Below are 45117 nucleotides of genomic sequence, written 5' to 3' on the forward strand. Positions count from 1 at the left end.
GCGAGACCGAGCGGCACATCCGGCTGGTCTTCCAGCGCGCGCGTGAGAAGGCCAGCGAGGGCACCCCGGTCATCGTGTTCTTCGACGAGATGGACTCCCTCTTCCGCACCCGTGGCTCAGGTGTCTCCTCGGACGTGGAGAACACCATCGTCCCGCAGCTGCTCAGCGAGATCGACGGCGTCGAGCTGCTCGAGAACGTGCTGGTCATCGGCGCCTCCAACCGCGAGGACATGATCGACCCCGCCATCCTGCGCCCGGGTCGGCTCGACGTGAAGATCAAGATCGAGCGGCCCGACGCGGAGTCAGCGCGCGACATCTTCACCAAGTACCTCCTCGCCGAGCTGCCGCTGCACGCGGACGACCTCGCCGAGTTCGGTGGCGACCGGCAGGCCTGCGTGGACGCGATGATCCGCGCGACGGTCGAGCGGATGTACACCGAGACCGAGGAGAACCGCTTCCTCGAGGTCACCTACGCCAACGGTGACAAGGAGGTCCTCTACTTCAAGGACTTCAACTCCGGCGCCATGATCCAGAACATCGTGGACCGGTCGAAGAAGATGGCCATCAAGGACCTGCTGGACCACGACCAGAAGGGCTTGCGGGTCTCGCACCTGCTCCAGGCCTGCGTCGACGAGTTCAAGGAGAACGAGGACCTCCCCAACACCACCAACCCCGACGACTGGGCCCGCATCTCGGGCAAGAAGGGCGAGCGGATCGTCTTCATCCGCACGCTCGTCACCGGCAAGCAGGGCACCGAGCCCGGCCGGTCGATCGACACCGTGGCCAACACCGGTCAGTACCTCTAGCCCCGCCCCCCTCAGACCGGCGCAGCTCGCCCGAGGTAGCCGAACGACCACGGCCGGGCGACGCGGGGACCGGGCAGGTAGTCGGTCGAGAGCTCGATGATCTCCAGACCGGCCGCCTGCACCAGGGACGCGATGTCACGGGTGAGGTGGCAGCCACCTGCGACGCGGCGTTGCAGCGGCTCCAGGCGTGCTTGCCACGTTGCCACGCCCGCCTGCGGTGCCAGACCGTGCTCCAGGAAGTGGAAGCTGCCCGTCGGCCTCAGGACACGGCGCACCTCGGCGAGGGCCTGCTCGACGTCGGGGATGGTGCACAGCGTGAACGTGGACAGGACCACGTCGTACGACGCCTCGCTCGCGGCGAGGCGCTGGCCGTCGAGGCCGACGCGTTCGACGTGCACCCGGCTGTTGCGGCGGCGATCCTCCGACAACGACCAGCCGAGGTCGGAGGGCTCCACGGCGGACAGCGTCGCCACCTCCGAGGAGAGGTGCGGCACGTTGAGGCCGCTGCCGAAGCCGAGCTCGAGCACGTCACCCGAGACACCCGCGCACACCCTCGCCCTCAACGCCTCGATGTCGGGGCCGCGCAGCGCCCTGTCGACGAGCCGGGGGACGACCCGGTCTTCCCATGCACCCATCAGTCGACTCCTTCGACACCTCGGCGGGTGAGCCCACCCGTGGGCCCAGCGTGCTACAGATATTCGGCGACGTCACCGTGGCGGTCGCAGCTCGAAAGGTTTTCCCGTGAAGATCATCATCATCATCGTCGTCGTCCTCGTGATCATCTACCTGGCCCAGATGGTGCTCCGCAAGCGCTGAGCCTCACCGCGGCACGTACGCTCGACCCATGAGCGTCCGGCGAGTGATGGGCACTGAGGTCGAGTACGGCATCTCGGTCCAGGGTCAACCCCTGGCCAACCCGATGGTGGCCTCGTCGCAGGTGGTGAACGCCTACGCGTCCGCCACGGTCAAGGCTCGTCGGGCGCGGTGGGACTTCGAGGAGGAGTCGCCGCTGCGCGACGCGCGTGGGTTCGACATGTCCCGGCAGGTCGCGGACCCCAGCCAGCTCACCGACGAGGACCTCGGGCTCGCCAACGTGATCCTCACCAACGGCGCCCGGCTCTACGTCGACCACGCGCACCCGGAGTACGCCACTCCCGAGGTCACCAGCCCCCTCGACATCGTTTTGTGGGACAAGGCCGGCGAGCAGGTCATGCTCGACGCGCAGCGACGCGCGGGGTTGCTCCCGGGGGGCGCACCCATCGCGATGTACAAGAACAACACCGACAACAAGGGCGCTTCTTACGGCGCCCACGAGAACTACCTGATGCGCCGCAGCACGCCCTTCGCGGACATCGTGCGCCACCTGACGCCGTTCTTCGTCAGCCGACAGGTCGTGTGCGGGGCCGGGCGTGTGGGGATCGGCCAGGACGGCCGCGGGCACGGCTTCCAGGTCAGTCAGCGCGCCGACTTCTTCGAGGTCGAGGTGGGCCTCGAGACCACCCTCAAGCGGCCCATCATCAACACCCGCGACGAGCCGCACGCCGACCCCGAGAAGTACCGACGCCTCCACGTCATCATCGGCGACGCCAATCTCTCGGAGATATCCACCTACCTCAAGGTCGGCACGACGTCCCTGGTCCTGGCGATGATCGAGGACAAGTTCATCGCCACCGACTTCAGCGTCGACGGCCCGGTCTCGGCCCTGCGAGCCGTCTCCCACGACCCCTCCTTGAAGCAGACCTTCACGCTCGGCGACGGACGCACCCTGACCGCCGTGCAGCTGCAGCTGGAATACCTCGACCTGGCGAAGAAATACGTCGAGGACCGGCTCGGCTCGGACGCCGACGCCCAGACCGTCGACGTCCTCGCGCGCTGGGAGTCGGTCCTCGACCGCCTCGAAGAGGACCCGATGCTCTGCGCCGCCGAGCTGGACTGGGTGGCAAAGCTCAAGCTCCTGGAGCAGTACCGCGACCGCGACGGCCTGGCGTGGGACGACGCCAAGCTCGCGCTGATCGACCTGCAGTACTCCGACATCCGTCCCGAGAAGGGCCTCTACAACAAGCTGGTGGCCTCGGGCCGGATCGACCGGCTCCTCGGCGACGCGGCCGTCGAGCGCGCTATGCACGACCCGCCGACCGACACCCGCGCCTACTTCCGCGGTCGGTGCCTGGAGAAGTACGCCGAGCACGTCGCCGCCGCCTCCTGGGACTCCGTCATCTTCGACCTCCCGGGGCGTGAGTCGCTGCAGCGGGTGCCCACTATCGATCCGCTGCGTGGCAGCAAGGCGCACGTCGGTGAGCTCCTGGACCGGTGCGACACCGCCGAGCAGCTGTTCACCGCCCTGACACGTTGAGTCCTCGCCCCCGCGGGGGCGAGGACTCCGGCCGATTCCGCTGCTCGAGCCTGTCGAAACGACTGGGGGTGAGTGGATAGGGTCGGGACATGGCCCAAGAGCAGAAGCAACCGCGCAAGTCCTCGGAGACCGAGGAGGCGACCCAGGTCGCCCCCGAGACCGACGTCGCCGAGCGCAGGGAAGCCCTGGAAGGTGACATCGACGCGATCCTCGACGAGATCGACGAGGTCTTGGAGTCGAACGCCGAGGACTTCGTGAAGTCGTTCATCCAGAAGGGCGGCCAGTGACCGACCCTCGGCTTCCCGCCGCCTACCTGCAGCCGGGGACCTCGTCGTTCAGCGACTTCCTGGCCTCCCAGTCCCCGGACCTCCTCCCGGGGCGTCGGGCGCTTCCCCAGGGACAGGTGGGCGATCTCGCCCCGCACGGGACGACGATCGTCGCCGCGACGTTCCCCGGTGGCGTGGTCATGGCCGGTGACCGCCGCGCGACGATGGGCAACATCATCGCCCAGCGCGACATCGAGAAGGTCTTCCCGTCCGACGAGTACTCCATCGTCGGCATCGCCGGCGCTGCTGGCCTCGCGGTCGAGATGGTCCGACTGTTCCAGACCGAGCTCGAGCACTACGAGAAGATCGAGGGCACGACGCTGTCGATGGACGGCAAGGCCAACCGTCTCTCGGCCCTGATCCGCGCCAACCTAGGGATGGCGATGCAGGGTCTCGCCGTCGTGCCGCTGTTCGCCGGCTTCGACCTGCGTCAGGGCCACGGGCGGATCTTCAGCTACGACGTCACGGGCGGGCGCTACGAGGAGCAGGCGTTCTTCTCGGTCGGCTCCGGCTCGCTCTTCGCCAAGGGTTCGCTCAAGAAGCTCTACCGCGAGGACCTCGACGAGACCGGGTGCGTCACCGCGCTCGTCCAGGCGCTCTACGACGCCGCGGACGACGACTCCGCGACGGGCGGACCTGACCTCGCGCGGCGGATCTTCCCGGTCGTGCGGGTCATCACCGCCGAGGGCGGGCGGCGCGTGCCCGACGACGAGGTCGCCGAGATCGCCGACCGGGTCATCGCGGGACGGATGATCCGGCCCGACGGCCCGGGCGCACCCCTGACCGGTGGAGCGACGGGGGGCAACCGATGAGCATGCCGTTCTACGTCTCGCCCGAGCAGCTGATGAAGGACCGGGCGGACTTTGCGCGCAAGGGCATCGCCCGGGGTCGCTCCGTCGTGACGATCCAGTACGCCGAAGGCATCCTCTTCGCCTCGGAGAACCCCTCGCAGGCGCTGCACAAGGTCTCGGAGATCTACGACCGGATCGCCTTCGCGGCCGTCGGTCGCTACAACGAGTTCGAGAACCTCCGCATCGCCGGCGTACGCCTGGCCGACATGCGCGGCTACGCCTACGACCGGCGCGACGTCACCGGTCGGGGCCTGGCCAACGCCTACGCCCAGACGCTCGGCACGATCTTCTCCAGCGGTGGTGAGAAGCCCTACGAGGTGGAGCTCTTCGTGGCCGAGATCGGCGACACCGCCGACGGCGACCAGATCTTCCGCCTCACCTACGACGGGCAGGTGGCCGACGAGCAGGGCTTCGCGGTGATGGGCGGTGCGTCCGACATGGTCGCCACCTACATCAAGGAGCACTACAAGCCCGACCAGTCGCTCGAGAGCGCCGTGCGCCTGGCGGTCGCTGCCCTCGGTCACACCGACGACGCCGATCGCGTCATCGACGTCGACCACCTCGAGGTGGCCATCCTGGACCGGACCCGGAGCCAGCCCCGCAAGTTCAGCCGGGTCAGCCCGGCGCGGTTGTCGACGCTGCTGGGGGAGCGAGGCCCGTCCACGCCGGACGAGCCCGACCCCGAGGACACCCGTCCTGGCACGGCGTCCAGCGCCGGTGGGCCGGACGACCCGAGCGACCCCACAGACCAGACCAGCGGTCACGTCGCGCCGCTGGAGGATCCCGTGACGGGTGAGTCGGAGCCGCCGGTGGCACCGACCTCGGGTGTCCCGGGCGGCCCCGCTCTGTGACTTCTGACGGTGTGGCGGGCTGGGAGCAGGTAGGGGAGGACCGGCCCGTCTACGCCGGCTACACACGCGTCGTACGTCGCCGCATGCGGCAGGCCGACGGCCGCGAGAGCGACTGGGACCTGGTCGAGAGCCCCGACTCCGTGGTGGTGCTCGCCCTCACCCCTGCTCGGCAGGTGGTGGCGATCCGCCAGTTCCGTCCCGGGCCCGACCGGGTGATGCCCTCGTTGCCCGGAGGGCTGATCGACGAGGGCGAGAGTGTCCTCGACGCGGCCGCCCGCGAGCTGCTGGAGGAGACCGGCTACGTCGGCGAGCGGTGGGACGTCGTCACCCGCACCACGCCCTACAAGAGCACCGAGAGTCGGTGGGTGACGGTCGCGCACGACTGCCTACGGTCCGCGCCGCAGTCCCTCGACGAGCACGAGGACATCGCGGTGTGCCTCCTGTCGCTGGCACAGCTTCGCGACGAGCTGCGCTCCGGCGGCTTCGGCACCACCGACCAGGCGTACCTCGCGCTGGATCATCTCGGTCTTCTCTGACGGGCTGGAGCTGCGGTTTGGTCACCGCCCGCGGCCCCAGGCCCCCAGGACATGCGGTTGGTGACCAAACCGCACATCGTCAGTGCGTGTGACGGGTCCGACGGATATCCACAGGCCGCCGTGGGTCGGGTTTGCCGGACGCACCGGATGCCCAGGCTGAAGCCATGACCGAGGACGCCGAGGAGCTACCCGAGCCGCCGCACTGGCGTCTGTTGACCTCTGAGCAGGTGGGCGATGCCCAGCGCGGGGAGGTACGCACGGCCGGGCATCGTCGCGTCAGCTTCGGTCTCTACCGCTCGGCGACCCAGGGCGACGAATGGTCTGAGCTGGTCAAGGACCTGCAGGCCTTCCGTCTGGTCCTGCCCGAGGGGGCTGCGTTCACCCACGTGACGGGAGCACGACTGCGGGGTTGGGACCTTCCCCAGCTGCCGCGCCAGGTGCCGGTCTTCGCGTCGGTCCCAGGTGATGTGGCGCGGCCGAGACGCTGTGGCCTCATCGTGTCGAGGTTGGTCAGCGATGCTCCCGACGAGTTGCGGCACGGCCTGCCCGTCGCGGCGGCTGAGGAGATCCTGCTGCGGGCGAGCCGCGACCTGGGGACCCTCGACGTCGCGATCATGCTCACGTCAGCACTGCGCGTGGGTGACATCGACCAGCAGCGCCTCGAGAGGCTCCTCGCGTCGCGTCGTCCCGGCGTACGACGCCTCCGGGCTGCGTGTCACTTGTCCGATCGGAAGTGCGAGTCGCCAGGAGAGGTGTTGCTGAAGATCCTCCACGACGTCTGCGACGTTCCTGCCGACCCGCAGGTGGAGCTCTTCGACGACCGTGGAACGTCCCTGGGACGAGCGGACCTGCTGCTGCGGGGGACTCGCCACGTCCACGAGTACGACGGCGGGCACCACCGCGACAAGGACCAGCACCGGACCGACCTGAGACGAGAGCGCGGCCTGTCGCCCCACTACGAGCGGCGTGGGTTCACCCTCGACGACCTGCTCAACCATCCCCTCACAGTGATGCACGAGCTGGACCGGCTCCTGGAACGACCTCATCAGCTGCGACGGCTTCACCGGTGGCGATCCCTGGTCCTCAGCTCGTGCTACTCCGAGGATTGCCGGGAGCGCCTGCACATGCGCTGGCAGCGGCTCACTGGCCAGGTGGAGTGGCAACCCACGGGGTAGGTCCGCATCGTTGCGGTTCGGGACCAAACCGCAACCTTGTCGCACGGGCAATGGGCAGACGGGCTGGATCGTGGGCCGTAGGGTCTGGGTGTGGACCGACGGATCTTCGGCATCGAGAACGAGTACGGCGTGACGTGCACGTTCAAGGGGCAGCGCCGGCTGAGTCCCGACGAGGTGGCCCGCTACCTCTTCCGCAAGGTGGTCAGCTGGGGCCGATCCAGCAACGTCTTCCTCCGCAACGGCGCGCGGCTCTACCTGGACGTCGGCAGCCACCCGGAGTACGCCACGCCTGAGTGCGACGACATCGCCGAGCTCGTGACGCACGACAAGGCGGGCGAGAGGGTCCTCGAGGGCCTGCTGCTCGACGCGGAGCAGCGACTCCACGACGAGGGCATCCAGGGCGAGATCTACCTCTTCAAGAACAACACCGACTCTGCCGGAAACTCCTACGGCTGTCACGAGAACTACCTGGTGGGACGTGCCGGTGAGTTCAGCCGGCTGGCCGACATCCTGATCCCCTTTCTGGTGACCCGGCAGATCGTCGTCGGGGCCGGCAAGATCACGCAGACGCCACGCGGCGCGTCGTTCTCGGTCTCGCAGCGCGCCGAGCACATCTGGGAGGGCGTGAGCAGCGCGACCACGCGCAGCCGCCCGATCATCAACACCCGCGACGAGCCGCACGCGGACGCGGAAAAATACCGCCGGCTCCACGTGATCGTCGGTGACTCCAACATGAGCGAGACCACCACGATGCTCAAGGTCGCGAGCTGCGACCTGGTGCTGCGGATGATCGAGGAGGGCGTGGTGATGCGCGACCTCACGATGGAGAACCCGATCCGCGCCATCCGCGAGATCTCCCACGACATGACCGGGCGTCGCAAGGTCCGCCTGGCCAACGGGCGCGAGGCGAGCGCCCTGGAGATCCAGGGCGAATACCTTTCAAAGGCGCGTGACTTCGTGGACCGCCGTCAGATCAGCACGCCGCTCATCGAACGGTCGCTGGACCTGTGGGAGCGAGGTCTCAAGGCCGTCGAGTCAGACGATCTCGGCCTGGTGGACAGAGAGCTCGACTGGGTCATCAAGTGGAAGCTGATCGAGCGCTACCGTGCCACGCACGGACTGCCGCTGGAGCACCCGAGGATCGCCCAGCTCGACCTCGCCTACCACGACATCCACCGCGGACGAGGCCTCTACTACCTGCTCGAGAAGCGCGGCGCCGTGGCGCGGGTGAGCACCGACCTGAAGATCTTCGAGGCCAAGTCGGTCCCGCCGCAGACGACTCGTGCCCGACTGCGTGGTGAGTTCATCCGCAAGGCCCAGGAGCGGCGCCGCGACTTCACCGTGGACTGGGTTCACCTCAAGCTCAACGACCAGGCCCAACGCACCGTGCTGTGCAAGGACCCGTTCCGGGCCCACGACGAGCGCGTGCAGCGGCTCATCGACGGCATGTGAGCGCGCCACGGGTTGCGGTTTGGTCACCAACCGCAGCTCAACGGCAGATGGAGTTGCGGTTGGTGACCAAACCGCCACCCGTTGAGGCCTGTCGGCACTTCTCAGCCACGGCTTGTAAGGTGACGGCGCCGTACTGACCTGCTCCCGAAGGACATCCCTGTGCTCTCGCGTCTTCGTCGCCCTGCGACCCTGGCCGTCTCCGTCCTGCTCCTGACGACGCTCGCTGCGTGTGGCGACGACACAGGGGAGGAAGCATCGGGGCTCGACCGGCTGGATGCCGTCAGCGTGAGTGGAGACCCGGGCAAGGCGCCGAAGGTGACCTGGAAGGACCAGATGTCGGCGGACGGGATCGAGGTCGAGGTGCTCGTCGAGGGTGACGGGGACACGGTCGCCGAGGATGACCAGGTCACGGTCAACTACTGGGTCGGCAACGGCTTCACCCAGCGCAAGACCTTCAGCACCTACGACCAGGGCGGTCAGCCGGAGACCATCACGGTCAACGACGAGCTCCTCGCGGTGTTCAGGGATGCCCTGCTCGACCAGGCGATCGGGTCGCGCGTCGCCGTGACAGCCTCGGCTCCGGAGGCCTTCGGCGAGTCCGGCAACCCGCAGCTCGGCATCGGCAACCAGGACTCAGTGCTGGTCCTCGTGGACCTGGTCGAGCTCTACGAGGCCCCCGAGCCCGTCGAGGTGCCCGCGTCGAGGATGCCGAAGATCGTCGAGGAGAAGGGCGTGCCCACGGCCCTGGACTTCACCGGTCTCCCCGAGCCCGAGGCCGACGGCGACCTGATGCGCACCGTCCTCGAGGAGGGGAACGGCAAGGTGCTGACGACCGACATGAAGGTCAAGGTCAACTACCTGGGATCGGTCTACGACGCCGACAAGCCGTTCGACGAGAGCTTCTCCGGGGAGCCCCTCTCCCTGGAGCTCTCCGGCTTCGTCCCCGGCTTCACCTTCGGTCTCGAGGGCGTCAAGGCCGGCAGTCGCGTGCTGCTCGCCATCCCGCCCGCGCTGGGCTACGGCGAGCAGGAGCAGGCCAACATCCCGGCCAACAGCACGCTCTACTTCGTGGTCGACATCATCTCCGCCGCCTGACGCGTCCCTGACCCACCCGACCGAGCAGCCCCTCGACCTGCAAGGATCCACACCATGGCCGGCAGCAAGAGCGAGCGACTGCTCAACCTGCTCATCATGTTGCTCGTCCAACGGCACTTCGTGCCGAAGGAGCGGATCCGCAGCATGCTCTACGCGGACTCCTCCACCGACGCCTTCGAGAAGATGTTCGAGCGCGACAAGGAGGAGCTGCGCAGCCTCGGCGTGCCGGTCGAGGTGGGCAATATGGACGCCTACTTCGACGACGAGCCGGGTTACCGGATCCGGCCCGACGAGTTCGCCCTGCCCGACATCGACCTCGAGCCCGACGAGGCTGCGGTCATCGGGCTGGCCACCAAGGTCTGGGAGCACGCCCGCCTCGCGGAGGCCACCACCGAGGTCGTGCGCAAGCTGACCGCTCTCGGCGTGCCCGTCGACGTCTCCGCCCTCGACATCGCCCAGCCCCGCCTCAGCGCCGACGAGCCGACGTTCGACGTGTTCTTCGAGGCCGTGCAGGAGCGCAGTGCCGTCGAGTTCGACTACGGCCGCACCGGCCAGGCCAAGGTGAGAAGGCGGCGCCTGCAGCCGTGGGGCGTCGCGCGCTACTCCGGTCGCTGGTACGTCGTGGGCCTCGACCTCGACCGCAACGCCGAACGCGTCTTCCGCCTCTCCCGCGTCCAGGGCGCTGCCCTCAAGGTCGGCCAGCCCGGCGCCTACGACGTCCCTCCGGGCACCGACGTCAGCGCGGTCGCCCGCCGGCTCGCCCCGCCCCCCAGCACCGAGCGCGCCGTCGTCCTCGCCCGCTCCGGCACCGGCGTGCCGCTGCGCCGCGACGCCGACGAGGTCCACGAGGGTGTCCCCGGTCCGGACGAGCGCACCACCTGGGACCGGATCGTCCTCACTCGCGCCACCGTCGGCCTGACCGACGAGCTCCTGGGCTACGGCTGCGACGTGTACGTCGAGGAGCCGGCCGCGGTGCGCGCGTCCGTCGTCGCGCGGCTCACCGCAGCGCTCGCCACCGGCTCCACCACCCCCGAGGTTTCTTCGTGAGCACCCAACCCACGGGCGCCAAGGACCAGGTCGCGCGGCTCCTCACGCTGGTGCCGTTCCTGCACACCCACGGCCAGGTCCGCATCGACGATGCGGCGGCGGCCCTCGGGGTGCCGGCCGACCAGCTCGTCGCGGACCTGTTGGTGCTGCTCATGTGCGGCCTTCCAGGCGGCTACCCCGACGACCTCATCGATGTCGACGTCGACGCTCTGGACGCGGGTGTCATCCGGGTGTCCAACGCCGACTACCTCGCGCGACCGCTCCGGCTCAGCCCCACCGAGGCCTCGGCGATCATCGTGGCGCTGCGAGCACTGCGCGACGGGGCCAAGGACGAGACCCGTGAGGTCGTCGACCGGGCGCTCGCCAAGCTCGAGGTCGCCGCGGCGGAGGCCGGCGGCACCGGCCACATCGACCCCGGCGTCGACGCGGGAGACGCCGACCGCGCGGTGCTCGCCGTACGGCTGCAGGAGGCGACCACCGCCCAGCGGCAGGTCCGGCTGACCTACTACGTGCCCACCCGCGACGAGGAGTCCGAGCGCGTCGTCGACCCGCGTGCGGTCATCTCGCGCGGCGGACTGATGTATCTCGACGCCTGGTGCCACAGCGCCGAAGCGCCCCGGCTCTTCCGTCTGGACCGTGTAGCCGCCGCCGAGGTGCTCGACTCACCGGTGGCCGAGCCCACCGCGGCGCCCCGCGACCTCGGCGACGGACTCTTCACCTCCTCCGCGCAGACCACACCGGTCACGTTGCGGCTGCGTGCGCCGGCGCACTGGGTCACCGAGTACTACCCCGTCGAGGCCGTGCGTCGCCGCCGCGGAAACGTGCTCGAGGTCGACCTCCAGGTGGCCGACGAGCGGTGGCTGACCCGCCTCCTGCTGCGCCTGGCGCCGCATGCCGACGTCGTCACTCCCGCCTCCTACGGCACCGCCTTCACAGCCTCAGCACAGGATGCGCTAAATCTGTATGCCTGACCCGCGACGTACTATGACCATGCAACGACACCGACAGATGAGGTCACGATGATCAACCCGATGATTGGTATGCCCCAGGGGGCCGAGTGGCTGGTGATCCTGGCCATCGTCGTGCTCGTGTTCGGAGCAGCGAAGCTGCCCGACCTCGCCCGTGGCACCGGCCAGGCCCTGCGCATCTTCAAGGCCGAGACCAAGGGTCTCAAGGACGACGACGACGCTGACAAGGACGAGACAGACGCGGCTCCGCCGGCTCCCAAGGCCGAGATCCCGCCCGCTGCTCCCGTCCCGCCTGCTGCTCCTGTCGACTCGGCGCCCGAGGTGGCTCCCGTGACGCCGACGAGCGAGCAGTCCGACACCCGTAACAGCTGATACGCGGGTCGACTGAGAGCATCTGCACGTGCGCATCACTGGAATCGTCCAGCTCTTCGTCGGCAAGCCGGTCCACCCCGTCGGTGCAGACGGGCGCATGGCCCTGTCCGACCACCTCCGCGAGCTGCGGGGGCGCATCCTCAAGATCGCGCTCGTGGTCATCGTGGGGCTGGCCGTCTCGCTGGTGTTCTTCGACCAGCTCTTCGACCTGGTCTACGGGCCCTACCAGCAGGCGCAGGAGGCGCTGCCCAACGGCACGACGGTGCCGACGACATCGGGTGCCGGCGCCGGGCTGCTGCTCTACCTCAAGCTCTGTGGACTCGCGTCCGTCGTGCTGACCAGCCCGATCTGGCTCTACCAGATCTGGGCGTTCATCCTGCCGGGACTGCACGCCAAGGAACGCCGCTGGTCGCGGGTCTTCGCCGCGATCGCCGGCCCGCTCTTCCTCGCCGGCATCTTCCTGGGCTACGTCACGCTCCCCAAGGGCCTCGAGATCCTGATCGGCTTCACTCCCGAGGGCCTGACCAACCTGGTGGAGTTCAACGACTACCTCAGCTTCTTCAGCCGCACCCTGCTGGTCTTCGGGATCTCCTTCGAGATCCCGCTTTTCGTCGTCCTGCTCAACCTCGCCGGCGTCGTGTCCGGCAAGGCGCTCGGCGCGCACCGACCCTGGATCATCGTGGGCGTCTTCGTGTTCGCCGCCGTGGCCACGCCGTCGGCCGACCCGTTCACGATGACGCTGATGGCCGGCCCGATGGTGGTGCTCTTCCTCATCTCCGAGGTCATCGCCCGCTACAACGACCGGCGCAAGGCCAAACGCAACAAATTCGCCGGTCTCTCGCCCGACGAAGCCTCGCCCCTGTGACCCCTCGCCAGGCACAGCCCGTCGAGGTCGACCCGTTCGACCTGCCCGACTGGCTGGGGGAGCGCGACGTCGTCTGGTCCTCCGACGCCGGCCTGCGCACCGGCCACCGCGTCCCGGGGCGGCTCGTCTCGGCTCCCGACGAGATCGCCTGCGACCTGCTGGCGGTCGACGAGGCCTATCCCCAGCCGGTGACCGCGACCCCGCTGAGATCGGCCACCCACCAGGCCTGGCGGCACGGGCAGATCCACCTGGCGTCGTACGACGGCAGGCTGGCGCTGCTGGTGCCCGGCACGTCCTTCGACGCCGACCGGGCGCTCGAGGCGGTCGGGCGGCTCGCCAAGGCCGTCGGCGCCTCGCCGGTGCGCTACGCGGTCCAGCTGCGCGTCGGTCACCCCTGACACCGACGACCGCCGCGTGAGTCGCGGACGTGGGAGCCGGGACGGCCCACTAGGCTCAGCAGGGTGGCCGACACCCGCGTGATCGCGCTCGTCACCAACCCGACGTCCGGGAAGGGCAAGGGAGCTCGGCTTAGCGCCCTCGCCGAGATGCAGCTGCGGGAGGCGGGGCTCGTCGTGTGCCCGATGCAGGGACGTGACGCCGACGAGGCCCTCGACCTGGCGCACCAGGCGGTGGCGGACGGCGTCGAGGCGCTGGTCGTCGTCGGCGGCGACGGGATGGTCAACGTGGGGCTCCAGGCGGTCGCCACCACGGGGACACCGCTGGGGATCATCCCGGCCGGCACAGGCAATGACGTCGCTCGCTACGTCGACATCTCGCTCAAGGACGTCGCCGCGGCAGCGGACATCGTCATCCGCGGCCGCACCCGCACCCTGGACCTCGCGCGCTGCGGCGGACGCTACTTCGCGACCGTCATGGCAGCAGGCTTCGACGCGGTCGCCAACGAGCGCGCCAACACCATGACCTGGCCGCGGGGTCAGATGCGCTACAACCTGGCCACGCTCGCCGAGCTGCGCACCTTCGAGCCCCGGCCCTACACCCTCGACCTGGACGGCGAGACGCTCCGACTGCACGCGATGCTGGTCGCGATCGGCAACGGACCCTCCTACGGCGGAGGTCTGCGTATCACCGAGGGTGCCAAGATGGACGACGGGCTGCTCGACGTCGTCATTATCAAGCCGATCACCAAGCTCGACCTCATCCGCACCTATCCCAAACTCTTCTCCGGCACCCACACCACCCACCCCCAGTACGAGCACCACCTCGCCCGGACCGTCACCGTCGCCGCCCCCGGGATCGTGGGCTACGCCGACGGAGAGCGGTTCGGCCCCCTGCCGATCACCATCGAGAGCGTTCCAGGAGCACTGACCGTCCTGTCATGAGCACCGACGAAGAGACCACCCCCGCCCAGCGGTACGCCGACTTCCGCAGGACCCGGTCCCACCCGGTCCTCAAGGACTTCCAGGCGCACTACGACTTCCCCCTCGACGACTTCCAGCTCCGCGCGTGCCGCGAGATCGAGGAGGGACGCGGCGTGCTCGTCGCCGCGCCGACGGGCTCGGGCAAGACGATCGTCGGCGAGTTCGCCATCCACCTGGCGATGGCGACCGGCCGCAAGTGCTTCTACACGACCCCGATCAAGGCACTGAGCAACCAGAAGTACCACGACCTCGTCGCCCGTTACGGGCCCGACCAGGTCGGCCTCCTGACCGGTGACAACACGATCAACGGGGAGGCCCCGATCGTCGTGATGACGACCGAGGTGCTGCGCAACATGCTCTACGCCGCCTCCCGGACCCTGACGGGCCTAGGCTTCGTGGTGATGGACGAGGTCCACTACCTCGCCGACCGGGCCCGGGGGGCGGTCTGGGAGGAGGTGATCATCCACCTGCCCGAATCGGTCTCCGTGGTGTCGCTGTCCGCGACCGTGTCCAACGCCGAGGAATTCGGCGAGTGGCTGGCGACCGTGCGCGGTGAGACGAACACCATCGTCGAGGAGCGCCGCCCCGTGCCCCTCTACCAGCACGTGATGGTGGGCCGCAGGCTCCTCGACCTCTTCGCCTCCAGCGACGTCGACGCCGCTGCGGGCTTCGTCAAGGAGGGCGCACCCGTCAACGACGAGCTGACCAAGATCGCCCGCGACGACTGGGCGTCCTCGCGCATGAAGGACCGTCGTACGCCGAAGGGCCGGGGCAAGACGCCCCGCAGCAGCGGGGCGCGCGACGTGGGCAACGGACGACGGGTGTGGATCCCCAGCCGCGCCGACGTGATCGAACGGCTCGACCGCGAGGGGCTGCTGCCGGCCATCGTGTTCATCTTCAGCCGCGTGGGGTGCGACGCAGCCGTGACCCAGTGCCTCAACGCCGGCATCCGGCTCACGTCGGCCTCCGAGCGCGACGAGATCTTCCAGTTCGTCGAGCAGAGCTGCCGCGACCTGCCCGAGGACGACCTTCACGTCCTGGACTACCACGACTTCCTCGACGGGCTCACCCGCGGCGTCGCGGCGCACCACGCCGGGATGCTGCCGGCGTTCAAGCAGGTCGTGGAGGAGCTCTACGTCCGTGGCCTGTGCAAGGTCGTCTTCGCGACCGAGACCCTCGCGCTGGGCATCAACATGCCGGCCCGCACCGTCGTGATCGAGAAGCTGTCGAAGTGGAACGGCGAGACGCACGCCGACATCACCCCGGGGGAGTACACCCAGCTCACCGGGCGCGCCGGGCGACGCGGCCTGGACGTCGAGGGCCACGGGGTCGTGCTGTGGCAACCGGGGATGAACCCCCGGGAGGTGGCCGGCCTCGCGTCGACCCGCACCTATCCGCTGCGCTCGTCGTTCCGACCGTCCTACAACATGGCGGTCAACCTGGTGCACCAGTTCGGCCGGGAGACCTCGCGCGAGCTGCTCGAGCAGTCGTTCGCCCAGTTCCAGGCCGACAAGGCGGTCGTGGGGATGGCACGGCAGCTGCGCAAGAGCGAGGAGGCGTTGGCGGGCTACGTCGAGTCGGCGACCTGCCACCTCGGCGACTTCATGGAGTACGCCGGGCTCCGGCGGCAGATCAGCGACCTCGAGAAGACCGCGAGCAAGGCCAAGCGGTCCGACCGCCGCGACGAGGCGGTGGCGTCGCTGGCCGGACTCAAGATCGGCGACGTGATCCAGGTGCCGGCCGGCAAGTTCGCGGGCTTCGCGGTCGTGGTCGACCCCGGATTCTCGCCCGAGGGCCCGCGCCCCTACGTCGTCACGGCCGACCGCCAGGCCCGCCGGCTGGCGATGATGGACTTCCCGACGCCGGTCGTGGCGCTGACGCGGCTCAAGATGCCCCGCAGCTTCAACGGGCGCAACCCGCAGATGCGCCGCGACCTCGCCGCCGCGCTGCGCTCGCGGACCCACGACCTGACGCCCCCGCCGCCGAGTGCCGGTGCGCGGTCCGGCGGGCCGGCGCTGCCGCCGGCCGTCGAGCAGGAGATCACCGCCCTTCGCGCCGCGATGAAGGCCCACCCGTGCCACGGCTGCTCGGACCGGGAGGACCACGCCCGCTGGGCGGAGCGCCACTTCAAGCTGCAACGCGACTCCGACACGCTGCGACGGCGGGTGGAGCAGCGGACCAACACGGTGGCACGCCAGTTCGACCGGGTGTGCGACGTGCTGACCCGACTCGGGTACCTCGACGGCAACGAGGTCACCGAGCGCGGCTCGCACCTGCGCCGGATCTACTCCGACATGGACCTCGTGGCTGCCGAGTCGTTGCGCCGCGGGCTGTGGGACGACCTGTCACCGGCCGGCCTCGCCGCCGCACTGTCGACGTTGGTCTTCGAGTCCCGGCGTCCCGACGATGCCAGTGCGCCGCGATTGCCGGGCGGCGACGTCAAGCCGGTCATCGCCGAGATGGTGCACCTGTGGGCCGAGCTCGACCAGCTCGAGCGCGAGCACAAGCTCGACTTCCTGCGCCAGCCCGACCTCGGCTTCGCCTGGATCGCCTACCGCTGGGCAGAGGGCGACGACCTCGACGAGGTCCTCGGCACCTCCGAGCTCGCCGCGGGCGACTTCGTGCGCTGGATGAAGCAGCTCCTCGACCTCGCCGGCCAGGTCGCCGACGCTGCCGGTGACACTGCTCTGCGTCGCACTGCCCGGGAGGTCGTCAAGCGGCTGCGGCGAGGTGTGGTCGCCTACTCGAGCCTCGCGGAGTGATCGGCAGCCGACGCCCGGGCTGCGGTTTGGTCACCAACCGCAGGTCAATTGCCCCAAAAGTTGCGGTTGGTGACCAATCCGCAGGTCCCGTGGGCCGTGCGGAGCGTCCAGGCACCGATCAGGAGCTCAAGGCACGAACGGCGTCGGCCACCGGCACGGACCCGTTGACCAGGTTGCACTGCTGCCCGACGGTGCGGTCGTCGTCGAGGATCGCGGCGACGACGTCGGCGACATCGGCGCGGGCGACCTCACCGCGCTCGACCTCGAGCCCGAGGGCGACCTGACCCGTGGCCGGGTCGTCGGTCAGGGCGCCGGGCCGCACGATCGTCCAGGCCAGGTCGCTGTCACGCAGGGCGGCGTCGGCGTCGCGCTTCGCCTCGACGTAGGCGCGCCAGACGTCCGAGGTGTCCGCCGGCAGCGGGGCGTCGACGCCGATCGCGGAGACCTGGACGAAGCGGGCGACGCCGGCCAGCCGGGCTCCCTCGATGGACTTCAGCGAGCCCTCGAGGTCCACGGTGCGCTTGCGCTCGATGTTGCCGTCGGCGCCGCCGCCGGCGGCGAAGACGACCGCGTCGCTGCCCGCGAAGGCCCTGGCGAAGGCTGCGGGTTCGTCCTGCTCGATGTCGAGGAGACCGACCTCGGCGCCGAGCGCCTCCAGCTCCGCGCGGTAGTCCTCCGTGCGGACCAGCGCCACCGGTGTGTGACCACGAGCCACGAGGGAGGAGTGGAGGAGCATGGCCACCTTGCCGTGGCCCCCGACGATTGCGATTCGACTCATGTCTCCACCGTACGACCGGCCTGGTCAGCGTCCCAGGACAGCCAGGAGTCGCTCGGTCGGGCTCTCGAGACCCCACGTCGCGGCCAGCTCGGCGACACGGGCCGCATCGCGCGGTGTCCGGGGGAGGACCAGGTCGCTGCGGTCCAGGTCGATCTCGCGGGCGACGGCCACGACGGTCGGGGCGACCTCGAGGTAGTCCAGGGCAGCCTTGATCTTGCCTCGTGGTCCCGGGCCCAGGTCGCTGGCGGGGTCGAGGGCGGCAGCGACGATGCCATCGATGTCACCGAAGCGCTGCAACAGGGTGGCAGCGGTCTTCTCCCCGACCCCGGGGACCCCCGGCAGCCCGTCGGAGGCGTCGCCGCGCAGGGTGGCGAAGTCGGCGTACTGACGGGCATCGATCGCGTACTTATCCTGCACCCAGTCGTTGGTCACCCGCTCGTGCCTGCCGACGCCGCGGGCGATGTAGAGGACGCGCACGTCGACCTCGTCGTCGACGAGCTGGAAGAGGTCCCGGTCCCCGGTCACGATGTCGACCGGCTGGCCGGCGCCGGTGGCCAGCGTGCCGATCACGTCGTCGGCCTCATAGCCGTCGGCGCCGATGACGGTGATCCCGAACGCGTCGAGGACCTCGAGGATGATCGGGACCTGGACCTGCAGCGGGTCCGGGACCTCCTCGACGTCAGGAGCGGCCGCGACCTCCTCGACGACGCGGTGGGTCTTGTACGTCGGGATCAGGTCGACGCGCCACTGCGGTCTCCAGTCGTTGTCCCAGCAGCACACCAGGTGCGTGGGCTCGTAGTCGTCGACCAGGCGGGAGATGAAGTCCATGAGGCCTCGGACCGCGTTGACGGGGGTGCCGTCGGGGCCGGTGATCTCGGGCACGCCGAAGAAGGCCCGGAAGTACATCGAGGCCGTGTCCAGCAGCATCAGGCGCCCGGGCTCGCTGGTGGTCTCATCGTTTTTGGTCTTCGGGTCGGTCACGTCGCGCATCCTGCCACGCTCGTGGGGCTACCCTGTCGCGCGTGGCGACAGAGCTTGAGACGACCGACCGCAAGATCCTCGAGCTGCTGGCCCGGGACGGACGGATGTCCTTCACCGACCTCGGCAAGGCGACCGGGTTGTCGACCTCGGCCGTTCACCAGCGCGTCAAGCGGCTCGAGCAGCGTGGGCTGATCCTCGGCTACGGCGCGATGATCAACCACGACGAGATCGGCCTGCCGCTGACGGCCTTCATCTCGATCCGTCCGATCGACCCCTCGCAGCCGGACGACTCCCCCGAGCGGCTCCGCGACATCCCAGAGATCGAGTCGTGCTGGTCGGTGGCCGGCGAGGAGTCCTACATCCTGAAGATCCGCGTGCCCACGCCGGCCGATCTGGAGAACCTGCTGGCGCGCGTCCGCGCAGCTGCGAACGTCTCCACCCGGACCACGATCGTGCTGTCCACGCCCTACGAGAGTCGCCCCATCACCGGGGAGTGACCCAGGTCGGTCAGTAGGCCTGGAGGGCGGCCATGCGCCGGGACGCCTCGGCGACCTCGGCTGCCTTGAGGGCAGAGGTGTCGAGGTCGGCGTGCTCGGCCCACCACGCCTGGCCCTCGGCGGGGAGGGTGTGGATGGGGTCGTAGTACTCGTAGGTCTTCGAGAAGGCGTCGGACGAGGTGGCCTCGATGGAGGTGCGGTAGTTCTTCGTCCAGTAGGAGATGCCGCGGACCTCGTCGTAGGAGGCGAGCTGGTGCACCCAGCGCTTGCCGACGAACGGCACGTCGCAGACGATGCGCGGGGTGGCGAAGCCGGGCAGGTAGCCCATGATGTGGTGCTGGAGCCGCTGGGCGTCGGCGACCGAGACCCGCCAGTGCTCCGAGAACGGGATCATGTCGCACATGTAGAAGTAGTAGGGCATGATCTGCGCGCCGTCGAGCAGCGCGAAGCAGAGGTCGAGGAGCGTGTGCGGGTCGGCGTTGACGCCGTTGAGCAGCACCCCCTGGTTGCGGACGTCGCGGATCCCGGTGTCGAGCAGGGCCCGGGTCGCGTCGGCGACCAGGGGCGTCACCGAGTTGGCATGGTTGGTGTGGGTGTGCACCGCGATCGAGACGCCGCGGGTCCGGGCGACACCGGCGACGCGGGACATCCCGGCGAGCACCTCGTCCTGGAGCCAGTGCTGCGGCAACCCGATCAGGGCCTTGGTGGCCAGCCGGACGTCGCGGATGTTGTCGATCTCGAGCAGCGACATCAGGAAGGCCTCGAGGCGGGGCCACGGCATGTTGGCCACGTCGCCGCCGGAGACGACCACGTCGCGCACCGAGGGGTTGGCGCGCAGGTAGGTCATCATGTCGCTGAGCCGGTCGGTGGGCTTGGCGGTGAACTTGAGCTTCTCGATGACCGGGGTGGAGTTGCCGACGAGGTCCATGCGGGTGCAGTGCCCGCAGTACTGCGGGCATGTCGGCAGCAGCTCGGCCAGCACCTTGGTGGGGTAGCGGTGGGTGAGGCCCTCGGCGACCCACATGTCGTGCTCGTGCAACGAGTCGCGGGTGGCGTGGGGGTGCGAGGACCAGTCGGTGCGACGGTCGCTGAACACCGGGAGCATGTAGTGGCGCACCGGGTCGGCGAAGAACGCCTCGGTCAGCGATCCGGCCCCACCAACAGCAGCGCGCGGCACCATCGTGTTCATCATCTGCGGCGGCACCAGCATCGACATGGTCGCCCGCTCGGCCTGGTCGCGCTCGAGGTCGAGGTAGAAGCGCTCGTCCAAGAGGTCGCCCATCAGCTCGCGCAGCTGACGCACGTTCTTGACGCAGTGCGCCCGTTGCCACTGCACCGAGGCCCACTCCTCGGCGGTGATGTCCCTCCACCCGGGGAAGCGGGTCCAGTCAGGCTCGACGAGCTCGACGCGGGAGTATGGATAGGGCTGTCCCAACTCCTGGGTCGCCTGATCGAAGATGGGTGAGATCGGGGTCTCGATGCTCATGGTCGCTCCTGGGTGCGGGAGTAGGGCCGTGGGGACGTGCGGCGCGTCGGTTGTGCCCGATCAGCTCGCGATGCGAGACTACGCGCAGATCGTCCGGCGCGCACATCACCACGCCGAACTATTTCCTGCCAAACACAGATAGCAACGAAGGACGACCTGCCATGACTGCCCGCAACGGCGATCCGACCGGCCTCCACCGGGTCCTCGACGAGGGGGTCGTGCTGCCCCAGGCGGCCCAGCGCCTCGACACCCGTCGCGAGCTGTGGCCCGACGAGGTCCGGATCCGCGTCGAGCGACTCAACCTCGACGCCGCGTCGTTCCGTCAGCTCGAGCGCACGCACACCGCGCCCGACGGCACTCCCGACGGCGACGCCGTGCGACGTGCTGTCCTCGACATCGTCGCCACCCGCGGCAAGATGCAGAACCCCGAGACCGGTTCCGGCGGCATGCTGGTCGGCACGGTCGAGGAGGTCGGGCCCGAGTCCGCCCTCGGCCTCGCCGTCGGCGACCACGTCACCACGCTGGTCTCCCTCACCCTGACCCCGCTGGTCATCCAGGACGGGCTCGCCCGCTGGGACGGCCGTGACGAGCAGGTGCCGTGCGACGGCTACGCGATCCTCTTCGGCCGCTCCATCGCCGCCGTGATCCCCGACGACCTCCCCACCGGGCTCAGCCTCTCGGTCATGGACGTGTGCGGCGCACCGGCGCTCACCGCCCGCGTCGTCGGGGAGTACGTCGGCACGGGACGCAGCGACGTCGTCGTCGCCGTGGTCGGTGGTGCCGGCAAGTCAGGGTCGTTGAGCCTGGCGGCGGCCCGTGACGCCGGCGCCGGTCGCACGATCGGGATCGTGCCGCACCAGCAGGAGGCCGACCTGCTCAGCGTCGCGGGGCTCGCCGACCAGGTCGTGGTCGCCGACGCCCGCGACCCGATCGCCCTGCGTGACGCCGTCACCGCTGCCGGCGGTCCCGCCGACGTCACGGTCGTCTGCGTCGACGTCCCCGGTTGCGAGGGCGGCGCCGTGCTCGCCACGGCCGACCGCGGCACGGTCATCTTCTTCTCGATGGCCACCTCGTTCTCCGGCGCGGCCCTCGGCGCCGAAGGACTGGCCGCGGACGTGCGGATGCTCGTCGGCAACGGCTACGTGCCCGGCCACGCCGCCTACGCGATGGACCTGCTGCGCGGCAACGACGGGGTCCGCGGGCTCTTCGAGCGCCGCCTGACGCACCTGGACGCCTGATGGGCGACGCACCTCAGCGGCTGGTCCTGCGCAACGGACTCGTCCTCGGGGGCCGTCCGAGCGTGCCCGCCACCAGCATCGCCGTCGAGGACGGTCACATCGTCTCGGTCGGCGACGAGCAGCTCGCAGACTCCTTCGCGGGATCCGGTCACGGAGCGCCCGAGATCATCGACCTCGAGGGTGCCCTCGTCGCCCCGGCCTTCGTCGACAGCCACGTCCACACCGTGCGCACCGGCCTGGCCATCTCCGGCCTGGACCTCACCGGTGTTGCCTCCCGGACCGCCGTCCTCGACGCCCTGGCCCACCACGCGCGCACCCACGACGACGCCAGCGTGCTCGTCGGCCAGGGCTGGGACGAGACCGGCTGGCCCGAGCCGCGACCGCCCACCGGCGACGAGCTCGAGCGCGCGGCGCCGGGCCGCCGTGCCTACCTGACCCGGGTCGACAGCCACTCCGCCGTGATCTCCCCGGGCCTCGCCACCCTGGTGCCCGGCCTCGAGCAGCTCACCGGTTGGACCCCCGACGGCCGCGTCGAGCGCGACGCCCACCACGCGGTGCGCAACGTCCTCGAGGGCCTCATCGGTCCCGACGAGCGGCTCGCCGCCGCCCGTACCGCCTGCCGTGCCATGGCTGCCCAGGGCATCGTCGGTTTCCACGAGAACGCCGCGCCGCACATCGGCCCGGAGCACGAGATCGAGGTCGTGCGTCAGGCCGCCGCCGAGACCGGTCTGCGCGCCACCGTCTACTGGGGCGAGCTCATGGCCGTCGACAGCGCCCGCCGCCTCGGCGTCGCGGGCCTGGCCGGCGACCTGGTCGCCGACGGCGCCTTCGGCTCGCGCACCGCCGCGTTGTCCTCGCCCTACGACGACCGCCACGACACCTGCGGGCACGCCTACGTCACCGCCGAGCAGGTCCGTGACCACGTCGTCGCCTGCACCGGTGCGGGGCTCCAGGCGGGCTTCCACTGCATCGGCGACGCCGCCCTCGACGCGATCGGGGAGGGGTTCGCGCGCGCCGAGGAGGCCATCGGCGGCGACGCTCTGCGTCACGCCCGCCACCGCCTCGAGCACGTCGAGATGCCGTCTCCCGCGGTGATCCAGGTGTTGTCGCGCCTCGAGGTCGTCGCCAGCGTCCAGCCCATGTTCGACGGGCTCTGGGGTGGCCCCGAGGGCATGTACGCCGCCCGGCTCGGCGAGCGCTGGCGCGACACCAACCCGTTCCTCGACCTGGAGATGGCCCCGGTCAGGCTGGCGTTCGGCTCCGACTCGCCGGTCACCGCCCTCGGCCCCTGGGCGGCGATCAGGGCCGCGGTGCACCACCATCACGAGGGTCAGCGACTCCCTCCCATGTTCGCGTTCCGCGCCCACACCCGCGGCGGCGCCTTCGCTGCCCACGACGACCTCGGCGGCCACCTGGGGCAGGGCGCGCGCGCCGACCTCGCCGTCTGGGACGTCCCGGGCGGCTACGCCCCGAGCACCCCGGACCAGCTGACCAGCGCGCTGCCCGACCTGTCCCCGGGAGCACCGCTCCCGAGCCTGCGCCGGCTGCTCGCCGCCGGCGTGACGATCCACACCAGCGACACCGATCCCGACACCGACCACGAGGAGGTCTCATGACCGGCAAGCTCGACCTGGACCCGGCGACCGTCAAGCAGGCCAGGGCACTGGCCCGCAAGGTCGGTCGTCCGATCGTGACGACGGCGAAGAAGCACACCACGGTCGCCGTCGAGCGGGCCACCCTGCGTCTGGCCGGTCTCGAGGGCGCCGACGCCGAGGGCACGCCGTGGGTCAACCGGCTGATGGACGTCGTGCGCGCCGACACCGGCCTCGAGCACGGCGTGGCGCTGCCCGTCTGGGACGCGCTCCTGCGGGGCGAGGCCGGCAGTCAAGGCGACCTGACGACGCTGGCCCAGAAGGCCTCGGCCGGCTCGGTCACGTTCCGGCTGCCCGAGGGCAGGGACGCCACCCGGGCCCGCGCCGCCTCGCGCAAGCAGGTCGGCCGCGGCATCACGATCATGGACAAGCGGCGCGCTGAGCGGGAGCGGCTGATCAAGCGCCACGGCAACGCGCCGCGCAAGCCCTGGATCTACCTGATCGTCGCCACCGGCGACATCTACGAGGACATCCCGCAGGCCCAGCAGGCGGCCCGTGAGGGCGCCGACGTGATCGCGGTGATCCGCTCCACGGGCCAGAGCCTGCTCGACTACGTGCCCGAGGGGGCAACGCGCGAGGGCTTCGCGGGCACCTACGCCACCCAGGAGAACTTCCGGCTGATGCGGGCCGCGCTCGACGAGTCGAGCAAGGAGCTGGGCCGCTACATCCGGCTCACCAACTACGCCTCCGGGCTCTGCATGCCCGAGATCGCGGCGCTGGCCGGCATGCAGCGCCTCGACATGATGCTCAACGACTCGATGTACGGGATCCTCTTCCGCGACATCAACCCGATCCGCACCTTCGTCGACCAGCGCTTCAGCCGCCAGGTGCACGCCCGCGCGGGGATCATCATCAACACCGGCGAGGACAACTACCTCACCACCGCCGACGCCGTCGAGGCCGCTCACACCGTCACGACCAGCCAGCTGCTCAACGAGTTCTTCGCCAAGGAGGCCGGGCTCGAGGACTGGCAGCTCGGCCTGGGTCACGCGTTCGAGATCGACCCCGAGGTGCCCGACTCCTTCCGCCTCGAGCTGGCCCACGCGATGCTGGCGCGCGACCTCTTCCCGAATGCGCCGCTCAAGTGGATGCCGCCCACGCGGCACATGACCGGTGACGTCTTCCGCGGCTACCTCCTCGACGGCTTCTTCAACCTCGTCGGGGCGTTGACCGGCCAGAGCATCCTGCTGGTGGGGATGATGACCGAGGCCGTGGTCACCCCGTGGCTCTCCGACCGGGACCTGGCCCTGCAGAACGTCCGCTACGTCATGAACGCCGCAGGCTCGCTGCACGAGGACTTCCGGCCCACCCCCGACGGCTTCATCGCCCAGCGCGCCCGCCAGGTGCTGGGGGAGTCGATCGAGCTCCTCGAAAAGATCGTCGAGCACGACAACGGCCTGCTCGACGCCATCGCAGACGGCACGTTCGGGCTGATGAAGCGACCCGCCGACGCCGGTCGAGGCCTCGAGGGCGTGGCGAAGAAGTCGAGCATCTACTACAACCCCGCGACAGAGCTGCTGGAGGAGAAGTGATGGACGAGGCCACCGGGACCAGCGAGGCGGGGCACATCATCCGGCCCTACGGTGACACCACCGGCGACGGGATGGTGCAGCTGAGCTTCACGCTGCCGATGACCCACTCCAAGGTCGCGGAGGGTGCGGCGGCGCAGCTGGCCAACAAGATGGGCATGGACCCGGCGCTGGTCGTGCACGCCAAGCCGATGGGACCGGACTTCACGTTCTTCGTCGTCTACGGCCGCGTCAACCACCTCGTCGATCCCAGCAAGGTCGTGGTCGTCGAGCGCGACTACCCGTTGCTGACGCCCAAGGAGGCCAACGCGGCGATCAAGCGGTCGCTGCGTCGGCGCCTCACGGTCGTCGGCGCCTGCATCGGCTCCGACGCCCACACCGTCGGCATCGACGCGATCCTCAACATCAAGGGGTTCGCCGGCGAGAAGGGCCTGGAGTACTACCGCGAGCTCAAGGTGGTCAACCTCGGCGCCCAGGTCTCCGTGCCCGAGCTCGTCGAGCGCGCCCGGGCCGAGAAGGCCGACGCCGTCCTGGTCTCGCAGGTCGTCACCCAGCGCGACGCACACCTGCTCAACACTCGCGAGATGTCTGCGGCCTTCCGCGAGTCCTACCCCTCGGGCCGTACGCCGTTGCTCATCGTCGGTGGGCCCCGCTTCGACGAGTCGATGGCCGGAGAGCTCGGCGTCGACCGGGTCTTCAGCCGCGGCACGACGCCCGGCGAGGTCGCTTCCTACATCGTCCACCAGCTCGCGCCCACCACACCCCCCGCTCCCGACACGAAGGCCTCCTGACATGACCGCCCCCTCGACGGCGCCCGTCGGCACCCGCGTCGTCCACCGCCGCTACGTGCCCTACTCCCACGCCCACTACGCCGGCAACCTGGTGGACGGCGCCTACAGCCTGGGCCTCTTCGGCGACGTGGCCACCGAGATGTGCATCCTCACCGACGGCGACGAGGGACTCTTCGCCTCCTACAACGACGTGCAGTTCCGCGCTCCCGTGCGTGCCGGCGACATCCTCGAGATCACCTGCGAGCTCACCCGCGCCGGCACCCGCTCGCGCCTGATGGACTTCGCCGTGCTGGTCGTCGCCCGAGGTGCCGCGACTCCCGAGAACCCGGGTGCGGCGCAGGTCCTGACCGACCCGATCGTCGCGACGACGGCGACCGGTACGGTCGTCGTTCCCTGATCCGGCGTGGCGCCGACGACACGCCGACCGGCCGCAAAATTTATTGAACTTTTCCGCGTGCGCAGCCATCGCGCTGACCTGCGACGACGTGTGTTCGTGCAGGTCAGCGACCGGTTGACACTCCGCCTCCCTCAGGAAACTGTGGGCCGTCTGCTCACGCAGATCGTGGCCGGCGTACCGACGTCCGAGTGGCCGGGTCGGAGGGTGAAGGCGCCAATCACCTGTCCGACGTGGTTCGCGGAGGTGGGTGCGCCTCTACGAGAGCGACCCGGAAGGGCCCCTCGCCCTCTAGACAACTTCGCAGGCCTCGGCAGCCCGTCGTTGCTTGGATGGCCGAAGGGGCCCGGGGCCCTTCCGGAACTGCCGAACACCCGCCACGGGTCGCCGGTGCGCCCGATGTCGGTCGACCCGGTAGTTTTCACCGTGTGCTCCTGCGGACGTCCCTCGCGCTGGTCGCGGGGCTGACGCTCTCGCTGGCCTTCGAACCCCTCGCCCTGCCCATCGTGATGCCCTTCGCGGTGGCGGCCTTCTTCCTCTCGACCCGGGGGCTGCGGGCCCGGTCGGCCTGGATTCCCGGTCTCGGGTTCGGGGTGGCGTTCTACTTCACCCACATCTCGTGGATGCGTGACTCGATCGGCCCGGACGCCTGGGTCGCGCTGGCCACCATCGAGTCGCTGTTCTACGCCGTCCTCGGCTCGGTCACTGCCGCCCTGCACCGGCGTCGCCTCTGGGCTCTGTGGATGGCTCCCGCCTGGGTGACGATGGAGGTCGTGCGCAGCGGCTGGCCCTTCAGCGGGATGCCGTGGGGACGCCTCGCCTTCGGCGTCGTCGACACCCCGGCCGCCCCCGCCCTGCCCTACGTCGGCTCTGTCGGCGTCAGCCTGCTCGTGGCGCTGGTGAGCTCGCTCCTCGCCTGGGTGGTCGTCGCCCGCGGCCGCGAGCAGCGCGTGGCCGGGGGAGCGAGCGTCGCGGTCCTCGCCCTGACCCTCCTGCCGGCCCTCACGCCGTACGACGTCGAGGAGACCGGGCAGGCCACCGTGGCCGCCGTCCAGGGCAACCTCCCGGGCCCGGCCGACAACATCCTCTTCGACTCCCAGCAGGTCACGGACAACCATGTCCAGGCGACCATCGACCTCGCCGACCAGATCGCGGCGGGGGCCCAGCCCGAGGTCGACTTCGTGCTCTGGCCGGAGAACTCCACGGCCAGCGACCCCTTCGGCAACGCTGCGGTCAACGCCGGCATCCGGTCGGCCTCCGCTGCCATCGGGGTCCCGATCCTGGTCGGGGCGATCGTCGACGCCGGCCCCGACCACGTGCTCAACCAGGGCATCGTCTGGGACCCGGTGACGGGTGCGGGGGAGCGTTACACCAAGCGGCACCCGGTGCCCTACGGCGAGTACATCCCGCTGCGCGACTACCTCGACGGGACCTTCGGCAAGCTGGCGCTGATCCCGCGCGACATGCTTAGCGGCAGCCGGAAGACACCGCTCGAGATCGCGGGCATCAGCGTGGCCGACGCGATCTGCTTCGACATCGCCTACGACGACGGCCTCTACGACCAGGTCAGCCGGGGCGCCGAGCTGCTCACCGTGCAGACCAGCAACGCCAGCTTCATCTTCACCGACCAGATCGACCAGCAGTTCGCGATGACCCGGCTTCGGGCCATCGAGGCGGGGCGGTGGCTGGTCGTGGCGTCGCCCAACGGCATCTCCGGGGTGATCTCGCCGGAGGGTGAGGTCGTCGCCACCGCCGACCCGCGCACGCAGGCCGTGCTCGTGGAGCAGGTGGGCCTGTCGAGCGACATCACGCTCGCCGTACGTCTCGGACCGTGGGTGGGACGTTCATCTGCCGTCCTCACCGGAGTCGGCCTGCTGCTGGGGCTCCTCGCGTATCGTCGATCACGACACAGTCCGGCGCCGGGAGGGGTTCTGGACGAGAACCCTGAGGACGAGGTCCTGCCATGAGCGTCGACGAGGTCGGACGCATCGTCATGATCGTCCCGACCTACAACGAGGCCGACAACCTCGCGTGGATCGTGGAGCGGCTGCGCCGCGCTCAGCCTGGGGTCGACGTGCTGGTGGTCGACGACGGGTCACCCGACGGCACCGGGCACATCGCCGACGGGCTCGCCGGTGCCGATCCCCAGGTCCGGGTCCTGCATCGCACCACCAAGGAAGGCCTCGGGGCGGCCTACCTCGCCGGCTTCCGCTGGGCGCTCGCCGAGGGCTACGACGTCATCGGCGAGATGGACGCCGACGGCTCCCACCAGCCCGAGCAGCTGGGACGTCTGATCGAGGCCCTCGCCGGTGCCGACCTCGTGATCGGCGCGCGCTGGGTGCCCGGTGGCTCGGTGGTCAACTGGCCGTTGTCACGCCGGCTGCTGTCTCGCGGTGGCAACCTCTACGTGCGGCTGCTGCTCGGCATCAGCGTCAAGGACGCGACCGCCGGCTTCCGGCTCTTCCGTCGCCACACCCTCGAGAAGGTCGACCTCGACCTCGTGCGCTCGACCGGCTACGTGTTCCAGACCGACCTGGTTGCGCGCACCCTCCACGCAGGACTCACCGTGCGTGAGGTGCCGATCGAGTTCGTCGAGCGGGTCCGGGGCGACTCGAAGATGACCCCCGACGTTGCCAGCGAGTCGCTGAAGCGGATCACCGAGTGGGGCCTGCGCGAACGCCGCGAGCAGGCGCGTCGCGCCCTGGCCCGTCGGCGGGACCGCAGTCGATGAGTCGACCCTTCCCCGACCCCTCCGGCCCCTCCGCCTCAGCAGCCGGTCCGGCCTCGGGCCGACGCCGCCGGGGCCGCCTCGGCTGGCTGGTCGTCCTGCTGCTGATCGTCGTGCCACTGGCCGAGATCTATGTCCTGATCCAGGTCGGGCAGGTCATCGGTCCGTGGTGGACGATCCTGCTGCTGATCATCGACTCCATCATCGGCGGGTGGTTGATCCGTCGTGAGGGCGCCCGGGCGTGGAAGGCGCTGAACGCCGCGATCGGCAGCGGCCGGATGCCGGCGCGGGAGCTGGCCGACGGGGCGCTGATCCTGATCGGCGGCACCTTGATGCTCAGCCCCGGCTTCGTCACCGACGCCCTCGGGATCCTGCTGATCCTGCCGGTCACCCGGCCGATCTTCCGCGGGATGCTGACCGGCTTCGTCACCCGTCGGGTGGTGATGACCGCGACCGGCGGCGCCATGCGCGGGCCCGGTCGGCCCGGTGGCGCCGGCGGCCCTGGCGACGGCCCGATCGTGCGCGGCGACGTCATCGAAGACCCGCCGCGCTGACCCCACGGCGTGGGCGTACATGACACTCGCCCCGACCCGGCGGACCGGATCGGGGCGAGAGGTGTCAGTGATGCTCGAGCTGGGTCAGGCCGAGGCGGCCTTGCGCCTCTTGGCGTTGGCCCGGTGCAGGTGGGCCGGACCGATCTGGCCGCCGCGCAGCAGCTCGAGGCGCTCCTTGAGGATGTCCTCGAGCTCCTTCTCCGAGCGACGCTCGAGCAGCATGTCCCAGTGGGTGCGCGCGGGCTTCCCTGCCTTCTCGATCGGCTTGATGCCGGCCGTGCTCAGGCCCTCGGCGCCGCAGCGCGGGCACTCCCACAGCGCGGGGATGTCCGCCTCGATCGACATGGTGATCTCGAACTCGTGCCCTTGCGAGCACCGGTAACCGACCTGCTGACGAGCGGCGAACTCGATGCCGCGCTCGTCCTCGAAGCTCTGGCCTCCGAGTCGTGCGCCACGCAATGTGCGCTCCGCCATGAGGCACCTCCAGACGTTAATTTCCCCCGTGGATGTTCCTGAGGTGTCCTGTACCCGTGTTTCGTGGTGTCGACACGCGGGATGTTGTCAGGAGCACCTCGTGGAACTCAACGTTAGCGACACCGGCCAAGATTCCTGCAATTACGACACATTCCCTGGGTATGTCAACGCGGGTGCCACGGTGCGGACGGGCCGGTCGCCTCAGACCGAGCGGGGCACGGCGTTGCCGGCCTGCTCGATGCCACGCCTGGTGTCGACCTTGAGCAGCAGCGCGCCGCCCACGACGAAGAAGAAGATCAGGGCGAAGATGGCCGGCCGGTAGGAACCACTGAGCTGGTAGACCAGCCCGAAGACGAGCGTCCCGAACCACGAGGTCCCGCGGTCCATCGCATGGTAGAAGCTGAAGTACTCCGCCTCCTTGCCGCGCGGGATCAGTAGCGAGAAGTAGGAGCGGGCCAGCGCCTGGGTGCCGCCGAGGACCACGCCGATGGCCACGCCGAGCACCAGGAACGGCACCAGCTGTCCCTCGGGGAGGAACAGCGCGACCGTCACGATGGCCATCCAGATCACCAGCCCGACCAGGATGACCGGTTTGGCGCCGTAGCGGGCCGCGGCGCGGCCGAAGCCGAGCGCTCCGGCGACGGCGACCGCCTGCACGAGCAGGTACGTCGCCAGCACGGTGCCCGTCGCGAAGCCCAGCTCCTCGACGCCGTAGATCGACGCGGACGCGATGACGGTCTGGATGCCGTCGTTGAAGAACAGGTAGGCGACCAGGAAGGTCAGCGCGACGGGATAGTTGCGCATGTCCTTGAGCGTCGCCCAGAGCTGGCCGAAGCTGCGCGAGACGATGCCGCCGCTGACCGGCTCGAGGGCGGCGACCGGGTGGTTGCGGATGCCGAGGTAGGGGATCAACGTGAAGCCGGCCCACCAGAGGGCGGCCGAGAGCATGCTCAGGCGCACGGCGAAGCCCTCGCTCATGCCGAGGCTGTCGTGGAAGCTGACCATCACGAAGTTGATCGCGAGCAGGATGCCACCGCCGGCGTAGCCGTAGGCCCACCCGCGCGAGGACACGTGATCGCGCTCCTCCTCGGTGGAGATCAGGCAGAGCAACGCGTCGTTGAAGACCGCGGAGGCACCGAAGCAGATGTTGGCGACGATGAAGGAGATGGCGCCGAGCTGCCAGTTGTCACCGGTGACGAAGAACAACAAGGAGGCGGCGAGAGCGCCGGCCCATGCGAAGCCGGCGAGCATGTCCTTCTTGCGCTCGGTCCGGTCGGCGACGGCTCCCAGCAGCGGCAGCAGCACGGCCGAGAGGAGCGTGGAGGCGGTGATGATGAAGGAAGGCAGTGCACCCGGCGCGACGGAGAGCCCGAGGACCGAGATCCGGTCATCGACGGCGGCCTCCTTCGCGATCGCGATCAGGTAGGGCGCGAAGAGCACGCCGGCGATCGTGGTCGAGAACGCGCTGTTGGCCCAGTCGTAGTAGTACCAGGCCTTCTGCTCCTTGGCCCGGTTGAGCGGTCCCAGGTCAGCGACCCCGGGTGTCTGTGTCGTCATGCTGTCTCCCTCCATTGCCCGCGCTCCTCGAGCACGGTCTTCAGCACATCGGTGCGGTCCGTGAACAGGCCGTCGACGCCCCGGTCGAGAAGCTCCCTCATCTCGTCCGGGTGGTCGATCGTCCACACGTGCACGTGCTTGCCCGCCGCATGGGCGCGCCGCACGAGACCGGGTGTGGCGATGACCCACCGGCCACGCCGGTGGGGGATCTGGAGGGCGGCGACGCGCCCATGGGTCAGCAGGTCGGCCAGCCACCCGCTCGGCAGGAGCCGGAACGCCGCCGCTTCGAGGGGGTGGGCCGACGTCGGCACCAGGCCGGCGGTGAGCTCCCGGAAGCGATGCAGCCGGCTGCGGGAGAACGACCCGACCAGGACCCGGTCCTCGGCGCCCCTGGCGGTGATGAAGTCGGCCAGCGGGGCGACCGCACCGTCGGACTTGAGGTCGATGTTGAAGCGAGCCCGCGGGAACTCCTCGAAGAGCTCGGCCAGGGTGGGGACCCGCTCCCGTCCGCCGACCAGCGCGTCGCGCACCTCGGCGTACGACGCGGAGGCGATCTCGCCGGTCCGGTCGGTGACGCGGTCGAGGACCCGGTCGTGGAAGGCGAGCAGGACCCCGTCGCGGGTGGCGTGGACGTCGGTCTCGAGGTAGTCGTAGCCGAGGTCGACGGCGTGGCGGAAGGCGGACATCGTGTTCTCGAGACCCTCGATGTCGGGGTGGTAGACCCCGCCGCGGTGCGCGAACGCGAGCACCGACCCCGGTTGCTTCCTGACCTCGTCGAGGTAGGGGAATCCGGTCCTCGGCGACGTCACGGATGCAGTATTCACCCACACGAGGGGTTTGGGGGCGGCTCAGATCCAGGAGGCGGCGTCGGCGTCGCCGAGCAGGACCGGCAGGGCGGCGACCCAGCGGCGTACGAGGAGCTCGTGGGAGGCGCGGTCGCCCCCGAGGAGACCGGTCATCGCGGCGCCGGTGAGCAGGTCGATGGTGAACTGGACCAGTGTCGGGACCCGGGCGTCGGTCGTGCCGACGACCTCGGTGACGGCGCGGTGCACGGCCTCGAACACGGTGCGCTCCACGGGCACCAGGGCGTCGCGGAGGGCGGTGTCGGTGCGGGCGGCGACCCAGAGCTCGAGGACGACCAAGAAGGCCGGGTGCTCGAGGTCGCTGCGCACGACGGTCACGGCGCGCACCCAGGACGGTGTCGCGGCCTCGTCGGAGGACGGGGGGTTGCCGGCGCGCAGGACGCCGAGGCGACGGCGGGCGACGTCCTCGACCACGGCCACCATGAGCGAGGCGCGGGTAGGGAAGTGGTGCAGCAGCGTGCCGCGGGCGACGCCGGCGCGTTCCTGGACCTCGGCGATCGTGGTGGCCGCGTGCCCGCGCTCCAGGAGGCAGTCGAAGGTGGCGTCCAGGACCCGGGCCCGGGTGGCGGCCGTGCGCTCGCCCTGGGTGCGCCGGGTGGCCGGGCTCGGTGACATGGGCTCACGGTAGCGCCCGGGACAGGGCATACTGAAACAAACAGTCCGAACGTACGGGAAGTGAGACCATGAGCCCCTCGAGCCCACGCCGACCCCTGGAGCGGACCCTGAGCCGGACCCTGGGCCAGGGCACAGCCCTGGCCCGCGTCGCCGCCACGGCGGCGCGCAACCCCGACCTGCGCCGGGGGTTGCTCTCGCAGGTGAGCGGCGGCCGGCTCGGGGGAGGGCCGCCCGAGCCGGCAGGGGCGTCGCGGTCGGTCGCGGTCCCCGGCGGGGTGGAGGTCCCGGCCCCGGCCGGGGTGGACGACTTCTCGCGCCACGTCCACGCCCAGGCGGAGTGCGCGGCAGGACCGGCCGACGTAGCGTCGTACGTCCGCGACTTCGGGCAGGCGGCGCAGTGGCTGACGATCCACTCGACCTGGCGGGGCGAGGGGCCCGGCGTGATCGAGGAGGGCGGACGCTTCGCCCAGCAGATCCTGCTGATGGAGATCCCGGCCGAGGCGCGATGGACGGTGGTGAGCGTCGGCGACACCGGCTTCGAGCTGCGGGGGACCGGCCCGATGGGCATCACCCTGGGCCTGTGGTGCACGGTCGCCGCGTCGGGGAGCGGGTCGGTCGTGCGGCTCGACGCCGGGCTCGACGGCGCTCCGGTGCGCGGCCCCGTCGGCTCGACCGCGGTGCGCAGCGTCGAGAAGGCACTCGTCGCGTCCCTGGGGCTGCTGACGTCCCAGGTCTCGGGCTCGGCGCCCGCTCGACTGCGGGTCTCGGGCGACCCGGTGCTGCACCTGGCCTCCGGGCGGTCCCTCGACCCCCGGACACCGGTCGTGGTCGGGGTCGGGCAGGTCGTGCAGCGCGAGCCCGACGCGACGCAGGACCCCGTCGCCCTGTCGGCGGCCGCGCTGCGCGCGGCACTGTCCGACAGCGGTGCCACCTCGGACCTGCTGGCGCTCGCCGACGCGGTCTACGCGGTGCCCAGTGCTTCGTGGACCTACGGAGACCAGGCGCTCCTGGTCGCCGATGCGCTCGGCGCGCGGCCCGACGAGACCGTGCAGTCCAGTCCCTACGGTGGCGACGGCGGCCAGCTGGTCGTCAACGATGCGGCGGAGCTCGTCGCCCGCGGAGGCGCCCACGTGGTGCTGATCAGCGGCGCCGAGGCGGGCTCGACGCTGGCCTGGGTGCAGAAGAACGGCGTCGCGCTGGACTGGCCGCGTCAGGACGAGTCGGTCGCGCCGACTCGCGTCATCGGGCTCGACAAGCGACCCAACAACGAGGCCGAGACCGCGGTGGGGCTGGGGGCTCCGATCTACTCATACGCGCTGATGGAGTCGGCGGTGCGGGGTCGGCTCGGACGCACGCCGGCGCAGCACACGGATGCCGTGGCGCAGCTGTGGGCGGGCTTCTCGGAGATCGCGTCGCGCAACCCGTTCGCGTGGTCTCCGCCGCGCCAGGGTGCCGAGCGCATCGCGACGGTGACGCCGGACAACCGCGCCGTGTCGTCGCCCTACACGAAGCTGATGTGCGCCAACCTCCAGGTCGACCTCGCGGCGGGGTCGATCGTGACCAGCGTGGCGGCTGCCGAGGCGGCTGGAGTGCCGCAGGACCGGTGGGTGTTCGTGCACGCCGGCGCCTCGGCGTACGACGAGTGGTTCGTCTCGGAGCGTGCCGACCTCTCCCGCTCCCCGGCGATCGCGGCGCTCGGGGCGGCCGCGCTCGACCACGCGGGTGTGGGCATCGAGGACGTGGCGCACGTGGACCTCTACGCCTGCTTCCCGTCCGCCGTCGAGATCAGTGCGGAGGCTCTGGGACTGCCCGTGGGCGATCCGTCCCGTCCGTTGACGGTGACCGGGGGGCTGACCTTCGCGGGTGGTCCGGGCAACAACTACGGCAGTCACGCCATCGCGTCGATGGTGCCGGTGCTGCGCGCCGATCCGACCTCACGGGGGCTCTGCACGTCGCTGGGCTGGTATGCCACCAAGCACTCGCTGGGCCTCTACTCGGCCACCCCGCCCGAACAGGCCTACGCCCACCTGCGACCCGTGGTCGAGCAGCCGCCGAAGCGACCGGTCATGACGTCCTACGACGGCGAGGCGGTCGTCGAGGCCTACACCGTGCCCTACGAGCGCGACGGGTCGCCGGAGGCGGGGATCCTCAGCCTGCTCACGCCGTCGGGGGTGCGGGTGCTCGTGCGCACCGTGGACCCGACGGTGGTCGGCGCACTCACCGACGGTGACCTGTTGGGGATGCGCGTGCTGGTCGCCGGGGAGTCGGTGACGGTCCTCGGTGCCGGCGACGGGGCGCTGCCTCCTCCGCCGGCCCCATCGGTGCGGCGCTCGCTCGAAGGTGCGGTGCTGGTGGTGACCCTGGACCGCCCCGAGGTGCGCAACGCGATCGACGCGCGGACCGCCGAGGCACTCGAGCGCGCCATCGACGACGCCGAGGCGGACCCGCGGGTGCGGGCGATCGTGCTCACCGGCGCCGGTGACACGTTCTGCGCGGGAATGGACCTCAAGGCCGCGGCACGCGGCGAGCTGCCCCTGACCGCTGGGCGCGGGCCGCTCGGCCTGACCGCGCGCCCGCCGGTGAAGCCACTCCTCGTCGCTGTGGAGGGCAGCGCGCTCGCGGGTGGGTGCGAGCTGGCGCTCGCCGCCGACCTGATCGTGGCGGCCTCCGACGCGGTCTTCGGCATCCCCGAGGTCAAGCGCGGCCTCGCCGCAGCAGCCGGGGGAGTCCTGCGGCTGCGCGAGCGGTTGCCCCGGAACGTGGCGATGGAGATGGCACTGCTCGGGGAGCCGGTGTCATCGGTGCGGCTGGCTGAGCTGGGGCTGGTGAACCGCGTCACCTCGCCCGGTGAGGCGCTCGCGGTCGCGGTCGCGCTGGCGCAGGCGATCGCTGCCAACGCGCCGCTCAGCGTCGCCGTGGGCAAGCGGATCGTCGATGAGTCGCCCGGTTGGCCGGCCGAGGAGGCCTTCGACCGGCAGACCGAGCTGGCCTCGCCCGTCATCCTCTCCGACGACGCCCGCGAGGGTGTCGAGGCGTTCGGCGAGCGTCGTACGCCGCGGTGGAGCGGCCGCTGAGCTGGGTCCCTGGGGTTGCGGATTGGTCACCAACCGCAGTCCCAAGGCCCCAGGACGTGCGGTTGGTGACCAATCCGCATGTCCTGGGGCACCGCGCGAACAGCCGCGAGCAACCGCTCAGATGTCGCGGAACGTCTCGATGGAGGCGCCGAGCTCGTTGAGCCGCTCGGCGAGGTCCTCATAGCCACGGTGGATGACGTAGGTGCCACGGAGGACCGAGGTGCCCTTGGAGGCGAGCATGGCGAGAAGGATGACGACGGCGGGGCGCAGGGCCGGGGGACACATGAGCTCGGCGCCGGTCCAGTTGGTGGGGCCCTCGATCATCACGCGGTGCGGGTCGAGGAGCTTGACGTGCCCGCCCAGCTTGTTGAGGTCGGTGAGGTAGATGGCGCGGTTGTCGTAGACCCAGTCGTGCAGGTAGGTCTGCCCGTCGGCGACGGCCGCGATGACAGCGAAGAACGGCAGGTTGTCGATGTTGAGGCCGGGGAACGGCATCGGGTGGATCTTGTCCAGCGGGGCATGCAGGTCCGAGGGCTGGGTGGTGAGATCGACGAGGCGGGTGTTGCCGTTGGCGGCGACGTACTCCTCGGTGCGCGAGTAGTCGAGTCCCATCTCCTCGAGCAGCGCGAGCTCGATCTCGAGGAACTCGATCGGCGCCCGGCGGATGGTGATGGACGACTTCGTCACGATGGCCGCGGCCAGCAGCGACATCGCCTCGATCGGGTCCTCGCTGGGGGAGTAGTCGACGTCGACGTCGATCTCGGCCAGGCCGCTGACCGTGAGGGTGGTCGTGCCGATGCCCTCGACGGTGACGCCGAGGCGCTGGAGGTAGAAGCAGAGGTCCTGGACCATGTAGTTCGACGAGGCGTTGCGGATGATCGTCGTGCCGGGGTGCAGCGCCGCCGCCATCAGCGCGTTCTCGGTGACGGTGTCGCCACGCTCGGTCAGCACGATGGGGCGCGTCGGCTCGATCGCCCGGTTGACCTGGGCGTGGTAGAACCGGTCGCTCGCCTTGACCTCGAGGCCGAAGGGGCGCAGCGCGCTCATGTGCGGCTCGACGGTGCGGGTGCCGAGGTTGCAGCCGCCGGCATAGGGGAGCTCGAAGGTCTCCATCCGGTGCAGCAGCGGGCCGAGGAACATGATGACCGAGCGCGTACGGCGCGCCGCCTCCTCGTCGAGGTTGCTCAGGTCGAGCTCCTTCGGCGGGATGATCTCGAGGTCATTCTCGTCGTTGAGCCACTTGGTCTGCACGCCGAGGCTGTTGAGGACCTCGAGCAGCCGGTTGACCTCCTCGATGCGCGCGACCTTGCGCAGCGTCGTACGCCCGCGATTGAGCAGCGAGGCGCACAGCAGTGCGACGCCGGCGTTCTTGGACGTCTTGACGTCGATGGAGCCCGAGAGGGTGGTCGGGCCGGTCACGCGCAGGTGCGTCGGACCGGCGCCGAGGGCGACGATCTCGGAGTCGAGCGCCTCGCCGATGCGGGCGAGCATCTCCAGCGAGAGGTTCTGGTGGCCCTTCTCGATCCGGTTGATCGCGCTCTGGCTGGTGCCGAGCAGGGTAGCCAGCTGGTGCTGCGTGAGCCCGCGGTGCTTGCGCGCATCCCGGATGAGGTTGCCGATACGACCCTTGTAGTCCGTTGCCATACGTCGACGGTAACTCACATGTGAGATAACGCCAATCTACCTCGCCCGGGTCTGGACGGACCCCACGCCAGTGGCTTGACCGGTCTCACCAGGGGAGTGCGAGGATCTGCGACATGCGAGCCACGACGATCCACGCGCCCGGTGACATCCGCGTCTCCGAGGTCCCCGACCCGACCATCACCGCGCCGACGGACGCCATCGTCAAGGTGACCGCAGGCTGCATCTGCGGCTCCGACCTCTGGCCCTACCGCGGCGAGAACCCGATCACCGAGGGCGACACGATCGGCCACGAGTGCGTCGGTGTCGTCGAGGAGGTCGGCTCCGAGGTCCACTCGTTCAAGCCCGGTGACTTCGTCGTCGTGCCGTTCTGCCACAGCGACAACACCTGCGCCCACTGCCTGCACGGCGCCCACTCGGTCTGCACCAATCTCGGCATGACCGTGAGCGGCCAGGCGGAGTACGCCCTGGTGACCCAGGCCGAAGGCAGCCTGGTCAAGCTCGACGAGATGCCGGACGCGTCCATGATCCCCTCGTTGCTGGCCCTCTCGGACGTCATGCCGACCGGCTGGCACGCGGCGGTCTGCGCCGGCGTGCCCGAGGGCGGGACCGTCGTGGTCGTCGGTGACGGTGCGGTGGGCCTGTGCGGCGTCCTCGCCGCATCGGTCATGGGCGCCGAGAAGGTCATCGTCATGTCCCGCCACGAGCCCCGCCAGAGGATCGCGACCGCGTTCGGTGCCACCCACGTCGTCGCGGCTCGCGGTCGGGAGGGGGCCGCGGAGGTCAAGGAGATCACCGATGGCGTCGGCGCCGACGCCGTCCTCGAGTGCGTCGGCACCGACGCCGCGATGGGCACGGCGTTCGCGGTCGCCCGCCCCGGGTCGATGGTCGGCTTCGTGGGCGTGCCCCACGGCGTGCAGCTGCCGGTGCAGAAGATGTTCCAGAAGAACGTCGGGCTGCGTGGCGGCATGGCGCCGGTGCGTCGCTACCTGCCCGAGCTCCTCGACCTCGTCACGTCCGGCAGCATCGAGCCAGGCCTCGTCTTCGACTCCACGCTGCCGCTGGACCAGGTGGCCGACGGCTACCGCGCGATGGACGAGCGACGCGCCATCAAGGTGATGCTCGACCTCCAGGGCTGAGGGCACCCTCACGGGCGGTCAGCAGGCGGTGTGGCATGCCGGCTTGTGGCGGGACGTCGTACGACGCCGGCCGGCGCCGCGCGTTTCCTGGGTCGGGGGCTCGCGACCTGAGTCAGGACGCGAGCTCACCGGGGATCGGTGACGGCTCGCACGAGCACTGGTCACCGCAGGCGAGGAAGGTGTGGATGCCGTGGCCGCACCGGTGGCACGGCATGTCGTGCGACAGGTGGATCTTGTTGTCCTGATGGGTGTCCCACATGGTCTGTCCTCCGCTCCCAGGTCCGATCGGACGGCCGACGGCCGACCTTCGCATTTCCGGGATCCTCGCGCAGAGGGTCGATCAGAGCCGTGCGAGGTCGCGCCCGGCCGAGCGCGTGTGTGCGCCGGACGGCGTGCAGTCGCAGGAGTCGGAGCACGCCAGGAAGGTGTGCATCGCGTGGCCGCAGTGACCACACGGCATGTCGTGGCTCAGCAGGTGGTTGTTGCCCTGCACGGTGTCCCACATGGAAGTGCCCCCAGAGAAGAGTCGGTTCTCCACGAAGGTAGGCCTCCCCAGGCCCTGCTGACGGGAGAATCGCAGGGAAGTAGTCCGTTCGGGCTACGCGAAATGGCCCGTCGGGGCAGCTGCACGGCCGGGGTGCGGCGCTTGGTCGACCCCGGTCGCGCCGGAGTCAGACCTGGCAGACCGGGCACCAGAAGACCGTGCGGGCAGCCATCGGGGCAGACCGGACCTCCGATCCGCAGCGTCGGCAGGGGAGACCGGTCCTGCCGTAGACGTAGTGGGCGTCGACCCGACGGGGTCGACCGTTCGGTCGTTCGCGGTCCTCGGGCTCGGTGGTGACGATGCGTCCCGCCATGACGCCCGCTCGCAGCAGGACGACCAGGTCGTCCCAGATCGCACGCAGCGTCGTGGGGTCGACCTCGCGCCCGGGCGTGAACGGACTGGTGTCGTGGCGCAGCAGCACCTCGGCGCGATAGACGTTGCCCACGCCGGCGATCACCGCCTGGTCCATCAGCAGCGTCCCGATCGGGGCGCGGCTGCGAGCCACCCGAGTGGTGAACGCGTCGACGTCGGCGCCGGGCCGCAGGGGATCAGGCCCCAGCCGGTCCAGCAGGACCTCGCGCTCCGGCCCCGTCATCAGGTCGCACGCAGTGGGCCCACGCAGCTCGACCCAGTGCTCGTCGGTGGTGAGCAGCAGTCTCAGTGCTCCTCGGGGCTCCGGCGCGGGGGAGCCGCCGTCGCGGAACGTGCCGAAGAGGCCCAGGTGGACGTGCAGCCAGAGGTCGTCGTAGCGGTGGAAGAGGTGCTTGCCCCACGCGTCGGTCGCGTCGACGACCTGGCCGTCGATGAGCGCGGCGCCCTCGGCGAAGCGTCCCTGCGGGCTCGACGCAGCGACGCGCCGCCCGACCAGCAGGGTGCGGTGGCGGCGCGCGAGTCGGTGGATGGTGTGACCTTCGGGCACGCCCCGAGTGTGCGGTGGTGCTCCAAGGCGTCGGGTGCGCCAGCGCTCTGCGGCGTACCAGCAGGGCGAGGGCGGTGTGGGGATCTACAAAGGACGACTCAGCAAGCCACGCTGCTGACCTGAGCGACGATCTGGGCAGCCGGGAGGGACCTCCTCCTGGACAATGCGCTGCCCAGCGCCTCGGCCCAATGAAGACCGACGCGCCGGGTGCCGTCGCAAGCGAACTCGCCACCGACAGGTTGCATACGCAGGTATTTGCCTGCATGATGTCGACATGACGGATGAGGCGCTGGGTCCGGTCTTCAAGGCGTTGGCCGACCCGACCAGGCGCCTCCTGCTGGATCGTCTCCGGCACCGGAACGGGCAAACCCTCACTGAGCTCTGCGGAAGTGTCGAGATGACCCGCCAGTCGGCGACGCAGCATCTCGACCTCCTCGCCGAAGCCAACCTCGTCTCCGTGGTGCGGCAGGGGAGGGAGCGCCTGCACTACCTCAACCCCGCACCGATCCACCAGATGGGCGAGCGCTGGATCGCGGCGTACGACGCACCGCGACTGGCCACGATCAGCGCCGTCAAGAATCGAGCAGAGGAGAACGCAATGAACGACACCACCACATCCGTGCCTACCTACGTCTACGTCACCTACATCCGCGCGAGAAGCGAGGACGTCTGGCAGGCCCTCACCGACGCCGACCTGACCGCACGCTACTGGGGACACGCCAACGTGTCCGACTGGCAACCCGGCTCCCCTTGGGAACATCGACGGGTGGACGGTTCTGGCGCCCTCGACGTGACCGGCACGGTGCTCGAGGCCGAGCCACCCACCCGGCTCGTGATCACGTTCGAGGACTCCGAGGACCAGCGGACGGACGGACCCTCCGTCGTCACCTTCCTCGTCGAACCTCACGACGACATCGTCCGGCTCACCGTGACCCACGAGAATCTCCCGAACACCGACATGCTGAACGGGATCTCGCGCGGCTGGCCCGCAGTGCTCGCCAACCTCAAGTCCCTCCTGGAAACCGGCGATGTCCTGCCAACGGCGCCCTGGGACATGCCGGTGGGGTCGCGCACATGAGCATCGAGGTGTTCGGACGTGCCACCGACTATGCGCGCGACGTCCTCTCCGAGCTGACCAACGACGATCTCCGACGACCGACGCCCTGTGAGGGCTGGGACACGGCAAGGGTCGTCGTGCACCTCGCCGACGTCATCGACGCTCTCGTCGGGCTGCTCGAGACGGGAACGCTCGACCTTCCGCAGACACCACTGACCGAGGATCTCGACCCTGTGGCGCTGGTGGACCAACGGTTGACGAAGCTGACACACGCATTCTCTATAGCGGCCGATGCGACGAGTGTCGAGAACGCGGCGACAGCCGGCGCGGTCGAGCTGACCACGCACGGCTGGGACATCGGTTTGGCCCGCCACCCCGCCCACCGGATCCCGGAGTCGCTGGCCCGGGACGTGCTCGCGCTGGTCTCACCGACCCTCGACCTCAGCGCGCGGGGTGAAAACTTCGCCGCGCCGATCGACGTCCCCGGCACCGCCTCCGCAAGCGAGCGACTGGTGGGCTTCCTCGGCCGGGATCCGAGGCCCTGACGGTCCGGGCGGTCGAAGCTCAGCCTCAACAGGCGACCGCGACTGCAAGGGCAGCGCAGATCTCGCGCATTCGGGCATCGCCCACGCGTCCGAGGCGTTCGACGAGAATCGCAATCGAGACGCTTTCGATCGAGTCCAGGTTGACCACCGAGCGAAGCGGCACCGGGTCGTCTCCAGGTTCAAGGAGAACTTCGCTTGCCAGGTTTCGGATGGTGGTGGTGCACGGGGCGATGAGTGCGCGGCGATGGCGCGGGATGACGGCGTCGCGAGACAGGATGACGACGGGTCTGCGGCCGATCTCCGGCGTCTCACACCACCACACTTCCCCGCGTGCGGGGAGGTCCGTCATGAGGCCGAAACCGCCCGACGGAACGAGGCCAGGTCTCCCCACTCGTCGGGTTCGTCGAGCGGGTGCGCGTCGTAGGCGGCGTAGCTGGCGTCCACTTCGGCCGAGCGATGGCGGGCCAGCAACGCGGCGAGGGCTTCGTCCACCAGCGCCGAGTCTGGTTTCCCGGACGCCCGGCGGGCGCTCTCGAGGAGGCCTGCGTCCACGGTCGTGCTCAGACGTGTGCGAGTCATGCCACAACCATGCCACAACCATGCCACAGTCGCTCACGGAAGCGGCGTCGAAGAACCCGTTGCGACCCCCCGTCCGAGTTCGCCGATAACTGACATTATGTCAATTAGTAGGCTTCGTGTTGCATCAGATGAATCACCGGGCTCCGACTGACCCCCTGCCCCGCGCGGCAAGCGACTGCGCGCCAAACCTCCAAGCCCAGCCAAAGTCACCTGGATGAAGCTGCACCGGCGCACCCTCCTCCTGCCAGAGCGCCACTGCCTCGACGACCTCGTCCAACAAGGCAGGTGATCCGGACTGCAGCGTGATCGACATACGGCGATCAAACCCGACGCACCCCCAGGATGCACCGCAGTTTTCATGGCCCGCCCGGAAGCCGATCACCGGACCCGCTGGACTCACAACAGCCTCGTCAAGGGCGTCGGCCGGGACGATACGCCTGGGTTTTGATACGCAGACTGTCCACTAATTGACTGTGCGTCGCGGCGTCAAAGGCCCGCCCCTGCCGCTGTTCCGACCGCAATCCGCCCTCATTCCGTGGACCACTCGGTCAATCGGATGATCTCAGCGGCTAACTCCGTCGCCGAACGACCATCCGTGTTGAGCCTCGGAGAGTTGGCGATGGACCTCGGCTGCGACCGTGGACTTGCCGACACCTGACCGGCCGCCGATCAGGAGGACATGCGAGCGAAACATGGTGGCAACCTACTCATCTGCCGCGTTGAACGCGCCCGGACTTGATACGCAGGGGTTCCAGCACCACCTTGAATCAGCGGTCCGGGTGCGGCACGGGACGGACGTCGAGACCCTCGATTCCGTCGAAGTCGCCGGGGTTGCAGGTGAAGACCGGAATGCCTTCGGCAATGGCGGTCGCGGCGATCAGCGCGTCGTAGGCACGCGCCTTCGGCTTGCGTCCGGTGGAGCGCAGCGAGGCCGCGACCTGGCCGAACGCACGCGCGGCCGCGGCATCGAACGGAATCGTCTCGAAGTCGGACTCGGCCTGCTGGAGGTGAGCCTGACGTGCACTGCGCTCTTTCGAGCTGCGTGCAACGAGCGGACCGACCGAGAGTTCAGCGAGGGTCACCGCACTGACGACCGACTCCTCGGGGAGGTCGGAGGGATCCTGCAGGCGTCCGAGCAGGATGACGGTGGAGGTGTCGAGCATGCCTCGGCCCTGCGCCGCGGTCACAACGTGGCGTCCAGGACGGAATCTATGTCTCGGCGAAGAGCTTCAGGGTCGACGCTGGGCAGGTGGCGGCGGCGGGCGATCAGATCGGCAGCTGCCGGGCTGCGACGAGCGCGGGGGCGCAACTCGGCCACCTCGGCACCGTCTCGGGTGACGACCAGCACCTCGCCTCGTGCAACGCGGTCCAAGACCTCTCCCCCATGGTTTCGCAGTTCGCGAACAGTGACCGGCTTCATATATGCATGGTATCACCGGTGAGACGCACACGCGAGGGAGATGGTGCCCCGGAACTACCGGTGGCTGTCTCGAACAAAAACGGTGCGGCCCGCCGAACGCGCCCACCTGTGCCGGCAGAGGTCGGGTAGTCAGCGCCGAGTCTCGTACCTGGTCAGGAGCACGCCCTAGGGAAATGTCCGGGTCTCCACCAGGTTCAGGTTCACCCAGTCGTCCAGGGCCGTGGAGAACGGCGTGCCGCCGCCCACCAGGACCGGGTGGGTGACGATCGCCTACTCGTCGATCAGCCCGGCCCGCATGGCCGCCGCGGCGAGGGTGGCGCTGGCGACGTCCATGGGACCGCCATCCTCGGTCTCGAGCCGGGTGATCTCGGTGACAGCGTCGCCGGTGACTAGATGACAAATTCCAAGGGGTCTCAGTGGTCGTAGGCGATCAGTGAGCGTCGCACGCTGAGGTTCAGGGCGTCGTTGTGCCAGATCGCGGCGGTCAGGGCGAGGACGCGTTGAGCGATCCGGGCACAGACTCCGGCGACGGTCTTCCCGCCGTGGCGTTCGAGGTCGAGCTGGCCTTTGAAGGTGGCATTGACCGACTCGATGACTTGGCGCAGCGGCTTGAAGAAGCGCTGCCCGGGCCGTGGGCTCTCGCCCTTGCGGGAGGGGCGGAGCAGTTCGATGCCGGCGAGGTCCAGGCCTGCCTCGAAGCCGCGGCCGTAGTAGGCCTTGTCGGCGATCACGATCTGCCGGGTCCCGGCGCCCAGGTGTGGTGTGGCGTCGAGGATCGCGTTGAGGACCTCACGTTCGTCGGCCTTGGCGCCGGTCAGGGCCCAGCCCACGGGCAGGCCCTGCAGGGTGCAGACCAGGTGCAGCCGAAGGCCCCAGAAGAAGCGGCTGTGGGAGGCGCAGTAGCCGTACTCGGCCCAGCCGGCCAGGTCGGAGCGCTTCACGGTCTCCCGCGACCTTGCACACTCGACCGGGGCGGAGTCGACAACCCACACGTCGTCGTTGGCGATGCTGGTCTGGCGCCCGAGCTCGCTGATCAGCCAGGTCATCGTGGTTGCGAGCTTGCGCAGCCGCTTGTTGTAGCCCGACTGCAGCGGCAGGTTCGGAAACATGCCCAGCAGGTTCTTGCGGGCATAGCGCAGGAACCGGGTCTCGCTGGTGTAGCCCAGCAGGGCCTGCATCACGGCCAGGGTGAGCATCTCGGCGTCGCTGGTCCTCGGTGGGATC

General features: G+C 69.9%; 46 protein-coding genes and 1 pseudogene (1 of these 47 running past the window's edge). 29 read left to right on the top strand and 18 right to left on the bottom strand.

The window, feature by feature from the left end; genetic code table 11:
* On the top strand, positions 1–806 hold the end of the coding sequence (arc, locus tag BM204_RS14170) for a proteasome ATPase (protein ID WP_091114662.1). Its footprint begins 949 nt before the window's first position; 806 of the gene's 1755 nt are visible here — the last part of the coding sequence; its start codon lies off the left edge, out of view; the stop codon is at positions 804–806.
* 11 nt (positions 807–817) lie between these two features.
* Here arc and BM204_RS14175 read toward each other — a convergent pair whose 3' ends face one another.
* Positions 818–1441, bottom strand: coding sequence for a class I SAM-dependent methyltransferase (locus BM204_RS14175; RefSeq protein ID WP_091114545.1), 624 nt, complete (start codon positions 1439–1441; stop codon positions 818–820).
* A gap of 209 nt (positions 1442–1650) precedes the next feature.
* On the opposite strand from BM204_RS14175, the gene dop reads away from it, so the two are divergent.
* From dop to BM204_RS14250, 15 genes are all read left to right on the top strand, one after another.
* Positions 1651–3159: a depupylase/deamidase Dop gene (gene dop / locus BM204_RS14180; RefSeq protein ID WP_091114548.1), complete on the top strand. Its 1509-nt coding sequence runs from the start codon at positions 1651–1653 to the stop codon at positions 3157–3159.
* Between the two features lie 89 nt (positions 3160–3248).
* Entirely contained in the window at positions 3249–3446 is a 198-nt protein-coding gene (locus BM204_RS14185) for a ubiquitin-like protein Pup (RefSeq protein WP_091114550.1), read from the top strand.
* On the top strand, positions 3443–4297 hold the full coding sequence (prcB, locus tag BM204_RS14190) for a proteasome subunit beta (RefSeq protein WP_091114552.1): 855 nt from the start codon (positions 3443–3445) through the stop codon (positions 4295–4297). Before BM204_RS14185 ends, prcB begins: the two co-directional genes overlap by 4 nt.
* Positions 4294–5187 (top strand): proteasome subunit alpha, encoded by an 894-nt coding sequence (gene prcA / locus BM204_RS14195; RefSeq protein ID WP_091114554.1) that lies wholly within the window; start codon positions 4294–4296, stop codon positions 5185–5187. Before prcB ends, prcA begins: the two co-directional genes overlap by 4 nt.
* Positions 5184–5723 carry an NUDIX hydrolase gene (locus BM204_RS14200; RefSeq protein WP_218031222.1) on the top strand — a complete coding sequence of 180 codons (540 nt, stop codon included), beginning with the start codon at positions 5184–5186 and terminating at the stop codon, positions 5721–5723. Before prcA ends, BM204_RS14200 begins: the two co-directional genes overlap by 4 nt.
* A gap of 164 nt (positions 5724–5887) precedes the next feature.
* On the top strand, positions 5888–6898 hold the full coding sequence (locus BM204_RS14205) for a putative endonuclease domain-containing protein (RefSeq protein ID WP_091114557.1): 1011 nt from the start codon (positions 5888–5890) through the stop codon (positions 6896–6898).
* A gap of 90 nt (positions 6899–6988) precedes the next feature.
* On the top strand, positions 6989–8350 hold the full coding sequence (gene pafA, locus BM204_RS14210) for a Pup--protein ligase (protein ID WP_091114558.1): 1362 nt from the start codon (positions 6989–6991) through the stop codon (positions 8348–8350).
* Between the two features lie 159 nt (positions 8351–8509).
* A complete protein-coding gene (locus tag BM204_RS14215; protein ID WP_091114561.1) occupies positions 8510–9445 on the top strand; it encodes an FKBP-type peptidyl-prolyl cis-trans isomerase in 936 nt (311 codons plus the stop codon).
* Between the two features lie 54 nt (positions 9446–9499).
* Positions 9500–10492 carry a helix-turn-helix transcriptional regulator gene (locus BM204_RS14220; RefSeq protein WP_091114564.1) on the top strand — a complete coding sequence of 331 codons (993 nt, stop codon included), beginning with the start codon at positions 9500–9502 and terminating at the stop codon, positions 10490–10492.
* Complete coding sequence (locus tag BM204_RS14225) at positions 10489–11463, top strand: helix-turn-helix transcriptional regulator (protein WP_091114565.1); 975 nt, start codon at positions 10489–10491, stop codon at positions 11461–11463. Before BM204_RS14220 ends, BM204_RS14225 begins: the two co-directional genes overlap by 4 nt.
* A 60-nt stretch (positions 11464–11523) precedes the next feature.
* Positions 11524–11832, top strand: a complete 309-nt coding sequence (gene tatA, locus BM204_RS14230; protein ID WP_174813014.1) for a Sec-independent protein translocase subunit TatA — start codon at positions 11524–11526, stop codon at positions 11830–11832.
* A gap of 28 nt (positions 11833–11860) precedes the next feature.
* Positions 11861–12697, top strand: a complete 837-nt coding sequence (gene tatC / locus BM204_RS14235; RefSeq protein ID WP_091114571.1) for a twin-arginine translocase subunit TatC — start codon at positions 11861–11863, stop codon at positions 12695–12697.
* Positions 12694–13095 (top strand): hypothetical protein, encoded by a 402-nt coding sequence (locus tag BM204_RS14240; RefSeq protein WP_091114573.1) that lies wholly within the window; start codon positions 12694–12696, stop codon positions 13093–13095. The genes tatC and BM204_RS14240 overlap by 4 nt, the downstream gene beginning before the upstream one ends.
* Positions 13096–13158: 63 nt before the next feature.
* On the top strand, positions 13159–14037 hold the full coding sequence (locus BM204_RS14245; RefSeq protein WP_091114576.1) for a diacylglycerol kinase: 879 nt from the start codon (positions 13159–13161) through the stop codon (positions 14035–14037).
* A complete protein-coding gene (locus BM204_RS14250; RefSeq protein ID WP_091114578.1) occupies positions 14034–16838 on the top strand; it encodes a DEAD/DEAH box helicase in 2805 nt (934 codons plus the stop codon). Before BM204_RS14245 ends, BM204_RS14250 begins: the two co-directional genes overlap by 4 nt.
* Before the next feature lie 118 nt (positions 16839–16956).
* Here BM204_RS14250 and BM204_RS14255 read toward each other — a convergent pair whose 3' ends face one another.
* Together BM204_RS14255 and BM204_RS14260 are read right to left on the bottom strand one after the other, a co-directional pair.
* The gene (locus BM204_RS14255; protein WP_091114581.1) at positions 16957–17616 is read right to left on the bottom strand and encodes an SDR family oxidoreductase; all 660 of its coding nucleotides are present in this window, start codon (positions 17614–17616) and stop codon (positions 16957–16959) included.
* 24 nt (positions 17617–17640) lie between these two features.
* Complete coding sequence (locus tag BM204_RS14260) at positions 17641–18543, bottom strand: 5'-3' exonuclease (RefSeq protein ID WP_091114668.1); 903 nt, start codon at positions 18541–18543, stop codon at positions 17641–17643.
* A 95-nt stretch (positions 18544–18638) separates the two neighbouring features.
* Here BM204_RS14260 and BM204_RS14265 point away from each other — a divergent pair, with 95 nt between their 5' ends.
* Positions 18639–19094 (top strand): Lrp/AsnC family transcriptional regulator, encoded by a 456-nt coding sequence (locus tag BM204_RS14265; RefSeq protein WP_170259159.1) that lies wholly within the window; start codon positions 18639–18641, stop codon positions 19092–19094.
* A gap of 10 nt (positions 19095–19104) precedes the next feature.
* Here BM204_RS14265 and BM204_RS14270 read toward each other — a convergent pair whose 3' ends face one another.
* Entirely contained in the window at positions 19105–20580 is a 1476-nt protein-coding gene (locus BM204_RS14270) for a KamA family radical SAM protein (protein ID WP_091114585.1), read from the bottom strand.
* A gap of 161 nt (positions 20581–20741) precedes the next feature.
* Here BM204_RS14270 and kdd point away from each other — a divergent pair, with 161 nt between their 5' ends.
* The 8 genes from kdd (at position 20742) to BM204_RS14310 (ending at position 29466) form a co-directional block, all read left to right on the top strand.
* Positions 20742–21818, top strand: coding sequence for an L-erythro-3,5-diaminohexanoate dehydrogenase (gene kdd / locus BM204_RS14275; RefSeq protein WP_091114587.1), 1077 nt, complete (start codon positions 20742–20744; stop codon positions 21816–21818).
* Positions 21818–23434, top strand: coding sequence for an amidohydrolase (locus tag BM204_RS14280; RefSeq protein WP_091114590.1), 1617 nt, complete (start codon positions 21818–21820; stop codon positions 23432–23434). The genes kdd and BM204_RS14280 overlap by 1 nt, the downstream gene beginning before the upstream one ends.
* Positions 23431–25002, top strand: coding sequence for a lysine 5,6-aminomutase subunit alpha (gene kamD / locus BM204_RS14285; RefSeq protein ID WP_091114591.1), 1572 nt, complete (start codon positions 23431–23433; stop codon positions 25000–25002). The genes BM204_RS14280 and kamD overlap by 4 nt, the downstream gene beginning before the upstream one ends.
* Complete coding sequence (gene kamE / locus BM204_RS14290; RefSeq protein WP_091114594.1) at positions 25002–25790, top strand: lysine 5,6-aminomutase subunit beta; 789 nt, start codon at positions 25002–25004, stop codon at positions 25788–25790. The genes kamD and kamE overlap by 1 nt, the downstream gene beginning before the upstream one ends.
* A gap of 1 nt (position 25791) precedes the next feature.
* On the top strand, positions 25792–26187 hold the full coding sequence (gene kal / locus BM204_RS14295) for a 3-aminobutyryl-CoA ammonia lyase (protein WP_091114596.1): 396 nt from the start codon (positions 25792–25794) through the stop codon (positions 26185–26187).
* 425 nt (positions 26188–26612) lie between these two features.
* Positions 26613–28151: an apolipoprotein N-acyltransferase gene (gene lnt / locus BM204_RS14300; RefSeq protein ID WP_246166243.1), complete on the top strand. Its 1539-nt coding sequence runs from the start codon at positions 26613–26615 to the stop codon at positions 28149–28151.
* Positions 28148–28915 carry a polyprenol monophosphomannose synthase gene (locus BM204_RS14305; protein ID WP_091114602.1) on the top strand — a complete coding sequence of 256 codons (768 nt, stop codon included), beginning with the start codon at positions 28148–28150 and terminating at the stop codon, positions 28913–28915. The genes lnt and BM204_RS14305 overlap by 4 nt, the downstream gene beginning before the upstream one ends.
* Positions 28912–29466 carry an FxsA family protein gene (locus tag BM204_RS14310; RefSeq protein WP_091114604.1) on the top strand — a complete coding sequence of 185 codons (555 nt, stop codon included), beginning with the start codon at positions 28912–28914 and terminating at the stop codon, positions 29464–29466. Before BM204_RS14305 ends, BM204_RS14310 begins: the two co-directional genes overlap by 4 nt.
* An 84-nt stretch (positions 29467–29550) precedes the next feature.
* Here the strand turns inward: BM204_RS14310 and BM204_RS14315 are convergent, their stop codons facing one another.
* The 4 genes from BM204_RS14315 to BM204_RS14330 all read right to left on the bottom strand — a co-directional run bounded on the left by BM204_RS14315 (position 29551) and on the right by BM204_RS14330 (position 32975).
* Positions 29551–29940 carry an RNA polymerase-binding protein RbpA gene (locus BM204_RS14315; protein WP_091114607.1) on the bottom strand — a complete coding sequence of 130 codons (390 nt, stop codon included), beginning with the start codon at positions 29938–29940 and terminating at the stop codon, positions 29551–29553.
* Positions 29941–30141: 201 nt separating this feature from the next.
* A complete protein-coding gene (locus BM204_RS14320; RefSeq protein ID WP_091114610.1) occupies positions 30142–31497 on the bottom strand; it encodes an MFS transporter in 1356 nt (451 codons plus the stop codon).
* Positions 31494–32306 carry a glycerophosphodiester phosphodiesterase family protein gene (locus BM204_RS14325; protein ID WP_091114611.1) on the bottom strand — a complete coding sequence of 271 codons (813 nt, stop codon included), beginning with the start codon at positions 32304–32306 and terminating at the stop codon, positions 31494–31496. The genes BM204_RS14320 and BM204_RS14325 overlap by 4 nt, the downstream gene beginning before the upstream one ends.
* A gap of 39 nt (positions 32307–32345) precedes the next feature.
* Positions 32346–32975, bottom strand: a complete 630-nt coding sequence (locus BM204_RS14330; RefSeq protein ID WP_091114615.1) for a TetR/AcrR family transcriptional regulator — start codon at positions 32973–32975, stop codon at positions 32346–32348.
* Positions 32976–33043: 68 nt separating this feature from the next.
* On the opposite strand from BM204_RS14330, the gene BM204_RS14335 reads away from it, so the two are divergent.
* On the top strand, positions 33044–36049 hold the full coding sequence (locus BM204_RS14335; RefSeq protein WP_091114616.1) for a crotonase/enoyl-CoA hydratase family protein: 3006 nt from the start codon (positions 33044–33046) through the stop codon (positions 36047–36049).
* Between the two features lie 117 nt (positions 36050–36166).
* Here the strand turns inward: BM204_RS14335 and BM204_RS14340 are convergent, their stop codons facing one another.
* Entirely contained in the window at positions 36167–37693 is a 1527-nt protein-coding gene (locus BM204_RS14340) for a helix-turn-helix domain-containing protein (protein WP_091114619.1), read from the bottom strand.
* Between the two features lie 113 nt (positions 37694–37806).
* Between BM204_RS14340 and BM204_RS14345 the strand changes: the two genes are divergently transcribed.
* Entirely contained in the window at positions 37807–38829 is a 1023-nt protein-coding gene (locus BM204_RS14345; RefSeq protein ID WP_091114621.1) for a zinc-dependent alcohol dehydrogenase family protein, read from the top strand.
* A gap of 112 nt (positions 38830–38941) precedes the next feature.
* On the opposite strand, the gene BM204_RS22685 is transcribed toward BM204_RS14345, so the two are convergent.
* The 3 genes from BM204_RS22685 to BM204_RS14350 all read right to left on the bottom strand — a co-directional run bounded on the left by BM204_RS22685 (position 38942) and on the right by BM204_RS14350 (position 40292).
* Positions 38942–39088, bottom strand: coding sequence for a hypothetical protein (locus tag BM204_RS22685; RefSeq protein WP_170259160.1), 147 nt, complete (start codon positions 39086–39088; stop codon positions 38942–38944).
* 81 nt (positions 39089–39169) lie between these two features.
* Complete coding sequence (locus BM204_RS22690) at positions 39170–39334, bottom strand: hypothetical protein (protein ID WP_170259161.1); 165 nt, start codon at positions 39332–39334, stop codon at positions 39170–39172.
* 166 nt (positions 39335–39500) lie between these two features.
* Positions 39501–40292 (bottom strand): Fpg/Nei family DNA glycosylase, encoded by a 792-nt coding sequence (locus BM204_RS14350; protein ID WP_091114623.1) that lies wholly within the window; start codon positions 40290–40292, stop codon positions 39501–39503.
* Positions 40293–40566: 274 nt separating this feature from the next.
* Here BM204_RS14350 and BM204_RS14355 point away from each other — a divergent pair, with 274 nt between their 5' ends.
* Together BM204_RS14355 and BM204_RS14360 are read left to right on the top strand one after the other, a co-directional pair.
* Complete coding sequence (locus BM204_RS14355) at positions 40567–41370, top strand: ArsR/SmtB family transcription factor (RefSeq protein ID WP_091114625.1); 804 nt, start codon at positions 40567–40569, stop codon at positions 41368–41370.
* Complete coding sequence (locus BM204_RS14360) at positions 41367–41894, top strand: maleylpyruvate isomerase family mycothiol-dependent enzyme (protein ID WP_091114627.1); 528 nt, start codon at positions 41367–41369, stop codon at positions 41892–41894. Before BM204_RS14355 ends, BM204_RS14360 begins: the two co-directional genes overlap by 4 nt.
* 25 nt (positions 41895–41919) lie before the next feature.
* Here BM204_RS14360 and BM204_RS14365 read toward each other — a convergent pair whose 3' ends face one another.
* From BM204_RS14365 to BM204_RS14390, 6 genes and pseudogenes are all read right to left on the bottom strand, one after another.
* Positions 41920–42243 (bottom strand): type II toxin-antitoxin system PemK/MazF family toxin, encoded by a 324-nt coding sequence (locus tag BM204_RS14365; protein WP_091114628.1) that lies wholly within the window; start codon positions 42241–42243, stop codon positions 41920–41922.
* The gene (locus BM204_RS14370; RefSeq protein WP_091114631.1) at positions 42240–42473 is read right to left on the bottom strand and encodes a DUF2191 domain-containing protein; all 234 of its coding nucleotides are present in this window, start codon (positions 42471–42473) and stop codon (positions 42240–42242) included. The genes BM204_RS14365 and BM204_RS14370 overlap by 4 nt, the downstream gene beginning before the upstream one ends.
* A gap of 767 nt (positions 42474–43240) precedes the next feature.
* Positions 43241–43636, bottom strand: coding sequence for a type II toxin-antitoxin system VapC family toxin (locus BM204_RS14375; RefSeq protein WP_091114669.1), 396 nt, complete (start codon positions 43634–43636; stop codon positions 43241–43243).
* 20 nt (positions 43637–43656) lie between these two features.
* On the bottom strand, positions 43657–43893 hold the full coding sequence (locus BM204_RS14380) for a type II toxin-antitoxin system Phd/YefM family antitoxin (RefSeq protein WP_091114633.1): 237 nt from the start codon (positions 43891–43893) through the stop codon (positions 43657–43659).
* Between the two features lie 165 nt (positions 43894–44058).
* A pseudogene (locus BM204_RS23545) lies at positions 44059–44286 on the bottom strand (dihydrofolate reductase family protein); the annotation flags it as partial.
* A gap of 20 nt (positions 44287–44306) precedes the next feature.
* On the bottom strand, positions 44307–45117 hold an 811-nt coding region (locus BM204_RS14390), incomplete at its 5' end, for an IS982 family transposase (protein ID WP_218153744.1).

Origin of the sequence: Nocardioides psychrotolerans (genome assembly GCF_900113685.1) — a bacterium.
In the GTDB taxonomy this organism is placed as follows: Bacteria; Actinomycetota; Actinomycetes; order Propionibacteriales; family Nocardioidaceae; genus Nocardioides; species Nocardioides psychrotolerans.

Excerpts from the sequence above, each read along its gene's own strand:
- BM204_RS14175 (WP_091114545.1), bottom strand. The coding sequence starts at position 1,441 with ATGGGTGCATGGGAAGACCGGGTCGTCCCCCGGCTCGTCGACAGGGCG.
- dop (WP_091114548.1), top strand. The coding sequence starts at position 1,651 with ATGAGCGTCCGGCGAGTGATGGGCACTGAGGTCGAGTACGGCATCTCG.
- BM204_RS14185 (WP_091114550.1), top strand. The coding sequence starts at position 3,249 with ATGGCCCAAGAGCAGAAGCAACCGCGCAAGTCCTCGGAGACCGAGGAG.
- prcA (WP_091114554.1), top strand. The coding sequence starts at position 4,294 with ATGAGCATGCCGTTCTACGTCTCGCCCGAGCAGCTGATGAAGGACCGG.
- BM204_RS14205 (WP_091114557.1), top strand. The coding sequence starts at position 5,888 with ATGACCGAGGACGCCGAGGAGCTACCCGAGCCGCCGCACTGGCGTCTG.
- BM204_RS14220 (WP_091114564.1), top strand. The coding sequence starts at position 9,500 with ATGGCCGGCAGCAAGAGCGAGCGACTGCTCAACCTGCTCATCATGTTG.
- tatA (WP_174813014.1), top strand. The coding sequence starts at position 11,524 with ATGATTGGTATGCCCCAGGGGGCCGAGTGGCTGGTGATCCTGGCCATC.
- BM204_RS14250 (WP_091114578.1), top strand. The coding sequence starts at position 14,034 with ATGAGCACCGACGAAGAGACCACCCCCGCCCAGCGGTACGCCGACTTC.
- BM204_RS14255 (WP_091114581.1), bottom strand. The coding sequence starts at position 17,616 with ATGAGTCGAATCGCAATCGTCGGGGGCCACGGCAAGGTGGCCATGCTC.
- BM204_RS14260 (WP_091114668.1), bottom strand. The coding sequence starts at position 18,543 with ATGCTGCTGGACACGGCCTCGATGTACTTCCGGGCCTTCTTCGGCGTG.
- BM204_RS14270 (WP_091114585.1), bottom strand. The coding sequence starts at position 20,580 with ATGAGCATCGAGACCCCGATCTCACCCATCTTCGATCAGGCGACCCAG.
- kdd (WP_091114587.1), top strand. The coding sequence starts at position 20,742 with ATGACTGCCCGCAACGGCGATCCGACCGGCCTCCACCGGGTCCTCGAC.
- BM204_RS14280 (WP_091114590.1), top strand. The coding sequence starts at position 21,818 with ATGGGCGACGCACCTCAGCGGCTGGTCCTGCGCAACGGACTCGTCCTC.
- kamD (WP_091114591.1), top strand. The coding sequence starts at position 23,431 with ATGACCGGCAAGCTCGACCTGGACCCGGCGACCGTCAAGCAGGCCAGG.
- kamE (WP_091114594.1), top strand. The coding sequence starts at position 25,002 with ATGGACGAGGCCACCGGGACCAGCGAGGCGGGGCACATCATCCGGCCC.
- kal (WP_091114596.1), top strand. The coding sequence starts at position 25,792 with ATGACCGCCCCCTCGACGGCGCCCGTCGGCACCCGCGTCGTCCACCGC.
- BM204_RS14305 (WP_091114602.1), top strand. The coding sequence starts at position 28,148 with ATGAGCGTCGACGAGGTCGGACGCATCGTCATGATCGTCCCGACCTAC.
- BM204_RS14310 (WP_091114604.1), top strand. The coding sequence starts at position 28,912 with ATGAGTCGACCCTTCCCCGACCCCTCCGGCCCCTCCGCCTCAGCAGCC.
- BM204_RS14315 (WP_091114607.1), bottom strand. The coding sequence starts at position 29,940 with ATGGCGGAGCGCACATTGCGTGGCGCACGACTCGGAGGCCAGAGCTTC.
- BM204_RS14320 (WP_091114610.1), bottom strand. The coding sequence starts at position 31,497 with ATGACGACACAGACACCCGGGGTCGCTGACCTGGGACCGCTCAACCGG.
- BM204_RS14330 (WP_091114615.1), bottom strand. The coding sequence starts at position 32,975 with ATGTCACCGAGCCCGGCCACCCGGCGCACCCAGGGCGAGCGCACGGCC.
- BM204_RS14335 (WP_091114616.1), top strand. The coding sequence starts at position 33,044 with ATGAGCCCCTCGAGCCCACGCCGACCCCTGGAGCGGACCCTGAGCCGG.
- BM204_RS14340 (WP_091114619.1), bottom strand. The coding sequence starts at position 37,693 with ATGGCAACGGACTACAAGGGTCGTATCGGCAACCTCATCCGGGATGCG.
- BM204_RS14345 (WP_091114621.1), top strand. The coding sequence starts at position 37,807 with ATGCGAGCCACGACGATCCACGCGCCCGGTGACATCCGCGTCTCCGAG.
- BM204_RS22685 (WP_170259160.1), bottom strand. The coding sequence starts at position 39,088 with ATGTGGGACACCCATCAGGACAACAAGATCCACCTGTCGCACGACATG.
- BM204_RS22690 (WP_170259161.1), bottom strand. The coding sequence starts at position 39,334 with ATGTGGGACACCGTGCAGGGCAACAACCACCTGCTGAGCCACGACATG.
- BM204_RS14355 (WP_091114625.1), top strand. The coding sequence starts at position 40,567 with ATGACGGATGAGGCGCTGGGTCCGGTCTTCAAGGCGTTGGCCGACCCG.
- BM204_RS14360 (WP_091114627.1), top strand. The coding sequence starts at position 41,367 with ATGAGCATCGAGGTGTTCGGACGTGCCACCGACTATGCGCGCGACGTC.
- BM204_RS14365 (WP_091114628.1), bottom strand. The coding sequence starts at position 42,243 with ATGACGGACCTCCCCGCACGCGGGGAAGTGTGGTGGTGTGAGACGCCG.
- BM204_RS14370 (WP_091114631.1), bottom strand. The coding sequence starts at position 42,473 with ATGACTCGCACACGTCTGAGCACGACCGTGGACGCAGGCCTCCTCGAG.
- BM204_RS14375 (WP_091114669.1), bottom strand. The coding sequence starts at position 43,636 with ATGCTCGACACCTCCACCGTCATCCTGCTCGGACGCCTGCAGGATCCC.
- BM204_RS14380 (WP_091114633.1), bottom strand. The coding sequence starts at position 43,893 with ATGAAGCCGGTCACTGTTCGCGAACTGCGAAACCATGGGGGAGAGGTC.